Below are 53,881 nucleotides of genomic sequence, written 5' to 3'. Positions count from 1 at the left end.
GGGGGGGTTGGGGGGGGGGGGGGGGGGGCGGGGGGGGGGGCGGCCCCCCCCCCGGCGGGGGGGGGGGGGGGGCCCGCGCCCCCCCTTTGGGGGGCGCCCCCCGCGGCCCGGTGCGAAGGCACCGGGCGGGGAACCCCCGGGTGTACGGCCCGGGGGCGTGTGGTGCGAGGGGGACGGGTTCCCGGCCGGGGGAGGGGCGGGCTCCGGCCGGGGACGGTGTCCCGCAGGTCAGGGGTTCTCGATCACCGCGCGTACGGTCAGCGGGCCCAGGGCGGTGCCCTTCCACTCCCATTCCCAGTCCCAGTACACGGCGAGGTGGTCGACCAGGTGCAGGCCGGGAAGCGGGGAGCGGTGGGCGTCGCCCAGGCACGGACAGGGGACGGCGGTGCCGCCCAGGGGGCCGCCGTCGGTCACGGCGACGGTGACCAGGAACGGGTTGACGTCGACGACCACCCGCACGGTCCCGCCGGGGTCCCCCGAGCGGGTGTGCCGGTGCGCGTTCGACACCAGGGCCCGCGCCACCTGGAGGGCGTTGCGCCTGGGACGGCGGGGGACCACGGTGTGCACCCAGTTGGACAGGGCGGTGTAGTCGCGCTCGTGGCCGAGAAGGATGCCGTGCCGGTGGGGCTCGGTGAACCCGATCCGGTGCGGATACGGTACGGCGGGCCCGGAAGCGGGATCTGGTTTCGGTGCCGGGGTGGCGGTAGGCTGCATTTGCTTCACCTCGTGTCTTCTCAGGACAGGTGGGGCATTTGCCTCGGTGGCCGCTCTCTACTTCGGTCACCGAGGCTCTTTGTGTTCTGGATTTTTAACCGTTTTGTCCCAAATCTGCTCAAATGGACAAAAAGGTTATAACTCCCACCTGATTCATGTGGGGAGTTTTCTGCAACTGCTTCACCACAGACCTTGCCAACAGACGCCCAGCTCGGTCTAGGATTATCACTCAGGAAGGTAAAACTTCTATCGATGGTGATGTATTGAGGTAAGTAGGTGGTGGGATGAAGGTCCTAGGTGATGGGCAGGCGGCGGCGGGGCGTCGCTTCGGGAAGCTGCTCAAGAAATCCCGAGGTCAAGCAGGTCTCTCGCAGCAGGAACTTGCTGCCGCCGCGATGGTGTCACAGAGTCTGATCAGTGATATCGAGCAGGGGAAAAAGGGGACGCGGCGTGACGTAGTGGTGCGCCTGGACAATGCGCTTGCCGCTCGCGGGGCCCTCGTGGACTTCTGGGACGCGGCTTTCTCTGGAGTCGGGATGACCTCGTATTTTCGTGAGGCTGCCGAGGCTGAACAGTCCGCCAGTGTCATTCGGGACTACTCGCACGGTCTGGTTCCAGGACTGTTCCAGGTTGAGCAGTACGTACGAGCTATCAATGAGCTCAGGCCCGAGGCCAGCTCCGAAGAGATCGAACAGATTGTCAAAGGTCGACACCTCCGACAGAAGGTGCTTCATAGGCCCTCACCGCCGACCTTCACCGTGGTACTGGACGAGGTAGTGCTGTGTAGGCGGTTCCGAGACCCCGACGTGATGCGAGCCCAGATCGACCATCTCGTCAAGCTCTCCTATCACCCGCGTACCACCCTCCAGGTCGTACCGATCGATGCAGAGGGACATCCCGGTCTGGGCGGTTCATTTACGCTGATGGAGGTGCCTGGCTCTGGTGAGTTCGTGTACATCGAAAGCCAGAGAACCGGCCTGTCGCTTAAGCAGCCTGACGTTGTGGCAAGCTACGAGCGGATATTCGCAGAGCTGAGGGGCGCCGCCCTACCGGTGACCGCGTCACGACTCCGCATGGAAGAGATACGAGGCAGCATCACATGATGACTGAGGACTGGAACAAGTCCACCTACAGCAACGCCGAAGGGGGGCACTGCGTGGAGGCCCGCAGTGACCAGGCCACGGTCCTGGTGCGCGACACCCAGAACCGACCGCTCGGCCACCTGTCGGCCCCGGCCCCCGAGTGGTCCGCCCTGCTGGCTGCGGTGCGCGGACAGTAGTCACTGAAAAGAGAACCGGTCCCGCCCAGGCGTAATGGGCGGGACCGGTTCTGTTCAGCGGGTTCAGGCTACCCGGGGGCAGGGTGCTTCACCAGGACCGAAGACCTCACACGGCGCGGTGGCCGAACCAGGCCACCCGAACTGCGTCGATTCGCGATCCTTGGTCCCGTCATGGGGGTAGGGACCGGGTGTTATCACTGACGCGAGCTGAGAGTGGTGGCACGTTATGGCCGAACGTTCTTCGAGGCAGCATCGCCTGGTGACCGAGACCTGGCACAAGTCCAGCTACAGCGCCAACGGTGCGAACTGTGTGGAAGTCGCGGAGGGGCCGGTGACCGGTGTCCGCGACACACGGAACCGACCGCTCGGCCACCTGTCGGCCCCGGCCCCCGAGTGGACCGCCCTCCTGGCGGCGGTGCGTGGCCGGTAGCCATCGAGAACAGAGCCGGTCCCGTCCGGGCGTCATGGGCGGGACCGCCTGTACCCAGCGGGTCCAGTCCGCTTCATCGCGGGTCGCGGTCGCCGACCTCGCCTTCAGCCACTCCTCTTCCTACCTGTGCCTGACCAGCCACCGGTGTCACCGGACGGCGGAGGCGATCAGCGTTCCCACGTGATCGGGTTCCGGTGCGGGCTCCTCCCACGCACGCACCTGGCGGAACCCGTGCCCGGCCAGGATCTCCTCCCACGCCTCGGGCTCGTACGCCCACCGGTACACCCACACCCGGCGTCCGTTGAACCCCGCCCCGTACATGCCCTGCACCCCGTACGAACCGGGAACCGCCGGCGCACAGGAGAACACGAACCGTCCCCCGGGCTCCAAGCGGTCACGGACCAGCGGGAACAGGGTTCCGGGCTCGGTGAACCAGGCCGCGCCCCAGACCGAGTAGATCGCCTCCCACCGCTGGTCCGCGCCCGTCAGGAACTCGACCGCGTCCGCGTGGTGGAACTCCGTCCCCAGATGCCCCCACTGCTCGCGGGCCCGGTCCACAGCCGCCGGGGCCAGGTCCACCCCGGTCGCCTTCACCCCCTGCGAGGCCAGCGCCGCGACCGCCGCTCCCCGGCCGAACCCCAGCTCCAACGCGGAGGCGGCGTCCCCCAACAGCTCGAACCCGGGACCGTGCCCGGGGTACTGGGTCCACCCCGCCGACGCCAACACCTCGCCGGGGTCCTGCGGGGCGACGCCCCGGGCGTACCTGTCCCAGTAGCTCGGGATGTCCGTGGTGGCATCGGGCATGGCGGTGGTCCTCGCGACTCGGGTTGCAGAACCCGCACCACGGTAGCCACGCCACAGCTGGGACGGCAGGGGAACAACGAAAGAAGCCGACGCCCACGGGGGCGCCGACTCCCGGCCTTGAGGTCAGTGGCAGTTCGAGCCGGGGGCGCACGGGCTGCACTGCAACGCGTCGCGGTCCCACAGCGGCCAGTCCACCGCGAACCCGTTCTCCTGAAGGATGCGAGCAGTTTTGGCCACGGTCCCGTCGTACTTGAACTCGATCTCGGGGACGTGCTCCAGGAACTTCCCGCTGAAGTGGGTGGCACAGAACTGTCGATAGTTACGGGTGTCGAGGATGAACCCGTGCACTGCGATGTCCACGAGCGGGCCACACCCGATCTCCAGGCCCTGCCCCCACTTCTCCATGGCGGTGATCAGGTAGGCGACGGCCTGTCCGAAGCACCTGTCGGCCATGACGGCGTCCCAGGGGTGGTCGCGGGTGAGGAGGAGGATCTGGCGGTCCCACACGTCAGGGGCGACGAAGCTGTGGGGGTCACGTGTGGTGATGGGGGTTACGGGGATCGACGTCATGCTGGCTGTCCCTTCGGGCCCCAGCGGGCGTGATCCCGCCGGGCATGGTTCCAGGAAACGTCTCCACCGGAGTTCTCATCAATGCCGTCGTGGTGAGCACACATTGACCGTGGCGGCAATGTTGGGCCCACCCCGGCCCGGGTACGTCCACGTACCCCACCCCTTGGGAGACGGACGTGAAGGTCACCCGTACCACCCGTGCCCAGATCGCCCGTGAAGCCTCCCGTATCCGCGCCGCCCGGCAACGCCACGGTGTGCCTGTTCCGGCGATCGTCGCGCAGATCAGCCGGGATCTCCCCGTCGCTCCGTTGGAGGCATGGCGGCTCGCCTACGGCTGGTCGCGTCCCCACGTCGTGGAGGCCGTAGCGGACTTGTACCGGGCGGACGGGCTCGCCCCACCGGGGCTGTCCACCGCCATGCTGTGCCGGTGGGAGCACGGCCACGCCCGCCCCGGACCCGACTACATCCACGCCCTCGCCCGTGTGTACGGGGTCGTTCCGGAACGCCTGGGTGTTCCCCTGCCCACCCCCGTCGCTGGTTGGTACGGTCGCCGCATACCGCAGCCGCGACAGGAGCACCACATGCCCTCCGAGTACCCCGAACTCTCAGCCGTCGCCGACAGCATCAATCTCACCGGCCCCGGCGCGGGCGCACGCGATCTCGCCCACCAGGCTCTGGTGTTCTACGAGCTGCGGTACAGCGACTACCCGCCTCGCGCCTTGGCCGCCGAGGTCGCCCGCTGCCGCAGCCTCCTCATGGGCCACCACGACACCGACACCCGGCGTGCACTCGGGTGGATGTCCGCGCTCCTCGGCAACCTCGCCCACCACACCGGGGACGCGGCCGGCGCCCTCATCCACCTGGGTACGGCCGCCAGGGTCGGTGAACAGGTCGGTGACCGGTGGTTGACGGGGTGGGCGCTGGGAGCCCAGTCCATGGTCGCCCTGGGCCAGAACCGGGCAGCTGACGCGGTGGAGCTGGCCGACCAGGCCGCCCGGTTCGCGGACACCCCGGTGCGGCGGGCCCAGATCACCGCGTGGTGCCGTCTGCGCGGTCTCGCCGAACTCGGGGACACCGAAGGGGTCCGTTCGGCGTCCGCCACCGCGCGCCGGCACATGGACACCGCCGAGGAGGCGCCGGGGAGGTTCGGGTTCGATCGGGCCGAGTTCGAGCTGCACCTCGCAGAGGCCACTCTGGGGCATGACCCGGCAGGGGCCGTGGCCCATGCCTCGAACTCGGCCGGACTGAAGCGGGCGGGGTCACCGGGATGGGCTGCGGCCACGGTGGTGTCGGCACGTGCCCAGGCGGCGGAGGGGGACAAGGAAGAGGCGGTCGGCTTGGGCGTCCGTGTGTTGGAGACGGTTCCAGCAGCCGGACTGCGGGAGACCACGAAGGTACGGCTGCGGCACCTCATCGCGGACCTGGACGGACATCAGGGGGCTGATGAGCTGAGGGAGGCCGCCCGGGACCGGGTGTGAGACCACAGAACGGCCCCTCGCTCTGACCGTCGCCGCACAGGGAACATTGCCCCGTCGCTGCAGCATCCATCTATTGCAGGTGCTCCCAGGACTGAAAACCTGTGAAATGCAGGATCGCGCGCTGTCCCTGGGCACAGCCCGAACTTGACCGGGCCCTGCGCGAGGACGCATGGTGCCCGGTGCCGTGTCGGCTCGCGGCCGGTCGGAGGCCGACCTCGCGCAGGGGGCGTCACTCCGGGAGAGGCCGGGCCCCGGAGCCGAGGGTCGGCCTCTGCGACGGTGCGCTACGGGGGCCGTCTCACGCCATGGGGTCGTGACCGTGCGCGGCGTCGATCCAGGCAGTCTTCTGGCATCCGGTGCCGACGATGCTGGCGTCGACGAGTTCCACGTTCCGGCACTCGAACACGTCGGTGTTGGCCAGGGACATGATGGAGCCGGCCCCCTCCCCGTTGCCGATGCAGCCCGTCGCCCGGACGTCGCCGCCCCGGGGGAAGATGTGCGTGCAGTCGTACTCGGCGCGACCCTGGGCGTGCGCCGGGACGGCGAGGGCGGCGAGCAGGGCGGCGGCCAGTGCCGCAGTGGCGTACATGCGCTTCATGGTGACTCTCCGAGCCCGTTGGTGACCTTGCGTGATCAGCATGCCAGTGAAGAGCGCACCGCACCTGCGGTTCCGCAATCCGGACCCGATCGGGCAACCACGCCCCGTCCCCGCACCCCGTCCCCGCCCCGGGGCCGGACCGAAGAGTTGCGTGTGGAAAGCGGGTGCGGCCCGGCTCGGCCGTGCAACCGTCACAGGATCGGGACCGGCGTCCCGGCGGAGGAACAGTGAAAGTCCCCGACATGTCGCACGGTGCGCGTCTCGCCGCCCACGGCGCGGTCTCCACGTCCCTGGCCCTGTCCAGCGATCGCGCCCTGCGCGAGCTCGTGGACACGGCCGTGCCGCTAGGATCCGGCATCGGCGGGACGTCGGCCCTGCTGGAGATCGCCGGAACGCCGGTCTTCGTGAAGAGGGTGCCCCTCACCGACCTGGAGAGACAGCCCGAACACGTCCGATCCACGGCGAACCTGTTCGAGCTGCCCGCCTTCTGCCAGTACGGCACCGGCGCCATCGGCAGTCCGGGCTTCGGGGCCTGGAGAGAGCTCGCCGTGCACACCATGACGACGAACTGGGTACTCGCGGCGGAGCACGAGGGCTTCCCCCTGATGTACCACTGGCGGGTGCTGCCGGATGCGACGCCCCTGCCCCGAGAACTCGCCGACGTCGAACGCGCCGTCGCCTACTGGGGCGGCGGATCGCAGGTGCGCCGCCGGATCGAGGCGCTTCAACGGTCCTCGGCGAGCATCGCGCTGTTCCTGGAGTACATCCCGCAGAACCTGCACCAGTGGCTGGGCGCCCAGGTCGCAGCCGGCGACGATGCCGTGGACCGGGCCTGCGCCATGGTGGAGGGAGGACTGGAGGCCACCACCTCGTTCATGAACGCGCGGGGGCTCCTGCACTTCGACGCGCACTTCGAGAACATCCTCACCGACGGCCGGCGCCTCTACTTCGCGGACTACGGCCTCGCGCTCTCCTCCCGGTTCGCGCTGTCGCCGGAGGAGGCCGACTTCTTCGGCCGACATCAGTCCTACGACCGCTGTTACACCGCCACGTACCTGGTGAACTGGCTGGTCACCGCCCTGTGCGGATTCGAGGCGGAGGACCGGGACGGCCGCCAGGAGCGGGTGCGCTCCTACGCGCGGGGCGAGCGCCCCACCGGACTCCCCGAGGGGGCCGCAGCGGTCATCGCCCGGCACGCGCCCGTCGCCGCCGTGGTGTCCGACTTCCACCGCGAGTTCCGGGGGCGGAGCAGGCAGATCCCGTATCCGCTGGAGGAGATCCGCCGGGTCGGCCGCACGCACGGTCCGTCCGCCGAGGGGCCAAGTGCTTCCGGGCCGTGATCGGTGCGGGAAAACAACTCGCGGCCCAGGTGGCACCGGTACCCTCCTGAGAACAGTGACGACGGTGTGTTACCGGGGGCTTACTGATGCGCGAGATCGAAACGAAGTATCGGGTGCAGGATCTTGAGACTCTACTTCTGGCGCTCAAGAGCGCCGGAGTCGACCTGGGAGACCCCATGCTCCAGGACGACCAGGCCTACGCCCCTGCCGGGTGGCAACCCGCACTGGGCAAGGTCGGCCACACTTTCGCCCGACTGCGGACCCTGAGCGGCGGGGTGCACGTCTTCACGACGAAGACCCCGCTGGCCAACTCCATGGAGTGCGCCGAGTACGAGACCGTCGTCGCCGACCGCAAGCAGATGCACGGCGCCCTGCTGGTCCTGGGCTACGAGCCCACGGTGCGCATCGTGAAGCACCGGCGCTCCGGCGCCGCCGGGCCGGTGGGGGTGTGCGTCGACGTCGTCGAGGGCGTCGGCGCGTTCGTCGAGTTGGAACTGCTGGTGGACGACGACCGCGACGGCCTGACGGTCCAGGCCGAACTCGACGCGTGGGCACGCGGACTCGACGTGGCCTTGGAACGCACCACCGACACCTACGACACCCTCGTGCGCGCCGTGGCGTCCTGAGGGCCTCACCAGTGGTGCGGCACGAACCGGATCCCGTCGAGCCAGGCCCGCACGCCCGCCGCGGGGTAGGCGATGGTGTTCGACGGCAGGGTCCGGGGATCCGCCCACACCAGTTTTCCCGCCTTGTCGGGTTCGGCGTTGTGTGGCTCGCCCTCCCACCGGGTGGCCACGAAGAACAGGCCCATCCGTGCGTGTCCGGCCTCTTGGAGGTGGTGGACCACAGCACCCAGGGTGAGGTGACCGGGGTCGATGAGGACCCCGACCTCCTCTCCTGCTTCCCGGGTCGCGGCCTGGTCGGCGGGCTCGCCTTCTTCCAGGTGACCACCGGGCACGGTGAGCATTCCGTCGCAGTACCCGGTGTTCTGCCGCTCCAGCAGCGCTATCTCGCCCTCCCGGTACAGGATGACGTGGACGTCGACGACGCTGGTGTAGGGCGACGGCACGGTCGGTGGTCCTCTCAGACGGCGGCTCGGCCCTGCGACCATAGCGCTCCGATGAGGCCGGCCAGGTGCGACACCACCTCTTCCACCCCCGGCGAAGTGTCCACCACCTCCACGACGAGCCCTTCCCGGGTGAGCTGGGCGGAGAGCCTCTCGTACAGGGCAATCTCCCGTGTGACACCGGTCGGGTCGTCCTCGAACCGGCCGTGCGATCCGCGCACCGCCAGCCGGGCACGTAGTTCCTCGCCGGGAGCGGTGAGGACCACCTGGAGATCGGGTGGTTCGGCGAACCGGTTGAGCTCCCGCACGAAGGACTCGGGCACCTCGTCCAGCCCGGCCTGGAGCACGAGAGAGGAGGCGGTGTAGCGGTCGCACAGCACGAGCTCGCCCCGGGCCAGCGCCGTGTGTTGGAGACGGTTCCAGCAGCCGGGCTGCGGGAGACCACGAAGGTACGGCTGCGGCACCTCATGGCGGATCTGGACGGCTGCCGGGGTGCCGATGAGCTGAGGGAGGCCGCCCGGGACCGGGTGTGAGGCCACGGAACCGCTCCGACCACAGGAAGCGGAGGTGATGCGGGCTGCCCGTGTTCGGGCCACCCCACCGGGGCCAAAGCTCCCCGCGTCTCTCGTGCTCCGGGAGCTCCGCCCACACCTCAGCCTCCGTGGGGACGGTCTTTCACCCTTCCCTCTCCGCTGCTCTCCTCGGCCGCCCACGGCTGAATCCCCACGGGTGTTCGCGCGAACGCTTCCAAGCGCCCGACGGTTCGGCCGGAGTGTCCTCGGGGAGGTACTCACCGGCTCTGTTCCTTACCGGTGCGATGGTGGAGAACCCGCTCCCGCCTCATGACGGCCGTACCTCGCCGGTGTCCCCGATGAGCGGACGGGGCGGCACGAGCACCACCGCGAAGGCGCGCGGAACCCGCACAGGCCACCCCGATGCGGCCGGAGCAGGCCGGCCGCGTCCCCCGGTCCCGTCGTCGGGCGTGGCTACAGTACCCACCATGCACGAACCCGGCCCCCCGCCTCCCCAGGGTCCCCGCCCTCCCCGACAGCCCGAGAACCAGGCGCCTCGGCCCGGTCACCGGCCGCCCCCCGGCTCTCCACCGCACTCCGGACCGCAGACGCCACCCGGCCCCCGGCCTCCTACCGGACAGCCGCACGGCCACCCCCGTCCCGGGCAGCCGCCCGCACAACAAACCCCTCCCAAGAAGGGCTCCGTCGGCAGGACCCTCGCCTGGGTCGGCTGCGGCTGCGCCACCGTCCTCCTCCTCGTCATGGCGGCCGCCGGCTTCGGCGGCGCGTACTACTTCGGCTGGTTCGGCCCTGAGGACGTCCACGCCTCCCCGCCGGGTCCGTGCGAACTCCTGGACACCGACGCCGCGAGCGAGATCGCCGGGAACGGCGAGGGCCTGGAGGTCTATGAGGCCGACCACTCCTACGCGTACGGGGCCGAGGGCCTGGAGTGCGTCGTCACCCCCGGCTACGGGGCCGCGTCCGGACACGAGGTGGACCTGCGCACCACCGTCTTCACCAGCCAGGTGGACGGGATCCGCAAGGACAACGGCACCGAGGCCGCCACGTCCTACTTCTACGACAGCCGCCCGGAGTCGGACGGTTCCGAGTCCGCGACCTGCCCGGACGGCAGGCTCCCGCTCAGCGGCGCCGCGAACGGTTCCGGACACGCCCTGTACCGCATGGACAACCTCGTCGTCGAGGTCGAGGTATTGCCCGCGGCCGCCGAGACCGAGGAGACGCTCGGCGAGACGGACCGTGTCCAGGCGGCCGTGGACCTGCTCTGCGACGCCGTCTCCGGTATGGAGTGACCACGCTCCGCGGCCTCCGCACACGCGAACACTCCGGCCCGCCTCCGTACCCGCGGAGGCGGGCCGGAGGGCTGTTCGCCGCCTCCGGCGCGGGCCGGACCCGTTCCGCCACGGTCCTGGTCGCCACGGTCCTGGTCGACACGGCGCCCACGGGTGGCACGCACCTGCGCGCGTGGACCGTTCGGGACGCCCGGACGGTGGCGGACCGACGGCGGCGACTTGACCGGAGGCTGCCTCCGTTTTAAGCTCGCTCCTGTGCGGAGGCAGCCTCCGTTTTTTCGATAAGTCGGAAACACCCAGGTCAGGGGGGCGTATGAGCGCCAAGGGGCAGCAGGGGCGCAAACCCCGGGCGGACGTCCAGCGCAACCGCGCCGCCCTCCTCGAAGCGGCGCAGCGCCACTTCCTCAGAGCCGGGGTCGGCGCCTCCCTGGAGGCGGTGGCCAAGGAGGCGGGCGTCGGACCGGCCACGCTGTACCGGCACTTCCCCACACGGGAAGCACTGCTCGCGGCCGTGCTGCAGACGCGGTCCGAGGAACTCGTGGCCCGCCAGGAGGACATCGCCCTGCTCGGCGACGCCTCCGAGGCGCTGCGGCAGTGGCTGCGGGCCCTGGAGGAGTACTTCAGCGCCTTCAGCGGGCTGCCGGAACCGCTCATGGCCGCGGCCCGGGAGCGGGAACCGGACAACCCGCTCACCATCCCCTGCGACGAACTCATCGCCACCACCGACGAGTACGTGCGGGCCGCACAGCTCGCGGGGCACGCACGCCCCTCGGTGAAGGGGTACGACCTCTACCTCGCGGCCGTCTCCGTCGCCTGGATCAGGGGGACCGGCACCACCGACGAGGGGTCGCTCGACCGGTTGCGCGCACTCATCGAGAGCGGATACCGGGAACAGGACGGCGAGGAGTAGGCCGCCGGCCTTCCGCCCGACCGCCTCCCGGCGCCGCCGGCCGTCCCGGCGGCCGTGCGCTCCCGCCTGCCCGGCCGCCCATCACACCGCGCCGCACCCGCCTCGGGACGGCGCGCCTTCGAGAGGGACACACCATGAGAATCGGCATCATCGGCGCGGGGGAGATCGGACGGACGCTGACGCGCGCGTTCAGCGCGGGCGGACACGACGTCCAGGTCGCCAACTCCCGGGGCCCCGAGACGATCGACGCCTCCGCGCTGGAGCACGGGGCGGAGGCGGTGACCGCGGCCGAGGCCGTCCAGGGCAAGGACGTGGTCATCCTGTCCGTCCCCTTCACACGGATCCCGTCGCTGGCGGACCTCCTGGCCACCGTGCCCGACGAGACCGTGGTCATCGACACCTCCAACTACTTCCCCCACCTCGGCGGCCCCGTCGAGGCGGTGGAGAAGGGCCAGGTGGAGAGCCTGTGGGTCGCCGAGCAGCTGGGACGGCCCGTCGTCAAGGCGTGGAACGCCGCCCTGGCCGGCACCCTGCAGACCAAGGGCGTTCCGGCGGGAACCCCGGGCCGCATCGCGCTTCCCGTGGCGGCCGACTCCCCGGAGGCCCGACGCGTGGGCCTGCGCCTGGTGGACGAGAGCGGCTTCGACCCCTACGACGCCGGGACGCTCGCCGACTCCTGGCGCCAGCAGCCGATGACGCCCGCCTACTGCACCGAACTGGGCCTCGAAGACCTGGGACCGGCCCTCGCGGCGGCCGACCGGGACGGGGCCCGGCGCAACCGCGACCGCGTGATGGAGCGCTTCGCCGCGCTCACCTCCGCGCCCACGCTGGAGGAGACCGTCGAGCTCAACCGCTCGCTCCACCGCTGACACACGACCCACCTGCGACGACCCCGTGGGGCACGGCTGTGCCCCACGGAAGACGAGCACCGCCAAGAGGAGACGCCGTGCCCACCACCGCCTCACCCTTCACCGACATCGCGCTCGCCCGGCGCTCGCCCCGCCAGTTCCTGCCCGCCCCCGTGTCCCCCTCCGACATCCGCGGCGTGCTGGAGGACGCCCAGACGGCCCCCTCCAACAGCAACACCCAGCAGTGGACGGTGCACGTCGTCTCGGGCGCGGCTCGGGACTCCCTCAGCAAGGAACTGCTCCGGGCCGAGGAGGAGGGGCGGACCTCCCCCGACTTCACCGCCGACTACGGGGACGGCGTCTACCAGGAGCGGGCGCAGGCCCAGGCCGCGGGCCACTACCGGGCCCGGGGCATCGAACGCGCGGACCGGGAGGGCAGGAGACTCGCGGTCCGGGAGAACCTGGAGTTCTACGGCGCCCCGCACGCCGCCTTCCTCTTCATGCCGGTCATCGGAGACGGGGTGCGCACGGCCGGGGACATCGGCATGTACGCGCAGAACTTCCTGCTCTCGCTGGCGTCCCGCGGGCTCGGGGGCATCCCGCAGACCATCCTCGGGTTCTACGCCGACACCGTCCGCGAGTTCCTGGGCGTCCCCGAGGACCTCAAACTGCTGTTCGGCATCTCCTTCGGCACGGCCGACCCAACCGCGCCGGTGAACGCCTTCCACCGGGGGCGGGTCCCGCTCAGGCAGAGCGTCGTCCTGCACGACACCCCCGGGGTCCTCGACGGGCAGTAGCGCCCCGGGGTCGGGGCCGCCTCGCGGGACTCGGCAGCAGGTCTGAAAGGCGCAGGTGACAGCTGGTCCTGGGCGGCCCCGAAAACATCTGGACCCCGCCCGTCCCGTTCGGTACAGTCGCCGGGTCGTCTCGCCGGGGGCGCGCACCGGATTCGTGCGCGGCCTCCCCGGCGGTTCCCGGGATGAGAGTGGGTTGCGTTCATGGCATGTCGTATCAGTGAGCTCGTGCTCGGTTGCCGCGACCCCGAGGTGCTGGCGCGGTTCTGGTGCGAGGTCCTGGACTTCGTGGTGCTCGACCGCGAGGACGACGGCACGTTGGAGATCGGTCCGCGCGAGGGGTTCGGCGGTCCGCAGCCGACCATCATCCTCAGCCGCAGGGACGAGCCGGAGAAAGGCAAGCCCCGGCTCCACATCGACGTCAACGCCACCGACCGCGACCAGGACGCCGAGCTCGAACGGCTTCTCGCGCTCGGCGCCCGCCCGGCCGACATCGGCCAGACGGGGGAGGAACAGTGGCACGTCCTGGCCGACCCCGAGGGCAACGAGTTCTGCCTGCTCAAGGCCCGCCTCAACCCGCTCTGACACCTCGCCCCCTCGCGATGATCTTGTACCTATAGCGAGGTTCGGCGCCGAGATCGTCTATAAGTACAAGATCATCCGGGGCGGAACCCCTCGCATTACACCGGCAGCCGTTCCGGTCAGCCAGTCGGCGCTGCTCCCCGCAGACGCGGGGATGGACCCCGCACCGGCCGACGAGCCTGCTCAGACCAGTACTGCTCCCCGCGCACGCGGGGATAAATCCCGGGCACTGAAACGGCTCGACGCAGCCTCCCGTCATTCCTGCTCCCTGCGACTCGGGAAGCCGACGGGCCGCGTTCCCGGGGAGAACGTACCCGGGCGTTCCGACCCCGGCCGCCCTCCGTGGCTAGCCGTCGAACTGCGCGAGTGCCAGGGCGTGCAGTTCGGCGAGCCCGTGCCGTTCCCTCCCATAGGCGATCGCGTTGGTGAGCACCACCAGATACCGCCCGGTGGCGGGGTCGAGGTACATCCCGGTTCCGGTGAATCCCCGGTGGTGGACGAGTCCGGTGTCGGTGATCAGCCACGCCAGCCCGCGACTGTTGGTCGCGTCCACCCGGACAGCCGGTTTCCAGGAGTCCCCGACATAGGCGCCGATGTCCTTCAACGGCCCCCGGCCCTGCCGCGCGCTCAGGAAGTGGTGTGCCAGCTCGGCCAGCCCCTGCGCATGGGCGAACACCCCGGCGTGTCCGGCGACGCCGCCGAGCGCGGCCGCGTTCTCGTCGTGAACCACCCCGTGCAGTGGACAGCCGCCCACGAGGCGTCGCTCGGTCGGCGCCACGCGGTCGTCCGCGAGGAACGGCCCGTAACGGAAACCGTTTGATCCGAGGCCGGCGCCGAGGTCGTCGACCAGGGCGCGGAGGGACTTTCCGTGCACTCTGGCCAGCAGCAGGCCGAGCAGGATGAAGCCGCGGTTGATGTAGCGGTGCTCGCCCGGGGTGTCGAGGGGTTCGGACAGGATCATCTCGGCCAGGTCCCGGCTGTCGCCCGTGTACCGGTCCAGTCGGGTCGCGGGCATGAGCCCCGAGGTGTGGGTGAGAATCTGCCGGACCGTCACCGTCGCGCCCGGTCCGGGGATCGGCGTCCGGACGTGGTCGGACACCGGCGCCTCCAGGTCGAGGAGCCCGTGGGACACCGCTCGGCCGACCAAGGGCCAGGTCGCGACCACCTTCGTCAGGCTGGCCACGTCGTAGAACGTCGTCGGCCCGGGCGCCACGGAACCCCCGACCCCTGTCGTGCCCGACGCGGCGTACTCGGTGACGGCGCCGCCGACACTTCCCGCCGCGACCACGCCGCCCGGGGTCCGGCGGTCGGCGACCATGCGATCGAGTGCCGCTCCCATCGCGGCGGCGGTTGACGGAACCCACTTCTCATGGGTTGCCACATCGGATGCTTTCGCCCCTGGCGCCACTGCCTCGGACCTGTGGGTCACTGTTCCTCCTCGGTGATGCCGGCGCCCCGTATGACGAGGGGGCCGACACAGCGGTGGCTTCGTCTTCCACTTGAGGCGGAAACCTGCTGACCTGTGCGCATGCGGTTTCTCTCCGGCCCGCGAAGAACATTGATGTGAATTCCCCTACCCCCTTGTGTGGAGAGGGATATTTCTCGAAAACCTGCATGCGCCCTGGCCTGCAGTTTCTTGGGGCGGTGCTCCTCTTCGGTGAAGTTGTTCCGTGGTTCGGAAGTTCCGGCCCCCTTGACGCGTGTCGCAGAGGGTAGTAATTTTGCGAGAAGTCTTCGCCCGGATCCGGTGGAAATGGAAAACCCCTTTCTGTGCCGCTCTCCCGGTGCTTCGTCTTTCTTTCCTTTCGGACGATGACAATGTTCGGACGTGCGGGGCCCGGCTGTGGGTTCCTGGTGCGGGGGAAGGCATGATTGTCGTTGCAGCAGGGGGCAGGGTCCTGTGCGGGGGTGGGCTTCACGCCTGCCTGCTTCTCCTTTTTCCTTGGAGCATATCCTCCGACATCCGCCCCGCGATGGCGTTCGCCATTTTATCGGCGGTCTATGGGGCGCTGCTCCTGATAACGACTCTCCCGAGTCTTGTCGCGTTTGCGATCGAGGTCAGGAGGAGGGTGCCCAGAGGTGGCTCGCGGAAATTCGGGGCGACCAGGGCGACCTCCGCCTCGGTGGCCGGTCTCTTCTACTTCGCCCTGCCGTTCTCCCTCGTTTCCATCGAGGGATTCACTGCCCTGAACGTGACGGTGTCCCTGGTGGGGTTCGCCGTCGGCTTCCTGCTGCACCGGATGTTCTTGTGGCTCAGCTTCGAGGGATCGTCGCGTACGGCCTTCTTTCCCCTTCTCGCACTGGCGGCCCCCTTTCCGCTTCTCCTGCTGAGGACATGGCCGTTCTAGTGCTCCGACCGGCAACGTGCCCGGCCCGGTGCACGTCCCGGTGCACAGGGGTGGGGCCCCGCGCGGGGGAGCGCGGGGCCCCGAGGGGGGCGCGGGGGTCCGGTCAGTGGACGAAGAAGCCGTCGAAACGGCCTCCCTCGCAGATCAGGCCGCTGGGGGAGGCCTCGCTCTCCTTGACGACGCCTCCGCCCTTCCTGCACATCTCCTCCGTGATGTACTCGGCCCCGGGGGGCGGTGGCGGTGCGGCCGCTACGGGGGCGGCCGACGCGCTGAGGGCGGCGGCGGTTAGGGCGAGGGCGGCGAAGAGGATGCGCATCGGTTTCCTCTGAGCGTGTCGAGCGGGGTGCCTACGCCACAGGGATCCCCCGCCCTCGGGCCTGAAAACCCTGTGAGCTGCTGAGACGCGAAGACGGGCGCGGCATATCGCCACCAAGGGCCACGAGTCGCCCCCGACCTGGTGGCCAGGTCGGCGGGAGCCGAGCGCACGGCGAAGCGGCGGGCCCCGCACCGGTCCCGTCGCACGGGATCTCGTCACAGGTTCGCGGGGGGACGTGTCGTGACGACCCTCACGGCACCGGCCTGGGACGATGTTGTACGTTGGGGTCGAGACCCGCTCCTCGGGTCAGCGGACGAGGGAGCCGTACCCGCGCCACGACAAGACGGCCTCGAAAGGGGCTTGTCCATGGCATGGTTCGTTCTCGTCGTCTCCGGGGTCCTGGAGGCCGTCTGGGCCACCGCCCTGGGCGCGTCGAAGGGTTTCTCCCGATGGCGCCCCACACTCCTGTTCGCCGTCGCCCTGGTCGCGAGCATGGCGGGCCTGGCCTGGGCCATGACCTCGCTGCCGACCGGCACCGCCTACGCCGTCTGGGTGGGCATCGGCGCCACCCTCACCGTCCTGTGGGGGTTCCTCACCGGCAAGGACCGCGCCACTTGGGGCAAGTCCCTGCTCCTGGTGCTGCTCATCGGTTCGATCATCGGTCTCAAGGCGGTGAGCTGACATGCCGTGGATCATCCTGCTCGTCAGCGCGGTGTTCGAGGCCGTGTGGGCCACCGCCCTGGGCATGTCCGAGGGGTTCAGCGAACCCGGCCCGACCGTCGTGTTCCTCGTGGCACTGGCGATCAGCATGGCCGGCCTGGGCTGGGCGGCCAAGCACATCCCCATCGGCACCGCCTACGCGGTCTGGGTCGGCCTCGGCGCCGCGCTGACCGTGTTCTACGCGATGTTCACCGGCGGCGAGAGCGTCTCGGCGCTCAAGATCGTCTTCCTCGCCGGGATCATCGCCGCGGTCGTCGGCCTGAAGCTGGTGCCGGAGAAGACCGCACCGGCCCCCGAGTAGCCCGCGGGCCGAAGGACACGGAGGCCCCCGGCGCGACAGGACGTCGCGCCGGGGGCCTCTTCGCCGCCGTCGCGGCCCGGCCCCGGCCCCGGCAGCCGCCCCGCGCCGACCGTGCGCGGACCGGCGGCCCACAGGGCGCCTCAGGCGGCGAAGGAGGCCAGGAGGTGGCTGACCAGCCGCTGCGCGCGGCGGTGGGGTTCGTCGGACGCGGCCAGACCGCCGACCGCCTCGAACAGCATCTCCACGTCGTCGGTGGTGATCCCGGCCCGCACGGCCCCGGCCCCCCGGGCGCGGTCCAGCACCGCCGCCAGCTTCTCCCGGCCCTCGCGGGCGTGCCGTTCGGCGTGGGAGGGGAACCGGGCCGTGAACTCCGGCGAGCACACGCGGCCCTCCACCTGGAGGATGCAGCAGCGCCGCAGCGCGTACTCCATGCCGCCCCAGGGGTCGGCGTGGGCCAGGGCCGCGTCGAACACCTTCGCGTACTGCGCGGCCGAGTCCGCGAAGAGCTCCATGACCAGGGCGTCCTTGGTCGGAAAACGCCGGTAGAGCGTGGCCGTGCCCACCCCGGAGCGCCGGGCGACGACCGCCATCGGCAGGTCCAGGCCCCGCTCGCGGAAGCTCTCGTGGGCGGCCCGCAGGATGCGCCGGCGGTTGTCCTCGGCGTCGCGCCGTATCGGCGGCGGCGCCGGGCGGTCCGGGTCCGTGGCCGGCACCGGTGCGCCGATCCGAGAAGTCCGCATGTTCCCGTCTCTCACTTGTGTCCCCGGGGCCATCACGGCGCGGCCCCGGTGCGTTGGTCGGGGAGTCGGCACAGGCCGCGCACCGCCCCCCGGCGTTCGTAGCGGGGAACCAAGGTGCGCTGTCGGCCATTCCCGTCAACGAGGAGAGGTTTCACCGTGAACACCATGCGCGCTGTCCGCTACGAGCGGTTCGGTCCGCCCGAGGTCCTGACGATCGACCGGGTGCCCGTCCCCGAGCCGGGGCCGGGGGAGGTGCTCGTGCGGGTCCACGCCGCGAGCGTGGGCGGAGGGGAGACCGAGATCCGCGCGGGCAGCCTCCGCCGGGTCATGGGCTCGCGCATGCCCCGCGGCCTCGGCGTCGACTTCTCGGGGAGGGTCTCGGGCGTGGGGCCCGGGGTCGACTCCGCACGGGTGGGGGAGGAGGTGCTGGGAATCCTGCCGCACATGGGGTTCGGGAGCACGGCCGACTTCGTCGCGGTCCCGCAGGAGAGGGTCGTGGCGGCCCCGGCCGGCCTCGACCCGGCCGGGGCGGCGGCGCTCCCGGCCTCGGGGACCACGGTCCTGACCGCGCTGGTGGAGAAGGCGCGCCTGCGCGAGGGGGAGCGGCTGCTGGTGCGCGGCGCCTCCGGCGGGGTCGGCAGCACGGCGGTGCAGGTCGGCCGGGCCCTGGGGGCGCACGTCACCGGTCTGGCCGGGCGGCGCAACCTCGACTGGGTCCGGGACCTGGGCGCCCACGAGGTGTTCGACCACCGTGAGACCGGGCCAGCGGACCTGGGCCGGTTCGACGTCGTCCTCGACGTGGTGGGCTCCGAGCCGGGCGCCTACCGGAGGCTGCGCGCCCCGGGGGGCCGCTACCTCCCGCTGGCCATCGACCCCCGGCGCCCCCTGCGGTCGACCGCCGACACCCTCTGGTCCGCCGCCGTGGGCCGCCGCAGGGTCCTGCCCTTCAGCAACAACCCCTCACGCGAGGACCTGATCGAACTCGTCCGGTACGTCGAGTCGGGTCGGCTCGTGCCCGTGGTGGACGAGGTGTTCCCGGTGGAGAGGGTGCGTGAGGCCCACCGGAGGGTGGAGAAGGGCGGGCTGCGCGGCAAGGTCGTGGTGTCGATGGGCGAGGACCCCGGCCCGCAGGGCTGACCGGCCGGTCCCGGACGGGCGGGGCCCGTCCGGGACCCGCCCGAGCCGCGGCCCCCGGGGCCACGCCCCGGGGCGTGGCCGGCGGACGCCCGTTCTGCCGCGCAGTGGGCGGAATCCGCCGAAAAAGCCCTAGGCTGGGCCGGTGAGCGAACCGATCATCGTGGCCCGTGGTGTGGACGTGGAACTGGGCGGCGCCCCGGTCCTGAGCGGGGTCGACCTCACGGTCGAGCCCGGGGAGGTGGTGGCGGTGCTCGGCGCCAACGGCGTCGGCAAGACCACCCTGCTGCGCTGCCTCGCGGGGCTGCAGCGCGCCTCCGGCAGCGTGAGCGTGCTGGGCCGGCCGCCCGTGGACGAGCCGGGCTTCTGGCGCGAGGTCGCCCTGGTCGGCGACGAGCCCACCTGGTACCCCGGACTGACCGTGCGGGAGCACCTGGAGCTGATGCGCGGGGTGCACGGCCCGGGGCGGCTGGAGGTGGGGGCGGCCCTGGACCTGTTCGAGCTGGGCGGCTGCGCCGACCGCGCCCCGTCGTCGCTGTCGACCGGGCAGCGCCAGCGGCTGTCCCTGGCCATGGCGCTGCTGCGCCCCAGCCGTCTGCTGCTCCTGGACGAGCCGGAGCGCGGGCTCGACGCGGACTTCCGGGAACGGCTCGCGGGGCTGCTCGCCGAGTACGCCGAGGGCGGCGGGACGGTGGTCATGGTGACGCACGACCCGCGGTTCGCCGAGGAAGCCCGGCACGTCGCCCTGGGAGCCGCCGCGTGAACGGGGTGGCGCAGGTCCGGGCGTTCGTACGGGCCCGGGACCGCGGCCGCCGCACCTGGTCCGACCGGTACATCACCCTGTTCGGCCTGGGACTGCTGGTGGTGCTCGCGGCCCCGGCGGTCGGACGGGCGGTGTCCGGCGTGCCCGCCGGCGTCGACCCGGCGCGGGCGGGAGCGGGCCTGGCCCTGGTCGCGCTGCTGCTGGCCGGCGCGCTGGTCCTCGCGCGCGGGCTCGGACCCGTGGCGGTGTCGGCCGCGGACGCGGCGTGGCTGCTGCTCTCGCCGCTGCCGCGCCGGAGCGTGCTGACCCGCACGGCGGTGGTCCTGGCCGCGCTGTGCGCCGCGTTCGGCGCGGTCGTTGGCCTGGCGCTGCTGAGCGCCCTGGGGGCCTCCGACGAACTGACGCTGCGGCTGTTCGCGTCCCTGGTCACGGGCGTCGCGTGGACGCTGGGCGGGACGGCGGCGGCCGTCCTCGCCCAGGCGTTCCAGCCCTGGGACGGCCGGCTGGTCGCGACGGTGGCCGTCCTCCTGGTCGCGGGGGCCGCCGCGGTGGTCATGGGCGCCGGACCCGGGCAGGGCGTGCTCACCGGCATCGCGTCGGCCCCTCCGGCGGCGTGGACGGCGACGGCCTCCGCGTCCGCCGCCGTGGCCGCCGGCCTCACGGCACGGGCCTGGGCGGCCCTCGCGCGCATCCCGGCCCGCGCGGTGCTGGAGTCCTCGCGCAGGGTCGGGTTCGCGGCGGGCGCGTTCGTCGTCATGGACCCGGGGTCGCTGACCCTGGTCGCCGAGGACGCCCACTGGAGGTCGAGGGTCCTGAGGTCGCGCCCGTGGCCGTCGCGGCTGCGCGGCGCGGCGGCGGTGGCCTGGCTGGACTGGCGGCGGCTGGCGCGGCGGCCGGGACGGCTCGCGCTGATGGCGGCCTCGGCCGCCCTGCCCGTGCTGGCCGAGCGTGCGGGCGGCGGCGCGGCGGCGACACTGGCCGTGCTCGCCGCGGGTGCGCTCGCGGTCGCCGCGGCGGGGACCGCCGGGGCGCGCCGGGACGCCGGGGACGCCTCGCTCGCGCGGCTGCTGGGCACGGGTCCGCGCGCGCTCCTCGCGGCGCGGGCGGTGCTGCCCGCCCTGCTCGGAGGCTCCTGGCTGGCCCTCGCGCTGGCGGGACTGGACGTCGCCGGCGGCGGCGCCGGCCTCTGGCCCCTCGGACTGCTGTGCGCGCCGGCGCTGGCGGCGGGGGCGCTGCGGATGGCGCGCCGCCGCCCCGTCGAGCACGCGATGCCGGCCGTGGACACGCCCCTCGGCCCGGTGCCGCTCGGTCCGCTGGTGTGGGCGCTGGCCGGGGCCGACGTCGCCGTGCTCGGGTGCCTGCCCGCGCTCGTGGCGGTCGCCGCCGGGGTGACCGGTCCGCTGCTCGCGGCGCAGGCGGTGTGGGGAGCGGCGGTGCTGGCGGCCTACTGCGCCGCCCCGAGGCGGGCGTAGGCCCCGTCGCGGACCGCGACGGCGGGCACGTCCCGCGCGCCTTCGCGCATCAGGCGATGGACCTCGGGCACCACCAGCAGGCCGCCGCTCTGACCGATGCCGCCACGCCCTGCTACGACACCGCGAGCCCCCGGGAACGCGCTCTGCTCGGCGTGGTCCATGCCCGCAGCCTCGCTCGCACCGGCGACCCCAAGGGAGCATCGCGGGCCCTCCTGCGGGCTGAGGACGACCCGTGCGACGCGACCGGGGACGGTGACGAACCTTCCCGAGTGTGGTTCTTCGGACAGGCGAGCCTGGCGCACGAGACCGCCCGCACCCTGCAGGCCATGGGAGACCTGACCGGGGCACAGGCCGCGTTCGAGCGCAGCGTCCAGCTCAGGGAAGGCTCCTTCTCCCGCACCCACGCCGTGACCCTCACCCTCACCTCCATCGCCACCGTCGTCGGCGGGCGCACGGAGGTCGCCGACGATTTCTGGGGCGGGGTCCGCTTGCTCATCCGCCTCAACGACGACCTGCTCCTGGACACCCTGCGGGGGTTGGAGGAGTTCTCCCACCTCCAGGTCGTGTGGCACTTCGACCAGGGGTCGCAGGCCGACGTCCACCTCGGAGCACGCCACCCGCGCAACAATCCGGACTGGCCGGAGACGGGGACGTTCGTGCACCGTAACCACCGGCGCCCGGCGAGGATCGCGATCTCGCACCCGCGTCTGCTCCGGGTCGCCGGCTGCGACCTTCACGTGGAGGACCTGGACGCCGTCGACGGCACCCCCGTGTACGACATCGCGCCATGGTTCGCCGAGTTCGGCCCCCGAGGCGAAGTGCGTCAGCCCTCGTGGCCGGGCGAGATGCTGAAGGATTATTGGGCCCCATCGACGTGACGGGAAGGGCCCCTTGAATCCGCCGAACAGGCAGGGCCCTTCCCCACCAGAAGCGAGGTCAGTCCTCGGAGGGGGGCGCGTCCACCAGCTCGATGCCGATGGCGACCACGCCCAGGGCCTCGCGCTCGGGAGGGTAGATCTCCCGGATGTTGCGGAGCTGATCCTCGCGGGTGGCGGTCGGGTTGACCGAGGAGACCGGTTCGTGGTCGAACATCTCCTCGAAGTCGGTGTACCGGGCCAGGCGGGTGATGCGGGTCAGGACCTCTTCGTCGCGGCAGCGGAACCGCAGCAGGTCTCCGACCTTCAGTCGCTTACGGGAAGAGTCGTTGACCCTGATCTCGGTTGTCTTCCTGCCCGAGGTGATCAGGTCGAAGTAGCGCTTGTAGATGCCCATCTCGTGGGCGCGGGGGCGCTGGTCGAGGTCGGCTGGTCGGTCGGTCATGAGTCGTCCGAGTTCCTTGACGGTGAAGCTTCTGAAGAAGTGCTTCGGGTCGGTGAGCAGTTCGCCGACGAGCCACAGCAGCGCGTCGACGTAGTGGTCGGTGTCTCCCGGCCACGTGGTGGTGTCGAGCATCCACGGTTCCACGTCGGCGGGCAGTGCGCCCTTGCCGCGCTCGCGCAGCAGTGACTTGGACAGCTTCGCTCCGGTGTGGGCGAGCACCTGCGGGGTGAAGATGCGTACCGGCATCTGGTGGCCCGGGGTGCCGATGGCCCCGAGCGCGCCGTCGATTTCTGGGGCGGGGTCCGCTCGGTCATCCGCCTCGACGACGACCTGCCGGTGAGCACTCTCAAAGGGTTGGAGGAGTTCTCCCACCTCGAGGTCGTGTGGCACTTCGACCAGGGGTCGCAGGCCGATGTCCACCTCGGAGCACGCCACCCGCGCAACAATCCGGACTGGCCGGAGACGGGGACGTTCGTGCACCGCAACCACCGGAGCCCGGCGAGGATCGCCGTCTCCCATCCGCGCCTGCTCCGGGTCGCCGGCCGCGACCTTCACGTGGAGGACCTGGACGCCGTCGACGGCACCCCCGTGTACGACATCGCGCCATGGTTCGCCGAGTTCGGCCCCCGAGGCGAAGTGCGTCAGCCCTCGTGGCCGGGCGAGATGCTGAAGGATTATTGGGCCCCATCGACGTGACGGGAAGGGCCCCTTGCGTCCGCCCGCCGACAGGCAGAACCCTTCCCCCAGAAGCGAGGTCAGTCCTCGGAGGGGGCGCGCCCATCAGCTCGATGCCGATGCCGATGGCGACCACGCCCAGGGCCTCTCGCTCGGGAGGGTGGGACTCCCGGATGTTGCGGAGCCGGTCCTCGTGGGTGGCGGTCGGGTCGACCGACGAGGGCGGTTCGTGGTCGAACATCTCCAGGTGCCAGCGGGGTAACGCCAGAAGACGAGTCCGTGCGAAATGAGACACGCTCACTCCGGAACCGGCAGCGGGCGGGCGGGCTCGTCGAGCCACACCCGGTGGCCCTCAGTGGTGACAGTCAGCCCGAACCGGCTGCGGCCCGGCGCCCCCCACTCCACCCACGTGAGGTAGGCCGACTCCATCTCCTCCCACAGGGCCCGGGGCCCCTGCTGCTCGACACCGCACCGCGTGTACTGCGGGTCGTAGGCCACACGCGCGGCCGATCCTTCCCCGTCCCAGAGCCACAGCTGGAACGTGCCCCTTCCGCCGTCCACGCCGTGCCCGAAGAGGCCCGGCACGAGTCCGGCGATCGCGATGTGCGCACCCGCTTCGGCTCTGACCACGCGCCGCGGATCGAGCAGGGTCGAACTTTCCCGCCAGTCGCCGCCCTCGTCGGGCGCCGGGGCAGGCGGGCGCTGGGAGCGCATCATCATGTACGTGCTGCCGTGGCTGAAGCGTCCGATCGCACGCCCGTCGCCGATGACGGTGAGTCGGGCCTGGTGGCCGTGCCCGAAACCGGGGCGCCACGGGAGCACGATGGTGCCTCCGGGCCGGGTCTGTTCGATCCACGCGTGCGGGACGGTGCGCACTCCGCAGGTGACGTGCACGCCGTCGTAGGGGGCGCCGGCCGCCCAACCGTCCGCGCCGTCGCCGACGACGAGGTTCGGTGCGAGCCCGGCCGCTTGCAGGTTGGCAGCAGCGTCTTTGGCGACCTGCTCGTCGACCTCGATGCTGGTGACGGCCTCGGGCCCCAGCTCGCAGGTGAGCAGGGCGGACGTCCACCCGGTGCCGGTGCCGATCTCCAGGACCTGGTCGCCCGGCATAGGTGCGAGCAGTTCCAGGAAGTCCACCACGATGCCGGGGGCCGACGCCGAGCTGGTGAAGTCCCCGATGCCGTCGGTGAGGTCGGTGGCTCCGTCGTCGAGTTGGGTGACGATGGCGGTGTCGGTGTACACGGCCGTGCGCCAGGTGCCGGGGTCGACGTCGCGGTCGATCGGATATCGGGGTGACCCGTCCACGGGGACGGCCACCGCGGTGCCCGGGATGAAGCGCTCGCGGGGGACCGCGGCCAAGGCGTCGCGCCAGCGCCGGTCGGTCAGGTATCCCGACCGGCTCAGTTCGTCCGCGAGGGACTCGGGGCTCGTCATCCCTTGGGCTTCTCGCGCGTGCCGCCGCCGGGCGTCGGGGAGTCCGGGGACGGCGGTTCGGGCTCGAACGGCTTACTGGGCTTGGGCTGGCCCTCGTGCTTGGCCATGGCGCTCCTTCCACAGGGGAGATAGGTCCTGGTGAGAGTAACCCGCTTGTCACTGCCTGTCAGGGAGGCGACCGATCCCGGACATCGCTGGTTGCGTGGTGCCGGGCCGGGGTACCGTCGACTCTCAACCGCCCGCGTCTGCCGACGACCACCGCAGGCGGTTCCTCACCCCTCGAAGGTCAGGTCCTGCAGCGTCCACTCCTCGCCGCTCTCGTCGGTGGCGATGGTGCACGTGTAGGTGGCCCGGACGGGCCCGCTCTCGCCCTCGACGGACTCCTCGCACATCACCGCTGCGTCGGTGGTGGGTCCGTCGGGGGATGTGTCGCTGCCGCAGGCGGTCGCCGCGGTCACCGGTTCCTCCGTGCGTGGCCGAGGGCGAGCACGCAGGCCGCGAACCCTGCGGCGACGAGCGCGACCAGGACGGTCGCCGCGATCGGGCCCGCGGTGAGGGCGGTCCCGGCCTCCACCTGGCGCGCGGCGTCGATGACGTACGTGAGCGGGTTGACCGTCGCGATCGCCCGCATCCATCCGGAGAGCTCCTCCACGGGGGCGAACACGCCTGTGAAGAACGACAGCCCGAAGAAGGCCAGCGTGACGAGGCCGGTGGTCGACGACGACGCGGTGCGGACCGCGACGGCGATGCCGAACAGGGCGACCGCGACGCCGAGGACCAGCAGGAGGGCGATCATCCCGAGGGTTCCGGCCGCGTCGGCGGGGCGGTAGCCGACGAGCACCGCCCCGCCGGTGGTGAGGAGGGCCTGCACGGTGACGGCGACGAGGGTGGCGACGAGCGTTCCGGCGAGGAACGGCGCGACTGTTCCGTGGGCCATGCGGAGCCGGTCCAGGTAGCCGCTCGTGATGTCGCCCAGGGTCATCGTCCCGGCGGCTCCGGCGCCGGTCGCGACCCCCGTGAACAGGATCAGCGGGAGGAGGAACGCGATGAAGGCCCGGTCGTCCAGATAGCTGCTCCCGACGTTGCCGAGCTGTCCCGCGTAGACGAGGAGGAAGAACAACGACTGGGCGATCGGGGCGATCAGCAGGGCCGGCGAGCGGAACACGGCGCGCAGCGAGCGCAGGGTGGCCGCCGCGGTCACGGAGAACGTGCCGGCGCGGCGGGCGGTCGTGGTGGACGAGGTCGTGGTGGACACGGTCGTCGTGGTCATGTCGGGTCCTTCCGGAAGAGGGAGAGGTTCTGGCTCAGCCCGTGGCCAGGGCCGCGAACACGTCGTCGAGCGAGGGGTCCGCCAGCCGCACCTCCTGGACCGAGGCCGCGACGGAGCCGATGTCGTCGAGGGCCGAGCGGAGCACGGCGGGGTCGCGGGGGAGGGCCAGGCGGACCGTGCCGGGTCGGCCGGGCTCGGGCCGGAACCCCGCGCGGCCGGCCCCGACCAGGCCGTCGGCCGGCCCGGGCGGGTCCACCGTCAGTGTCAGGGTGCGTTCCCCCACGAGGGCCTTGAGCGCGTCGGGCGAGTCGTGTGCGGCGACGCCGCCGTCCCGGAGGACGACGATGTCGCTCGCCAGCACCTCCGCCTCGTGGAGGTCCTGGGTGGAGATCAGGAGCGTGGCGCCGCCGTCGGAGTTCAGGCGCCGGAGCTCGTCCCACAGGTCCATCCGGGCGAGGGGGTCGAGGCCGGTGGTGGGCTCGTCGAGCACGACGAGCGAGGGCGAACCGACCAGGGCGACGGCGAGATCGACCTTGCGGCGGGTGCCGCCGGACAGCTTCGCGACACGTGTCCGGCGGTGGTCCCCGAGCCTGAACATGTCCACCAGTTCGCGGGACCGGCGGCGTGCCGCCCCTCCGGAGAGCCCCAGCGCCGCCCCCTGGAAGTCGAGCACCTCCTGGGGCGTCGCCAGCGGGTCCAGCGCGTTGGACTGGGGCGCGAGCCCGATCAGGCGCCGCGCCTCCCGGGTGTGGGCCACGACGTCGCGGCCCTCCACCACGACCGTTCCCGAGGTCGGCGTGCGCAGGGTCGAGACGATCTCCAGCAGCGTGGACTTCCCCGCCCCGTTGGGGCCGAGGACGACCGTGCGGCTGCCCCGCCGGACGTCGAGGGAGACGCCGGTCAGGGCCGGGCGCTTCCCGTAGGACTTCCTGAGGTCGGTCACCGCGACCGAGGTGTGTTCGAGCATGGGCGTCACCCTACCTACCGTTAGGTAGGGCGGCAAGTCCGGCGCCTCCCGGCCGGGTGCGCCATAGCGTTCGATTTCCATTCATTGCAATGCTTGACGTGGAGTGTTGCGTTAGATTCACAACCAAGGCAACGATTTCACGGAAACTGCCTGCGGTTATGGGCGTTTCTCGCAACGAATATGTTGTCGACTATGCGAATGCAACGTAGCTTTTCCTTTATCGGAAACAGCGGGTCGCAAGGATCCGCCGCACGAGGAGGACAAGCACGATGCACACGTTCGCCGCCCCCGCCGCGCAGGACCGCCCGGAACTCCGGAAGATCATCCAGGACGTCGTCGGCCCCGGTTTCGTCGGGATCCAGATGCGCGTGAACGACGAGCGGGGGGAGTGGGTCGGCAGTGCCGGGGCCCGCGAGCTGGGCTCACCGGAGAAGCCGCCGACCGACGGACACTTCCGGATCGGCAGCAACACCAAGACCTTCACCGCGACCGTGGTGCTGCTGCTGGTGGCCGAGGGAAGACTCGGACTGGAGGACCCGGTGGCCGACCACCTCCCCGGGTTCGGGCTGGACCGGCGGATCACGGTGCGGATGCTGCTGCAGCACACCAGCGGCGTCTTCAATTTCACCGGCGAGTACTACGAGGACGGCACGGTCGTGCCCGGGATCGCCTGGGCGGGCCGGGAGTGGGTCGAGGGCCGGTTCAGGACCTACCGGCCCGAGGAGCTGGTGGAGCTGTCGCTGTCCAGGCCGGCGCGGTTCGAGCCGGGCGGGGGCTGGAGCTACGCCAACACCAACTACGTGCTGGCCAGGCTGCTCGTCGAGGAGGTCACCGGCCACTCGCTCGCCGAGGAGATGCGGCGTTCGGTCCTGGGCCCCCTCGGGCTGACGGGGACCGTGGTGCCGACCACCGGGCCGGAGCTCCCCGAACCCCACGCCCACGCCTACTACCGGTACGAGGAGGACGGCGGGGAGAGGACGGTCGACGTCACCCGCCAGAACCCCTCGTGGATCTCCAGCGGCGGCGACATGGTCTCCACCACGCGGGACCTCCACGTGTTCCTCTCCGCACTGCTGGGCGGCGGACTCCTGCCGGCCCCGCTCCTGGCCGAGATGTGCGCGCCGCACCCCAAAGCGGGCTACGGCCTCGGGGTGTTCGTGCAGGAGGTCCCGGGCGGGGGCACCGTCATCACCCACAACGGGGGCATCGGGGGCTACGCGGCGCTGATGTACGCCACGCCCGACGCGAGCAGGACCCTGACCGCTTCGCTGACCTACGTGGACGACGCCGGGCAGTCCTTGGCAGGGGCGTTCCAGGAGGTGACGCAGCGGCTCGTCGGGGAGGTCTTCGGCGGCGGGCAGGACGCCGCGGCCGATCCGGCCCGGTAGACGGCTCCGGGGGCTCCGGGGCCGCGGCCGGCCGGGCCCCGCCGGGCGCTCACCCGTCCCGGACGGAGGTTCCCGTGCCCGCGGCGAGGTCGGGGCGAGCGCGATCGGCCGGTCCCGGGTGACGGTCGCGCCGGCCACGGCCCCGGCCCCCGCCCGCCGGAGGGCGCACCGGAGCGGGAGCGCGGTGCTCGCCGAGGAGGGCCGGCACGCGGGATGGTTTACTCGGCCGGACGACAGACATCGCGGAGCGGGCGGCCCCGGCTCCGCGGCGAGTGAAGGCGAGACGGGCATGCCCACGGCGTTCGACCCCCACGAGCTGGCCGGTACCAAGCTGAGGAACCGGATCGTGATGGCGCCCATGACGCGCAGCCGCGCCCGGGAGCCGGAGCGGATCCCGACGGAGCTGACCGCCCGGTACTACGCCCAGCGCGCGAGCGCCGGCCTGATCGTCACCGAGGGCACCCAGCCCTCGGCCGTCGGGCAGGGCTACACCAACACCCCCGGGCTGCACTCGGCCGAGCAGGTCCGGGCGTGGAGAACGGTGACCGACGCGGTCCACGCCGGGGGCGGGGTGATCTTCGCCCAGCTGATGCACACCGGCCGGATCGGGCACCCCGACGTGCTGCCCGACGGCCTGGTACCGGTGGGGCCCTCCGCGGTCAGGGCGCGGGGGAAGGTGTACACCCACCGGGGGGCGGCCGAGTTCGTCACCCCCCGGGAGCTGACCGACGAGGAGGTCCACCGGACGGTCCGGGACTTCGCCGACGCGGCGCGCAACGCGGTCGAGGCCGGGTTCGACGGGGTCGAGGTCCACGGCGCCAACGGGTACCTGCTCCACCAGTTCCTGTCGGTCAACGCCAACCGGCGCACGGACCGGTGGGGCGGCTCCGTCGGCAACCGGATCCGGCTCCCCCTGGAGGTCGCCCGGGCGGTGGCCGGGGCGATCGGCCCGCACCGCACCGGCGTCCGGCTCTCGCCCGGCGGCACGTTCAACGACATCACCGAGGACGCGGACCTGGCCGCGACCTACCTGCCCCTGGTGAACGGACTGGCCTCGCTGGACCTGGCCTACCTGCACCTGGCGGAGCAGGCCGACCGCGCGCTCACCGACCGGCTGCGCGCCGCGTGGCCGAATACGTTCGTCCTCAACCCCGCCACCGGCTCCGGCGTCCCGACCGGCCCGGACGCGGTCGACCTGGTGGCGGACGGCACCGCGGACCTGGTCTCCTTCGGGGCCCTGTTCCTGGCCAACCCGGACCTGCCCGCGCGCCTGGCCGCCGACGGGCCCTTCAACGCCCCGGACCGGGCCACCTTCTACTCCGGCGGCGAGCGGGGCTACACCGACTACCCGGCCCTGGACTGAGACCGCACCGGCAGGCGCGGCGCCGGGGCGGCGGTCCGGCGCCCGCCGCGTCGGCGGGGCCGGGCCCGCCCGGCCCCGCCCGGTCAGCGCGCTGGGGCCGCCCCCGGGCGCAGGGCCTCCATGGCCTGTCGGCCCAGGCTCTGCTCGATGTGGCCGCGCATGACCTCCTCGGCGGTCCCGCTCTCGCCGCCGATCACCGCCTCGGCCAGCGCCCGGTGCTCCCCGCGCACGCGCGCGTCCTCGGCCGCGGACCCGGCGCGGTGCCGCAGGGTGAACTGGCGGTAGCGGTCCGCCTTGTCCCACAGGCCGTCCAGGATCCCGATCATGGGCTCGTTGTGGGAGGCGCGGTACACGGCGCGGTGGAAGTCGCGGTGCGCGATCAGCGCCTGGATGCCTGAGGTGCCGGTCAGCGGGTCCAGGGCGTCGAGCGCGCGGCGGATCGCCTCGACGTCGGCGCCGGTGCGGCGCTGGGCCGCCCACCCGGCTGCCAGGGGGTCGACGTGCGAGCGGACCTCGTACAGGCTCTGCGCCTCCTCGAAGGTCAGCTCCGTCACCCGCGCGTCCCGGTGTGTCTCCAGTGTCATGAGCCCCTCGGCGGCCAGGCGCTTGAGCGCCTCGCGCACGGGCGTGGTCGAGACGCCCAGTTCGGCCGCGATGCCCTCCTGGCTCAGCGCCGCCCCGGGGTGCAGCTCGTCGGCGAGGATGCGCTGCTTGATCTCCTCGTAGGCGTACTGGCTCTTGCTGAAAACCGGCTTCGTCGTCACGAACGTCGTCCTCCCTGAGGAGGCAGGATATCGGCCTCTCCTGACTTCTGACATCATGTAGCCTATAGGCTAGGAGGACTGATGTCGATCGATTCACACCGCAGCCGCCGGAGGCTGGGGTCCGCGGCGGGCGGCGCGGAGTACTTCCACATCGGGGCGGTGCCGGGAACAGAACGGCTGCCCCTCGCGCACAAGATCATGCTGGAGAACCTCCTGCGCCACGAGGACGGCGACCTGGTCACCGGGGCCGACATCGCGGCGGTGGCCGAGGGGCGCACCGGCGCCCACGAGATCGCCTTCCACCCCTCCAGGGTGTTCCTGCACGACACCAACGGCGTGCCCGTCCTGACCGACCTGGCCGCGCTGCGCGACGCGGTCGCCGAGCGCGGCGGGGACCCGCGGGCCGTCGACGGCGCGATCCCCGCCGAGCTGACGGTCGACCACTCGGTGTCCACCGACTTCTTCGCCCGGCCCGACGCCCCCCTCCTCAACGTCCGGCGGGAGTACGAGCGCAACGCCGAGCGCTACCGGTTCCTCAAGTGGGGGCAACAGGCCCTGAGCACGCTCGAGGTGGTCCCGCCCGGCGCCGGCATCATGCACCAGATCAACGTCGAGCACCTGGCCCGCGTGGTCGAGGTGCGCGACGGCCTGGCCCTGCCCGACACCGTCGCCGGGACCGACTCCCACACCACCATGGTCAACGGGCTGGGCGTGCTGGCCTGGGGCGTGGGCGGCATCGAGGCGGAGGCGGCCATGCTGGGCCAGCCGGTCTCCCTGCTCATCCCCCCGGTGGTCGGCGTGGAACTGGTCGGCGAGCTGCGGCCCGGCGTCACCGCGACCGACCTCGTGCTCACCGTCACCGAGCGGATGCGGCGCCTGGGCGTGGTCGGCAGCATCGTGGAGTTCTTCGGCGCGGGGGTCGGCGCCACCGGCGTCGCCACCCGGTGCACCCTGGCCAACATGAGCCCGGAGTTCGGCTCGACCGCCGCGCTCTTCCCCGTCGACGACCGCACCCTGGAGTTCCTGCGCCTGACCGGGCGCCGCGAGGACCACGTGCGGCTGGTGGAGGCCTACGCCAAGGAACAGGGCCTGTGGCACGATCCCGGCCGCCGGCCGCGCTTCGACCGGACCCTCGTCGTCGACCTGGACGGGATCACCCCGAGCCTGGCCGGACCGCGCAGACCGCAGGACCGGGTCGAGCTGGCCGGGACCGGCGAGGCGGTGCGCGCGGCCCTCGCCGAGCTGGGCCGCGCAGGGGAGACCGGGCCCGCGGAGGGGCCCGACGCGTCCGGGCCGCGCGACGGCGCCGTCGCCATCGCCGCCATCACCTCGTGCACCAACACCTCCAACCCCGCCGTCATGGTCGCCGCCGGCCTCCTCGCCCGCAACGCCGTCCGGCGCGGGCTGGAGGTCGCACCGTGGGTCAAGACCAGCCTGGCCCCCGGCTCCCGCGTGGTCGTGGACTACCTGGAGCGCGCCGGCCTGATGCGCGACCTGGAGAAGCTGGGGTTCGGCCTGGTCGGGTACGGGTGCATGACGTGCATCGGCAACTCCGGGCCGCTGGCGCCCGAGGCGGCGGCCGCCGTCGAGGACAGGGGGCTGGTGGCCGCCTCGGTGACCTCGGGCAACCGCAACTTCGACGGCCGCGTCAACAACGACGTCTCCCTGAACTTCCTCGCCTCGCCCCCGCTCGTGGTCGCCTTCGCCCTGGCGGGCACCACCCGCGTCGACCTCACCGCCGACCCGCTCGGCACCGACCCGGACGGCGAGCCGGTCATGCTGGCCGACCTGTGGCCCACCGAGGCCGAGATCGAGGAGGTGGTCTCCGCCGGCGTCGAGCCGTCCATGTACACCGAGGTCTACGGCACGCTCTTCGACGGCGACGAGAACTGGCGGGGGCTCACCGCCCCCGGGGGCGCCCGGTTCGACTGGGACCCCGACTCCGTGTACCTGCAGCGCCCCCCGTTCCTGGAACTGGCGGCGGAGCGGGGCGCGGAGGGGGAGGCGGCGCACGGCGACATCGTGGGCGCCCGCGCCCTCCAGGTCCTCGGCGACTCCGTCACCACCGACCACCTCTGCCCGGCCGGCCGCATCCCCTCCGACAGCCCCGCGGGACGGTTCCTCGGCGAGCGCGGCGTGGAGGCGCGCGACCTCAACACCTACGCCTCGCGCCGGGGCAACTGGCAGGTGATGAAACTCGGCGGACTGGCCAACCCCCGGCTCCGCAACGCGATGACCCCCGGCCTGCCGGGCGGCAGCGCCGTCGACCTCGGCCCCGACGGCGACGAGCGCACGGTCGGCGAGGTCCACGCCGTCGCCGACCGCCACCGCGACCGCGGGCAGCCGCTGCTGATCATCGCCGGCCGGGAGTACGGCACGGGCTCCTCCCGGGACTGGGCCGCCAAGGTCACCTCGCTCCTGGGCGTGCGCGCGGTCATCGCCGAGTCCTTCGAGCGCATCCACCGCTCCAACCTGGTGGGCATGGGCGTCCTCCCCCTCCAGTTCGAGGACGGCGACAGCGCCGGGGGCCTCGGGCTGACGGGGGAGGAGGAGTACGCCGTCACGGGGCTGGAGGGCCGCGACGAGGTCCCCGAGCGCCTGTCCGTCACCGCCCGCCACCTGCGCACGGGCCGGGTCACCGAGTTCACCGTGCGGGCCCGGGTGGACACCTCCCGCGAACAGCTCTACCACCGCCACGGCGGGCTGCTGCCGTACATCCTGCACCGGGCGCTGTCGGAGCCCGGGCGGGGCCGGGACTGACCCGGCCGCGCACCGCACGGCGAAGGGCCGGCCGGGGGTTCCTCCCGGCCGGCCCTTCCGTGTCGGAGCGCCGGGGTCAGCTCCGCGCCCGCGGGGCCTCCTCGGAGTCCTCGGGGTCCGCCGCGGCGGGTTCGCCGGCGGGCGCGGCGGGGCGCAGCCGCCGCCACGCGGTCCAGACGAGCCCGAGCAGGAGCAGGCCGTAGAGCGCGACGGTGATCGGGCTCCCGACCAGGGTGAGCGGGTCGTTGCCGGAGTTGGCCATCGCGTCGCGCAGCGAGTACTCCGCCAGCGGTCCCAGGATCACCGCGATGAGCACCGGGGCCAGGGGCACCCCCGTGCGCCGCATGGCGAACGCCAGGACGCCGAGGAGGCACATGAGCACCAGGTCCGTCTTGCTCGCACCGGTGGCGTAGACGCCGAGGCAGGCGAAGACCGTGATGCCCGCGTAGAGGTAGGACTGGGGGAGCAGCAGCAGCTTCGCCCACAGCGGCGCGAACGGCAGGTTGATGACCAGCAGCACGACCGTGGCCAGGAGCAGGCCCGCCAGGAGGGCCCACACGATGTCGCCGTTGCGCTCGAACAGCAGGGGGCCGGGCTGCATGCCGTACTGCTGGAAGGCGGCCAGCAGCACGGCCGCGGTGGCCGAGGTCGGCAGCCCCAGCGACAGCAGGGCACCCATCGCGCTCCCCGCCGTCGCGTTGCCCGCGGCCTCCGGGGCCGCCACGCCCTGGATCGCCCCCTTGCCGAACATCGGCCTCCGGCGGCGCTTGTCCAGCTGGCGCTCGGCGCTGTAGGCGAGGAAGGTGGGGACCTCCGCGCCCCCCGCCGGGATGACGCCGAAGGGGATCCCGATGCCGGCGCCCCGCAGCCACGCGGGCAGCGCCGCCCGGAACTCCCCGCCCGACAGCCAGGGCCGTCCCGCGGAGGGGACGATCTCGTGCGCGCCGCGGTGGCCCACGCGCCCGGCCGCGTACAGCACCTCGCCGACGGCCAGCACCGCCACGGTGATGACGACGACGCTGATCCCGTCGAAGAGCGCCGGCATCCCGAAGGTGAAGCGCGCGGTGCCCGTCGACTGGTCCGTGCCGACCAGCGCGAGCCCCAGGCCGAACGCCAGGGCGGCCAGGCCCTTGAGGGGCGACTCCGAGACCACGGCGGAGATCGCGACGAACGCGAAGACGGCCAGCGCGAAGTACTCCCCCGGGCCGAACTTGGTCGCCAGGTCGGCCATGGAGGGCGCGAAGAAGACGACCAGCACGGTGGCGAGGACGCCTCCGGTGAACGCGCCGATGGCGGAGGTGGCGAGCGCCTGCGGGGCGCGCCCCGACCGCGCCATCCGGTGGCCCTCGAAGGTGGTGGCGATCGCCGTGCTGTTGCCCGGGGTGTTCATCAGGATGCCCGCGGTGGAGTCGCCGAACAGGCCGCCGAAGTAGACGCCGCTGAACATGATGAGCGCGGCCAGGGGATCGAGCGTGAACGTCATCGGCAGCAGCAGGGCCACGGCCATGGCCGAGCCGAGGCCGGGCATGACGCCCACCGCCGTGCCCAGGAACGCGCCGAGGGTGATCCAGAGGAGGTTCATGGGGGTGAGGACGGCGCCGAACCCGCCGATGAGGTGCGTCAGCTGCTCCATGTCACAGACCCCCCAGCACGCCGGAGGGCAGGCTCAGGCCGAGCATGCCGCTGAACACGATCTGGACGGTCGCGGCCATGACGAAGCCGACGGTCAGGTTGCGCAGGAGGTTCCGGTTGCCCAGCCCCGTCGCGACGGCCGTGAACATCAGCGTCGCCATGAGGAGCCAGCCCACGATGTCGATGAGGCCGCTGAAGGCGGCGATGCCGAGCAGGACCAGGCCCACGGCGCGCCAGTTGGTGCGCTCCTGCGCGGCCAGGGCGGCGCGGCGCGCGGGGGAGCGGCGCAGCGCCGCGACGATCAGCAGGAGGCCGATGACGGCGGCGAGCGCGGCCACGAACCAGCCGAACCCCTGGGGGCCGAGCAGGCCGCCGTCGCCGATGACGTCCATCCCCGCGTTGCCGGCGGCGAGCGTGCCCGCCATGGCGAGCAGGAGGCCGCCGATGACCAGTTCGCCGCGGCCGTCCCAGAAGGACGGCGTCCGCGGCGGGGCCTGCGCCGGGTCGGCGGCCGGGCCTCTGTCGAGGTCTGTGTGTGACATGTTCTCTCCGTGAAGTCCTCGGGCTCAGGAGCCCGAGATGAGGCCGAGGTCGGTCATGAGCGTGCGGATCCGGACCTCCTCGTCGGTGAGGAACTCCGCGAACTCCTCCGGCCCGGCCCAGTTGGGCTGCCAGTAGTTGCGGTCGGTCGCCTCCTGCCAGGAGTCGGCCCCGTACATCTCCTCGGTGATCGCCAGGAGCTCGGTCCGGTCCTCGTCGGTGATCCCGGGGGCGGCGACGAGGCCGCGCCAGTTGATCAGGTCGACGGAGGGGTAGCCGAGTTCGGCGGTGGTCGGGATGTCGAACCCGTCGAGGCGCTCGGGCGCCACGACGGCCAGCGCCCGCAGCCGCCCGCCCTCGATGAGGTCGCGGAAGTCGTTGAACCCGGTGACGCCGATCTGCACGGTGCCCCCGGCGTCGGAGAGCAGGGAGATCGTCAGCTCCCCGCCCCCGGCGTGCGGCGTGTAGTGCAGGTCGGCGGGGTCCAGCCCCGCGGCCTCGGCGAGCTGTCCGGCGACCAGGTGGTCGGGCGATCCGGCCGACCCGCCGCCCACGGGGATGTCCGGGTCCTCCTCCCAGGCCCGGAGGAAGTCGTCCAGGGTCTGCCAGGGCGAGTCCGCGGGGACCGCGATCACCTCGAAGTCGTCGGTCAGGCGCGCGATCGGCGTCACGTCGCTCAGCCGGACCGGGGAACCGCCCATCTCCACGCCGCCGACCATGGCGGCGCCGGTGACCATCACGGTGGTGGGCTCCCCGTCCAGCCTGGCGAGCTGGCCCAGGCCGATGGTGCCGCCCGCGCCGGGCACGTTGACCACCTGGACGTTGTTGACGATCGACTCCGTCCGGGTGGCCTGCTGGAACTCGCGGGCGGCCAGGTCCCAGCCCCCTCCCGCCGCGGCGGGGGCGATGACGGTCAGGGCGGAGCGGGCGCGCGAGCCCTCGTCGCCGCCCGCGGCGTCCTGCACGGCGAAGAACCCGGTCGTCACGACCAGGGCGAGGCCGATCCCGGCGCCGAGGAGGCCCTTGTCGCCGATCACGCGGGGCCTCCCGCTCCGCGGGGCCCGGCTCCGGACTTCACCGCGAGCACGGGGCACGACGCCTCCAGGAGCAGGCGCTGGGCCGTGCTGCCCATGAGCAGCTTGCCGATCGCGGACCGGTGGCGGACCCCGATGACGAGCAGGTCGGCGTCCAGCTCCTCGGTGAGCTCCAGGAGGGCGGCCGCCGCGTCGGCGTCGTTCAGGCGTACGGCCCTCGCCGGGACACCCGCGTCCTCCGCGCGCCCGACGAGTTCGCGGACCCGGGACGCGTCGGCGGCCCGTGTGTCGGCGGCGGCGTCGTGCGAGACGGCGTTGGCGATCACCAGCTCACCGCCCTGGAGCCCCGCCTGCCGGACCGCCTGCGCGAAGGCCGCCTCGGCGGACTCCACGGGGGAGTGTGCGAGCACCACTGTCATCTGCTCCTCCTCGAACCATCCGTGACTGGCGTCACAGTGTGCAGTGTATAGGCTGTATCACCGGGGCCGATCCGTCAACGCCGACCGGCGCGACGACGGCCGGGGCGCCGCCCCCGGGCGGCGGGCAGACCCCGGAGTGACGGTGCCCCCTGGCAGGATCGCCGCCATGGAAGCGGATCTGACACAGCTGGCCGACCTGGTCGAGGGGGCCCCGGAGTCGGGGCGCGGCCGGGCCGCCCCCGTCCCGGAGGCCGCCCTGCGCGCGGCGGAGGAGCGGGTGGGCCCGCTGCCGCGCTCGTACCGGTGGTGGCTGGGCAGGTTCGGCCGGGGGACCGTCGGGGGCGCGGACATCGCGACGGTCCCCCCGCCGCACGAGGACGCCGCGGCCGAGGACCTCACGGCCGGATGGCGCAGGGAGGGCGCGAGACTGTGCTTCTGCGTCGAGCCCGGCTGCGGCGACGGCTACAGCTTCGCCCTCGACCGCCCGGGGGCGGGCGGGGAGTTCCGGGTGGTGCGCCGGGACGCCCTCGACGGGGACGAGTCCCCGGTGGCGGAGTCCTTCGCCGGGTTCCTGGCGGTGCGCACGGCCCTGGCGCTCGGGCTCCGCGACGGCCCCAACCCCGCGGTGGCCCGCCTGTGGCGGTCCACGCCGGGGGCGCTGCTCGCCAACGGCGTCCTGGCCTACGGTCCGCACCTGATCGGGGAGCGCAACGAGACCTTCGAGGTGGGCCGGTACGCGGCCGACTGGGTCCTGGTGGGGGACGACGGCGGGGGTGGCGGGCTGTTCATGCGCCGCCACGGTCGCGACCGCGAGAGCGTGTACCGCCTCGGCCTCGGGGCGCTCGGGGAGGACGTGGCGTCGGAGGGGGAGCTGCTGACGGACGACCTGGTGGGCTGGCTGGAGGCGGGGGCGCCCGGCGCCGGGTGAGCGGGCCCCGTGCCCGGCCGGGAGGCGCCGGCGGACGTGCGCGCCACCGCACCAGGTGGCCGGGTCGGGCGGGCCGGGGACGCGGGGGCGCCCGACCCTCCACGCGGGGGTCCGGGAGCCCCCGGAGACCCCCGGAGGGTCTCCGCCGGCGTCCGGCCGGACGCCGGCCGCCGACCGCACCAGGTGGCCGGGACGGGTCTGACCTGGTGTTCCAGGTGGGGCTGTATGGAGGTGTGTGGCAGACCACACTTCGTGTTCCGGCGGGGTCGCACCCCGGTGGAGGAAACCACAGGATAACTTCGGACCGGGGTAACCAATTCTCGCGGGCCGGGTTCTTTTGTCCTGCAATGCGGCATGTGTCCTTCGGTCGAATGCGTCGACAAGCGGGATCTGTTGGTCATTGCCATTCTTTCCGGTGTTCCCATTTGTTTCCGGGAAAAAGAATATCTCGGATAATATCCCCATGTTCCGCAACTTCGTGAAAATTCTGGATTAAGCCATTCGCAGTTCTACAAAATAAAGTCCGCGAATTACTACTCTTCGGGTTGCGGCGCTTGTAACCTCGTGTTTTCGGCCGACCATGGGTCTGGCAGGGAGAGCGCGGCCAGAGGCCTGCGTGTTCGCATGAGCCCCTGGCCCCGACCTCGCCCGTGACCATTTCCAGCGGTGACGTTCGATTCCACCACCCCAGAGAACCTGGAGAGTGTCCATGAAACCTGACACCGCGCACCCCAATCCAGATCGGGATACCAGTGAGAAAAGGGCCCTCCACGCCCGATCGGCCCTCGCCGGGTACTTCTTCCTCACCGGGGCCGTGATCCCCGTGTGGGCCTCCCGCATCCCCGCGGTCAAGGAGCAGAGCGGCGTCGGCGCCGACCAGCTCGGCCTCGCGCTCCTCGCGATGGGGGTGGGGGCGATCATCACGGCCCGCGTGGGCGGCGCCCTGCTCGACAGGTGCGCCCCCCGCTTCGTCGTCCCCCCGGCCGCGGTCGCGGCCTCGCTCTGCCTGGCCCTGCCGGGAGCGGCGATGGGGGCCCGCGAGCTGGCCGCCGCCCTGTTCGTGCTCGGCGTCGCCCACTCCCTGCTCAACATCGGCGTCAACACCCACGCCGCGACCCTCCAGCAGCCGCTGGGGCGGCCCCTCCTGTCCTCCTTCCACGCCTTCGTCTCGCTCGGAGCGTCCTTCGGCGCCGTCTGCGGTGTCGTCACCGCCCACGTCGGCCTCAGCCCCCTCGTCACCTTCCAGGCCATGGGCGCGCTCCTGGCGCTGGCCGCACTGATCCCCGCGAGAGCGCTCGCGCGGTACACGCCACCGGCGGTCGACCAGCAGTGCGGCGCCGGCGGGTCGCCCGGCAGGCCCCGGCTCTCCCCCCTGCTCCTGACCCTGGGGGTGCTGTCCCTGGCCGCGATGCTCACCGAGAGCGCCGTCCAGGACTGGAGCGCGCTCTACGCCCAGGAGAGCGTGGGCGCCTCCGGCGCCATGGCGGCGACGGCGTTCGCGGCGTTCACGGTCACCATGACCATCGGCCGCCTCATGGGCGACCGCCTGGTCCTGTGGATGGGCCGGGTGGTCCTGCTCAGGTCCGGTGCGCTCGTCGCGGTCGCCGGCTTCTCCCTGGCCCTGGGCCTGCCCACCCAGGCCACGGTCCTGGCGGGGTTCGCCCTGGTCGGCCTCGGCCTCTCGTGCGCGGTGCCCCAGCTGTTCAGCGCGGCGGCGGAGATCGACCCCCGGCGCGTCGGCAAGAACCTGGGAACGGTCGCGGCCATCGGCTACCTCGGCCCCCTGATGGGCGCCCCCGTGATCGGGGTGCTCTCGGAGCAGGGCGGAGTGGGCACCGGCCTCCTGGTGCCCGTCCTGCTCACCGTGGCCCTGGCCACGGGCGCGAGCACGACGCGCCGCAGGTCCGGCGCGGCCGTCTGAGGCCGCCCCCCCCGGGAGGGCGGCCGGGTCGCGGTCGGTCCGCCCGCCGCGACCCGGCCCCCGCGCGCCCGGCGGACCGCTCGCCGCCGTGCGGCCCCGGGCCGCGGTCGGCGTCCGACAGGGGCGCCGACCGCGGAAACACCGCACCGTGCGTGGCGGAGGCGGTGACGGTGCGTGATCGAAACGTAGGTTGGGGCCATGCGCGTACTAGTCACAGGCGGGGCCGGGTTCATCGGATCACGGGTGGCGGAGGAACTCCGCCTGGCCGGGCACGAGGCGGTGACCCTCGACGCCTACCTGCCCCAGGCCCACCCCGGGCAGGGCCCCCGGGAGGGGGTCGACGTCGTGGCCGACGTCCGGGACGGCGACGCCCTCGGACGCGCGCTGCGCGGGGTGGACGCCGTCTGCCACCAGGCGGCGATGGTCGGACCGGGCTCCGCCGACTTCCTCGACGCCCCCGACTACGTGGGCTGCAACGACCTGGGCACGGCGGTCCTGCTGGCCGCCATGGCCCGGGCCGGGGTCCGCGACATCGTCATGGCCGGTTCGATGGTCGTCTACGGCGAGGGCCGGTACACGTGCCCCGAGCACGGCGACGTCCGTCCGGGGCCGAGGGCGGAGGCGGACCTGGAGGCCGGGGCGTTCGACCCCCCGTGCCCCCGCTGCGGCGCCTCGCTCGTGCCCGGCCTGGTCGGGGAGGAGGCGCCGACCGACCCGCGCAACGTCTACGCCACCACGAAGCTGGCACAGGAGCACCTGTGCGCGTCGTGGGCCAGGACCGTCGGGGGGCGCGCGGTGTCCCTGCGCTACCACAACGTGTACGGGCCCGGGATGCCCCGCGACACCCCGTACGCGGGCGTCGCCTCCTTCTTCCGCTCCGCGCTCGCCCGCGGCGAGGCGCCCCGCGTGTTCGAGGACGGCCGCCAGCGGCGCGACTTCGTGCACGTCGCGGACGTGGCCAGGGCCAACGTGGCGGCGCTGGAGGCGGTGCGGGACCGGGCCGGCGGCGAGCTGTCCGCCTTCAACACCGGAAGCGGGACGCCGCACACCATCGCCGAGATGGCGCGGGCGCTGGCGGACGCCTACGGGGGCCCGGCGCCCCGGACCACCGGCGAGTACAGGCTGGGCGACGTACGGCACATCACCGCGTCCTCCCGGCGGCTGGTCGAGGAGCTGTCCTGGCGGCCGAGGGTCGGCTTCGCCGAGGGGATGGCCGAGTTCGCCCGCGCCGAACTGCGCGGATCGGTCGGCGCCGGGGCCACGGCGGTGTGAGGACGGCGCGCCCGCGTGTCGCGGCCGTCGTTCACGGCAGGTGAGGGCATCGATTCGTAACGTGATCAAGATGACCAGTGAACCTCACGAGCACGACCGCGAGAACGACGGGCCGGCGCGCGCCGGCCACGGTCCCGGGGGCGGCCGTCCCGCGCCCCCCGTCGACGTGGTGCTGCCCTGCCTGGACGAGGCCGCCGCCCTGCCCTGGGTCATGGAGCGGATACCGACGGGCTGGCGGGCGATCGTTGTCGACAACGGCTCGACGGACGGCTCGGCCTCCGTCGCCGGGGCCCTGGGGGCCCTCGTCGTCCCCGAACCGCGCCGGGGCTTCGGCGCGGCGTGCCACGCGGGCCTGACCGCTGCGACCGCCGAGTTCGTCTGCTTCTGCGACTGCGACGCCTCCCTGGACCCCGGGCTCCTCCCGGAGATGGTGGAGCGGGTCCGCTCCGGCGGGGCCGACCTGGTCCTGGGCAGGCGGCGCCCCACCCGCCGGGGGACCTGGCCGGTGCACGCCAGGGCGGGCAACGCCGCCGTCGCGCGCATGCTGCGCTCCCGCAGCGGGGTGCGGGTCCGCGACATCGGCCCGATGCGTGCGGCCCGCAGGGCCGGGCTCCTCGCGCTGGGAACGGCCGACCGCCGCTCGGGCTACCCCCTGGAGACGGTCGTGCGCGCCGCCGACGCCGGATGGCGGATCGAGGAGGTGGACGTGCCCTACCTGCCCCGGTCGGGCAGGTCCAAGGTCACCGGGACGTGGCGGGGCACCTGGACCGCCGTGCGCGACATGACGGCGGTCCTGCGCGAGCCCCCGACCCGGCGCCGCGCGCCCGCGGGGGGAGGGTCGCCGTGACCGGCCGCCGCGACGCCGCCCCGCCGGCCGGGGCCGCCACCCTGGTGGTCATCGCCAAGGAACCGGTCCCCGGCCTGGTCAAGACGCGGCTCACCCCGGAGTACACGCACGAGGAGGCCGCCGCGCTCGCGGAGGCGGCCCTGGCCGACACCCTGCACACGGTGCGCTCCCTCCCCGCCAGGAGGCGGCTCCTCGTCCTGGAGGGGAGGCCCGGCCCCTGGCTCCCGTCGCCGGGCTTCGAGGTGGTGCCGCAGGCCGGCGACGGGCTGGACGAGCGCCTCGCGAACGCCTTCGCCGCGTGCTCGGGACCCACCCTGCTGATCGGCATGGACACCCCCCAGGTGAGCCGGGCGCTCCTGGAACCCGCGCTGGCCCCGGACGCGTGGGACCGCGCCGACGCGTGGTTCGGACCGAGCGAGGACGGCGGCTTCTGGGCGCTCGGCCTGGCCGCCCCCGACCCCGCCCTGCTGCGCGGCGTCCCGATGTCGACGGCGCACACGGGCCGGGTCCAGCGCGAGCGGCTCGTCGGCGCGGGACTGCGCGTGGGCGACCTGGAGAGGGTCACCGACGTCGACACCGCGCGCGACGCCGCCCTCGTGGCGTCGCTGATACCCCGCAGCCGCTTCGGCAGGGCCGTCCGGCTCGCGAGAGCGCGGTGCCGGAGGTGAGCGCGGCCGGGACCGAGGTCGACGCCGGATCGGCCCCGTGGCTGTGCGACCCCTACTCGCAGGCGCTCGCCAGCGGGCGCGGCCCCCTGTTCCTGTGCCGGTCCGACGGGTGGATGCTGCCGCTGGAGGTCGAGCGCTGGTGCGGGGGGACCGACGCCGCCGACGAGAGCGTGCTGGAGCGCGCCGAGGGCGACACCGTCGACGTCGGGTGCGGCCCCGGCCGGATGGTCGCCGCGCTCACGGCCCGCGGCCACCTCGCGCTGGGCGTGGACACCAACCCCGTCGCGGTCTCGCGCGCCGTCGCGTCGGGCGGCCGGGCGGTGCGCTCGTCGGTGTTCGACCCCCTGCCCCGGGAGGGCGCCTGGCGTACCGCCCTGCTGCTCGACGGCAACATCGGCATCGGCGGCGTGCCCGGGGACCTGCTCTGCCGGCTGCGGGAGATCGTCCTGCCCGGCGGCCTGCTCGTCGTCGAGGCCGCCGGGCAGGACGTCCACGAGTGCGTGACGGTGCAGGTCACCGACGGCCGCCGGGATCCGGGATCGCCGTTCCCGTGGGCGAGGGTCGGGCTCCCCGCCCTGCGGCTGTGCGCGGAGGCGGCCGGATGGACGTGGTCGGAGGCGTGGAGGGTGCGGGGGCGCCGGTTCGCGGCGCTGCGCTCCCCGGGCTGAGCCGCGGCCGGGCGGGGCCGTTCTCCGGGCCGGGCGGGAGCGGCGCCGCGCCGGCGCCCGACCGGCGGTCGCCGGGCGGCGGTCCCGCCGTTCACCGCGTTCCTCCCCCCTGGGAGGGGCGCCGCGCCGACGGCCGCTCAGGGCGTGCGCGCGGCCCGCGCGGCCCGCGCGGCCCGCGCGTACCGGACCGCGCCCAGGGCCGCCGACGCGGCGAACAGGACCGCGCAGACCGCCAGCCAGCGCGGGCCGAACGGCTCCCCGGCCAGGCCCGTCTTGGAGACGTAGGCCTCCGGGGGGCCGAGGACCAGCGGCAGGTACACCAGGAGCAGGAGGGCCGAGACGACCGCCGGGACGCGCACGTGGTCGAGCAGGGCCGCGCGTGCCCGGTCGGGCTCCCCGCGGTCGCCGTCCGGTCGTCCGGGACGGCCGAGGCAGACGGCCCGGAGGAGGCGGTCGGCCAGGCTGTAGGCGGGGACGAGGACGAGGTCGTGCAGCAGGGCCCCGCCCGCGAACCACACGGCGACGCCCCACGGGCTGCCCCCGGCGAGCAGGCGCACGCCCGCGTAGGCGACCACGGCGAACACGCCGGCCATCAGCAGCAGGTGCCACGGCGGGGCCCCGTACCAGCGGCGGAAGAACGCCATCACACCTCCCCGAAGCCGAGCCGGGTGACCCACTTCGTGTTGTGCACGCCGGGGTTCGCGGGCACGATCACCCTCGCGGGGTAGCCGTGGTCGGGGGACAGGTCCTCGCCGCCGACGCGCAGCGCCAGGAGCGACCGCGGGTCCTCGACCTGGTTGGCGCGCAGGGCGGCCCTGCGGAAGGCGCCCGAGCGCTGGGCCGACTCCACGAGGACCCCCGGGGCCCCGCCCGCCCCGACCAGGGCGGCGAGGTCGGCCAGGCGCACCCCCTCCCAGTCCAGGTCGCGCGTCGACCACCCCTCCACGCACGCGATCGGCAGCGCCGACCGGTGCTGCGGCAGGGCGAGCAGCTCCTCCCGCGTGAGCACGGCCTCCCGGGACCCGTACCGGACCGTCAGCCGCCAGTCCGGGCCCGTGTCGGCGCCGGTGATCCCCGCGTGGGCCGCGGTGGTGTTCACCGGGAAGCCGTCGGCCCCGTCCGCGGGCAGCCTGCCGTGCGGCGCCAGGACGGCCGTGCGCCGGAGCGGGCCGCCGAGGCTCTGGCCGACCGTCGTCAGGAACAGCGCCAGCGATCCCAGCCCCACCGCGCCCAGCAGGGTGCGGCGCGAGGCCGTCCGCGGCGCCGGGTCGGGCGGGACCAGGTCCTCCCCGGTCCCGGACGGGGACGGCGGGGCGCCCGCGCCCCGGCGCGGCCCGCGCAGCGCCCGTACCGCGGTCGGCAGCTTCAGGACGACGTGGGAGAGGAGGGCGGCGACGAACACCCAGGCGCCGTAGAGGTGCAGGGGGTAGAAGGAACCGGGGAAGGCGTACTCCAACTGGATGTTGAGGATCCCGGTCGCGAACACGAACAGCGCACCGCCCACCAGGAACAGCAGGGACAGCCGCTCCAGCGCGTGGGCGGGGGAGCGGACCGGGGGCCAGCGGTAGAAGAGGGGGACCACCGACCAGAGCTTGGCCAGCAGGACGGGCACCAGCGTGACGCCGAGCGTGATGTGCACGCCCTGGGTGAGGCGGTAGAGCCACGGCGGGTCGGTCGGCCAGGGGAAGAGGTGGAACCCGAGGAGCCCCTTGCCGGGCGTCATGTCGTTGGACCCCAGGTCGGGGTTGTACGCGGCGTAGGACAGCAGGCCGGTGAGGAACAGCACCGGGACCCCGCCGAGCAGGACCGCGCCCAGCAGGGACGTCAGCCGCGGTCCGCGCAGCGGACTGCGCCAGAACTCCGCCCGGGTGGGGCCGTGCGGGGGGCCGTCCCGCAGGAGCGCGCGGAACCCGCCGGCCCGCCGCCGGGACCCGGGGACCGGGTCCCCCGCGTGCCCGCCGCCGGTCGCGCGCCCCCGGGGCGGACCGCCCTCCCGTTCGTCCACGTGGTCCTCCGCCCTCCGCGACGATGGATCGGCCACGGTCACCCTAGGCCGACCGGGCGCGGCGGGAGCGGACCGCCCGACCTGCGGTGTGTCCGGCCGCGTCCGCCGCGGACAGCGGTTCCGCGGTCCCGGCGACACGCCGCCGCGCACCCGGCGACGGCGGCGGCCGTGACCTACGGTGACGGCGTGACGCAGCCAGAACTCCACCGGAACGGCCGGGAGGCGCCCGGCGCCGCCCGTCGCGGCCTCCGCGCCGACCTGACCGCCGCGGTCCTGGCCGTGCTCCTCTTCGCCGCGGCGGCCGTCACCGGCGCCTGGATCGAGCGGACCCGGGGCGTCCTCCACGTCGACTGGCCGCCGCTGTACGCCTCCTGGCTCCCGCACACGGGGCCGGGCACGGTGCCGGCCCTGGCCCTGGCGGCGGCGGTGGCGGCCTGCGGTCCCGCGGCGGCGCGCGCCCTGCCCTGGCGCGCCCTGGTGGGGTCGGTCTGGGCCGCGTCCGCCCTCTGGACCACCGCGCTCGCCCTGGTCGACGGCTGGAGGCGCGGGATCGCCGACCGCCTCCTGTCGCCCCACGAATACCTGTCCTCGGTGCACCGCTTCGAGGACGCGGGCGCCGCCCTGGCCACGTTCACCCGGCACATCCTCATCGGGCAGCCGGACAACTGGCCCACGCACGTGGCCGGGCACCCCCCGGGCGCCGTCCTGACCTTCGTCGCCCTGGACCGGATCGGCCTGGGGGGAGGGGCGTGGGCGGGGCTCTGGTGCGTCCTGGCCGGAAGTTCGGCCGCCGCGGCCGTCCTGGTCGCGATGCGCGCGCTCGGCGCGGAGGGGGCGGCGCGCAGGGCGGCCCCCTTCCTCGTGCTGCTGCCCGCCGCGGTATGGGTGGGCGTGTCCGCGGACGGCTACTTCGCGGCGGTCACCGCGTGGGGTCTGGCCCTGCTCGCGGTCGGCGCGTCGCCCGGCGCCCGCGCGCCGCGCTCCGCCGCGCTGGCGGCCGGCCTGCTCCTGGGATGGGCGGTGTACCTGTCCTACGGGCTGGTCCTCGCCGCGCTCCCGGCCCTGGCCGTGCTCCTGTGCGCGAGGAACCCGCGCCCCCTCCCCTACGCCCTGGCGGGCGCCCTGGCCGTCGCCGCGGCCTTCACCGCGGCGGGCTTCGACTGGTGGGAGGGGTACCGCCTGCTCGTGGAGCGCTACTACCAGGGGGTGGCGGCCGTCCGCCCCTACGCGTACTGGGTGTGGGCCAACCTCGCGGTCGCGTGCCTGGCCGCGGGACCCGCGACCGCGGCGGGCCTGCGCCGGGCGCTGGCGGGGGCGCCCGCGGCGGCCGGCGGCCTGCTCCGGGCACCCTCCCGGGAGGACTCGACGACGGTCCTGCTCGTGGCCGCCGGGCTCGGGGCGATCGCGGCGGCCACCCTCTCGGGGATGAGCAAGGGCGAGACCGAACGGATCTGGCTGCCGTTCGTGCTGTGGCTCGTCCCCGCCGCGGCCCTCCTGCCGGACCGCCACCAGCGGGGGTGGCTGGCCGCCCAGGGGGCCACGGCCCTCCTGGTCAACCACCTGCTGCTCACCGGCTGGTGACCCGGCCCCGCCGTCTCCGCCCCCAGCGGCGGTGGGACGATGGAGGGGAGATGACCGAGAGCGAGTCGTGCCGCCCGTTGCGCGCCGGGGTGTTCACCCTGGTGTGCGCGAGCCTGTCCGCGCACGGGCACGCGCTCAGCTCCGGCCACGACGTCCCCCTCGCCGGACTTCTCGCGGGGGCGGCCGTCGTGTTCGCCATGGCGTGGGCGGCCGCGAACCGCCGCCAGGGCTGGGCCACCCTCACCGGGTGGATGCTCTGGGGCCAGTTCGCCCTGCACGTGGCGTTCAGCTACGTCGGCTCGCTCGGAGGGCCGCACACCGCCTCGCACGAGGGCGGCGTGGTGGTCCAGCCGGCCCTGCCGGCGTGGACGATGATCGGGATGCACGTCGTCTCCGCGCTGGTCAGCGCGTGGTGGCTGCGCCGCGGGGAGGCGGCGCTGTTCGCCTTCCTGCGCTTCATGGCGCTCGCCCTCCTCCCGCTGCTGGTACTGGTCCGCGGCCTGCCCTCGCCGCGCGGCCCCCTCGTGCCCCGCCTGCGCACGGCGGACGCGCCCGCCCGCATCCGGCTGCCGTACCTGCGGTACGCGCGCGTCCTGCGCGGCCCCCCGGCCCTGTCGCCCGCCTGAGACCCCGCGTTCGCCACGCCCCGAGCAGGGCGCGGTCACGGCCGACCCTGCCCTGACCCCCTGCCCCGACCTACCGCACCGCCCCGGCGCCGGAGGACGGTCGAGCGCGCCGTCCGGGCCCCTCCAGCCCTTCCCGGGGTGCTCCGCCCCGCCGAGCGCCCCCTCCGACGTGTACCGCGCGGTCCTCCGCCGACCCCTGTCCCGGGGTCCGCGCGGTCGGCGACAGAAAGAACCGACATGCTCACCCTCAGCGAGACCGCCTCCTCCGCACCCCCCGACGGGCCCCCGGGAACGGACCCCCTCCGCCCCGGCGGCGAGCACGGCGAACTGACGGCCCTGGCGATGCGCGCCAAGGAGGGCGCGCGCGACGCGCTGGACTCCCTGTTCACGCGCACCCGTGACGACGTGGCGCGCTTCATCGCCCGCCGGGTGGACCCCTCCTGGGTGGACGACCTCACCCAGGAGACCTTCTCGCGCGCCCTGCGCGGGCTGGACCACTACGCGGGACGCGCCCCGGTGCGCGCCTGGCTCTTCTCCGTGGCGCGCCACACGGTGGCCGACCGCTACCGCGCCCAGAGCCGGATCCCGCGCCACGAGGCCGTGGACGGATGGGCCGAGGAGGGCGTGTGCGCCCACCAAGGGCGCTTCGACGAGTACTTCGCCCTGCTGTCCCTGCTGGAGGACCTCCCCGAGGACCGCAGAACGGCCTTCGTGCTCACCCAGATCCAGGGCATGCCCTACGCCGAGGCCGCCCGGGCCGTCGGCGCCCCCGTCGGCACGGTGCGCTCCCGCGTGGCGCGCGGCCGGCGCGACCTGGCGCGCATGCTGCGCCAGGCCGCCTGACACGCGTCCGGGGCGGCGCCGCGCCGCCCCGGAGGCCCCCTCCCCACCGCCGGCCTCCGGCCGGCCCCGAACCAGAGAAAGAGCACCATGACGTCCCGACCCCGCCAGGCCGCCCTCCGCGGCCTCGCGTTCTGCGCCGCCCTCGTCCTCGCCACCGCCTGCTCCGCCGCGGACCCCGTCGCGGAGGCCGACCACTACATGGACCTGTCCGACGACCCCATGGCCGCCTCGGCGACCGAGCTGACGACCCTCGACGGCGACCCGTGGGGCTTCACCGACGTCGCCGACGACCGGCTGACCCTGCTCTTCTTCGGCTACACCAGCTGCCCCGACGTGTGCCCGATGACGATGGCCGAGATCGACCTGGCACTCGGGCAGGCCGGGGACGCGGCCGACGCCTACGACGTCGTGATGGTCAGTACCGACCCCGCCCGCGACACCGCCGAGCAGATGCGGTCCTGGCTCGACCGGTTCGACCCCTCCTTCCAGGGGGTCCGGGGGGACGTCGACACGACGGTCGAGGCCGCCCGCGACTACGGCATCGCCGTCGACCCCCCGCAGGAGGCCGAGGGCCAGTACCTGGTCACCCACGGCGGCCGGATCGTCGTCCTGCTGCCCGGGGGCGAGGCGGCCGGGATGTTCGACGAGGGCACCGAGGCCGACCGGATCGCGGCGCTCCTCCCCGAACTCGCGGAGACACTGCTGTGAGACGCCGGACCGAACCGGGGGAGGGGCCCTCCCGCCGCGGCCTCCTGGCCGCCACGGGCGCGGCCGGGCTCGCCGGCCTGGCCGCGGGCGCGGGCGCCGGGCACGCCGCCGCAGGCCGCCGGGCCGAGGAGGAGCACGCCCTGGCGCTCGGCCCCTCCCGCTCCAGGGCGGGGGGCCGAGACGGCCTGCCCCCGGCCCTGCTGTCGCCCACGCCGTCGCAGGTCCGCCTGGTCGCGGTGGACCTGAGGGCGGAGCCGGGGGAGCGGGCGCGCGAAGCCGCGCGCCGGGTGCTCCGGACCTGGAGCCGGGAGATCGGCGCCCTCCACGGGCACGGCCTCGACGCCCGCGTCGAGGGCGCCCCGACCCGGGGGCTGTTCCCTGCGTCGCTGGGCGTCACCGTCGGCCTGGGGGCCTCCCTGCTCGACCGGATCGGGGCGCGGGACCGGATCCCCCCGCACATGGAGGACCTCCCGGCCTTCGCGTCCGACCGCCTGGAACCCGCCTGGTGCGGCGGGGACCTGCTGCTCCACGTGGGGGCGGAGGACCCCGTCGTCCTCTCCTCCGCGGTCGGGCACCTGGTCGGCGCCGTCGCGGAGGACGCACGGCCGCGGTGGTCCCTGCCCGGGTTCCAGCGCTCGGCCGCCGCGGCCGAGGACCCGGGCGCCACGCCGCGCAACCTGATGGGCCAGGTCGACGGGACCGTCAACCCGCACGCCGCCGACCCGGTGTTCGGCCCGCAGGTCCTCGCCGCGCACCCCGAGCCCGCCCTGGCGTGGATGGACGGCGGCACCTACCTCGTCGTCCGTCGCATCCGCATGCTCCTCGACGACTGGTACTCCCTCGACCCCGGGGACCGGGAGACGGTCATCGGCCGCAGCCTCTCCACCGGGGCGCCGCTGGGGGGCGGCGCCGAGGACGACCTCCCCGACCTGTCGGCCACGGGGGAGGACGGCACGCCGGTGATCGCGCCCGACGCCCACATCAGGCTCGCCGCCCCGGGCAACACCCTCGGCGCGCGGATGCTGCGCCGGGGCTTCAACTACGACCTGGGCTGGGACGCCGACGGCCTCCGGCAGGCGGGCCTGGTCTTCACCGCCTGGCAGGCGGATCCCAGGGCGGGATTCACCCCGGTGCAGCGCGCCCTGGACGAGGGGTCCGACGCCCTCCACCGGTACGTCCGCCACGAGGGGAGCGCCCTGTTCGCCGTGCCGCCCGTGCGCGGGGGCGAACCCTGGATCGCGCACGGCCTCCTCCCCGGGTGAAGGCGCGCACACCGGGAACCGCGAGGGCACCGTGAACGACCCCGGGGACGGGGCCGCACCCCCACCACCGCACGAACACGACCACGAGGAAACCGCGAGGACCATGCCACTCCCACGACACGGGGCAGCGCCCCGGCCACGGACCACCGCCACCGCCGCGCTGGCCGCCCTGCTCCTCGCCACGGCCTGCGGGGCGCCGGACGCGCCCGCCGACGCGGCCGGGGCCGACCCGGGCGCGGAGCCCCGCGGCCACGCCGCCGCCGGCGACCTGGAGGTCACCGGCGCGTGGGTGCCCGAGCCCGCCAACCCGGAGATCGCCGTCCTGTACCTGGAGGTCTCCAACGCCGCCGACGAGGACACCGCCATCACCGGGGTCTCCACCGGGGCCTCGCCCGACGCCGACCTGTGCAGCACCGAGACCACGGGCTCCGGGGCCTCCCGCATGCGTGTCGTGGAGGAGATCCCCGTGGCGGCGGGGGGAGCCACCGAGCTGGTCGACGGCGGCTACCACATCATGGTCAACGACCTGCCCGAACCCCTGGAGGAGGGGGACGAGGTCGCCGTCACGCTGACCTTCGCCGAGGGGAGCGAACTGGAGGTCACCGCGCCCGTGCAGCCCATGGCGGCCGGCGGCGCGCCCGTGACCGACCACGGGGGGCACCACTGAGCCCGCGGCCGTCCCCGCCCCGGCGGGGACGGCCGCGCGGTGCGTGTCACCGGGGGCGGGACCCCGCGACCGTCGCGTCCTCGGGCCCGGGCGCCGAAGGGGGCGGCCCCGCCGTACGGCGCGGGCGGCGGGCGCGCCACCCCAGCACGGCGTCCACCACGAGGAACACCGCGAGCGAGGCCCCGAGCAGCGGGACGAACCACCCAACCCCGGCGAGGACGGCGACCACCGCCGCCTTCCACGGCCACGCCAGGGCCCGGAAGGCGCCGCGCGGGTACGGGCGGCCCACGCCCAGGGCCCGGCCCCGCGTCGGCCGCCGCTGCCACCACATGCGGTAGCCCCACACCACGACGGTGATCAACCCCAGGACCAGGGCGGTCAGGGCGATCTGGTTGGGCACGCCGAACAGCACGCCCATGTGGGCGTCGATGCCCCAGCGGCTCAGCTTGGCCATGAGGGGGTAGTCGGAGAAGCGGACGACGTCGACGACCTCCCCGGTGTCCGCGGCGACCGCCGCCGTGTCCACGCTCGTGGGCCAGGACCGGTCGATCTGGGTCACCGTGTAGGGGGCGGCGGGCTCCTTCGGCAAAGAGATCTCGACGAGACCGTCCAGCCCGGCCTCCCGCGCGTTCGCCAGCACGGTGTCGATGCCGATGTCCACCCCGGGGGAGGCGTTCGGGGCGTCGGTGGAGACGGCGGGGGTGGTCCAGGCCAGCCGCTCCCGGAGTTCGGTGACGTTCGCCCCCGCGTACTGGGACCACGTCAGCCCCGTCGCGGACAGGAACAGCAGCCCCGCCAGCAGCCACAGCCCGGTCGCCCCGTGCACCGAGACCGACCGGGGACGGCCGGGGGCGGTGCCCGCGCCGGGGACGAGCAGGCGGCGCGCGCCCCCGCGGCGGCGCAGCGCGGTCGAGGCCCACAGGGCGGCCCCGCCGAGGGCGACCACCCACAGCCAGCTCGCGGCCAGCTCGCTGTACAGGCGGCCCGCGTCGCCCAGGTGCAGGTTGCGGTGGAGCATGTCGACCCAGGTCCGGGCGGGCAGCGCGCCGCTCGTGCCGTAGGTCTCCATCACGCCGAGGACCTCGCCGCCGTAGGGGTCGACGAACACCGTCGTCCGGTGGCTCTCGGCCGACCCGGGCAGGTCGAAGAGCACCCGGGTGGAGTCCTCCTCGCCGGTGGCCGGACGCACCGCGTCGACCTCGGCCCCGGACAGCTCCGCCCGGGCGGTGCGCACCTGCTCGTGCAGCGGCAGGGGCTCGCCCCCCGGCTCCACGTACAGCTGCTCCGCGTACACCGCCTGCTCGATCTGCGGTGTCCACACGTACAGGAGCCCCGTGGCGGCGGCGACCAGGACGAAGGGGGCGACGAACACCCCCGCGTAGAAGTGGAGCCGCAGGACCAGGGGGCGCAGCGCCGCCCAGGCGCCGCGGGGCCCCGGGCGGGCCCGGTCCGCTGTCGACTTGTCCGGTTGCCGTTCCACGCGTTCGTTCTCCTCACAGCGGCGCACCGGGCCCGTGCCCGGTGGGAAGTCTCCTTCGCCCCTGTGGTCGTCCGCGGGGGCCGCCGGGTTCCCGCCGGCGGGACGCCCGTGCCCGGGCGCCCCGCCGGCCGCTGCGGGCCGCGCCGGCTCAGTCGACCTCGATGCCCCTGGCGGTCAGGGCCTCCAGCATCTCGGGCCGCGCGTGGAAGTGGTCCTCGGCGCCCTGGAAGCGCCGGAGGTTCGGCACCAGGTCGAGGTCGTCCAGGGAGCGGACGTCGAACAGGTCGTCCTCGCCGTCCCAGACCGGCGCGCACTCCATGAACACCCGGAGCCCGCCGTCGAACAGGATCGAGTCCACGGTGGCGAGCTGCTCCGCGCTGATCTCCAGCGCCTCGAAGTACGCGCGCGTCTCGTCCAGGACCTGGAACTCCTTGCCGACCGCGTAGGCGTACTCGTAGGGAGCCTGGGTGATTCCGAGTTCCTTGAGGTGCTCGGTGAGGGTGAAGCGGGGGGAGAGCGTCCCGTCGTCGTACATGAGTTTCTCGACGACGAGCAGTTTGAAGTTGAAGTCCTGGAAGGTCGGCATGGGGACACGGTAGCCAGGGGGTACGACACCGTTCCGCGCCAGGTCCGGTCCCGCGGCCCGCTCCTGCCGGGCGGGGCGAGGCGGTCGGCGGCGGACCCCGGGGAGGGCCGCCCCACCCGCCGCGGGCAGTTCCGGGCGGCCCCGGGGCCCGAAGGCGGATGCCGGCGACGGTGACGACGGGTACTCCCGCCGGGGGCGGCGACAGGGGGGACCGGAGCGGGGGAGGCGTGCCCGGGCGGGCCGGCGCTCCCGTTCCGAACGCGGTCCCCGGACGCCGGGGGACGCCCCGGGGGGCACGGCGTCCGGCGCACGGGGGCGCGGCGCAGTCGGAGCGGCCCCCCTCCCCGGACGCGACGACGGCGCGGCGCCCCCGGGAGGGGCGCCGCGCCGGGCGGGTCCGTGCGCGCGGTCAGCGCCGGCGGGCGACCGCGTACCCGTACTGGTCGGGCCAGCGCGAGGCCCCGCCCAGCTCCTCGGCCGCGCGGTGGGCCCAGTAGGGCTCGCGCAGGAGCTGCCGCCCCAGGAACACGGCGTCGGCGCGGCCCGAGGCCACGATCTCCTCCGCCTGGGCGGGCTCCAGGATCAGGCCGACCGCCGCGGTGGGCAGGCCGGTCTCCTGGCGCACCCGTTCGGCGAAGGGGACCTGGTAGTCGGGCGCGGCGGGGATGGAGGCGTCGTGGACCATGCCGCCGGTGGACACGTCGAGCAGGTCCACGCCCCTGGCCTGGAGCTCCTTGGCGAGCCGCACCGTGTCCTCGGCGGTCCAGCCCTCCCGGGCGTCGTCGGCGTTCTCCGAGAGCCAGTCCGTGGCGGAGGTGCGGAAGAGCACCGGCAGGTGCTCGGGCCAGACGGCGCGTACGGCGTCGACCACCTCCAACGGGAACCGCATGCGGTTCTCCAGGCTGCCGCCGTAGGCGTCGGTGCGGTGGTTGGCCGCGGGGGAGAGGAAGGAGTTGAGGAGGTAGCCGTGGGCCCCGTGCACCTCCACGACCTGGAACCCCGCGGCGAGGGAGCGCTCGGCCGCCGCCGCGAAGTCGCGCACGAGCTGCCCGATCTCCTCGACGGTCAGCGCGGTCGGCGCGGGGTGGTCGTGGAAGGGCTCGGCGCTCGGGCCGACCGTGGCCCATCCGCCGTCGGCGGGGGCGACGGGGCGGCTGCCGAGCCAGGGCTTGTCGACCGAGGCCTTGCGCCCGGCGTGCGCGAGCTGGATGGCGGCGACGGCGC

At 73.6% G+C, this 53,881-nt stretch carries 58 protein-coding genes and 1 riboswitch (1 of these 59 only partly in view); of the genes, 34 read left to right on the top strand and 24 right to left on the bottom strand.

Features of this window, described 5'->3' with window-relative positions:
• Positions 1–228: 228 nt before the first annotated feature.
• Positions 229–714, bottom strand: a complete 486-nt coding sequence (locus ACIRPH_RS00790; protein WP_402907713.1) for an ATP-binding protein — start codon at positions 712–714, stop codon at positions 229–231.
• Positions 715–998: 284 nt separating this feature from the next.
• On the opposite strand from ACIRPH_RS00790, the gene ACIRPH_RS00785 reads away from it, so the two are divergent.
• From ACIRPH_RS00785 to ACIRPH_RS00775, 3 genes are all read left to right on the top strand, one after another.
• Entirely contained in the window at positions 999–1,817 is an 819-nt protein-coding gene (locus ACIRPH_RS00785; protein ID WP_402907710.1) for a Scr1 family TA system antitoxin-like transcriptional regulator, read from the top strand.
• Positions 1,814–1,993 carry a DUF397 domain-containing protein gene (locus ACIRPH_RS00780; RefSeq protein ID WP_402907707.1) on the top strand — a complete coding sequence of 60 codons (180 nt, stop codon included), beginning with the start codon at positions 1,814–1,816 and terminating at the stop codon, positions 1,991–1,993. The genes ACIRPH_RS00785 and ACIRPH_RS00780 overlap by 4 nt, the downstream gene beginning before the upstream one ends.
• Before the next feature lie 259 nt (positions 1,994–2,252).
• On the top strand, positions 2,253–2,423 hold the full coding sequence (locus ACIRPH_RS00775; RefSeq protein ID WP_402907705.1) for a DUF397 domain-containing protein: 171 nt from the start codon (positions 2,253–2,255) through the stop codon (positions 2,421–2,423).
• Positions 2,424–2,570: 147 nt separating this feature from the next.
• Here the strand turns inward: ACIRPH_RS00775 and ACIRPH_RS00770 are convergent, their stop codons facing one another.
• On the bottom strand, positions 2,571–3,227 hold the full coding sequence (locus ACIRPH_RS00770; RefSeq protein WP_402907702.1) for a class I SAM-dependent DNA methyltransferase: 657 nt from the start codon (positions 3,225–3,227) through the stop codon (positions 2,571–2,573).
• A 123-nt stretch (positions 3,228–3,350) separates the two neighbouring features.
• A complete protein-coding gene (locus ACIRPH_RS00765; protein ID WP_402907699.1) occupies positions 3,351–3,797 on the bottom strand; it encodes a glycine-rich domain-containing protein in 447 nt (148 codons plus the stop codon).
• Positions 3,798–3,973: 176 nt separating this feature from the next.
• On the opposite strand from ACIRPH_RS00765, the gene ACIRPH_RS00760 reads away from it, so the two are divergent.
• Complete coding sequence (locus tag ACIRPH_RS00760) at positions 3,974–5,275, top strand: helix-turn-helix domain-containing protein (protein WP_402907696.1); 1,302 nt, start codon at positions 3,974–3,976, stop codon at positions 5,273–5,275.
• Positions 5,276–5,573: 298 nt separating this feature from the next.
• Here the strand turns inward: ACIRPH_RS00760 and ACIRPH_RS00755 are convergent, their stop codons facing one another.
• The gene (locus tag ACIRPH_RS00755) at positions 5,574–5,864 is read right to left on the bottom strand and encodes a hypothetical protein (protein ID WP_402907693.1); all 291 of its coding nucleotides are present in this window, start codon (positions 5,862–5,864) and stop codon (positions 5,574–5,576) included.
• Positions 5,865–6,115: 251 nt separating this feature from the next.
• Here ACIRPH_RS00755 and ACIRPH_RS00750 point away from each other — a divergent pair, with 251 nt between their 5' ends.
• Both ACIRPH_RS00750 and ACIRPH_RS00745 read left to right on the top strand, forming a co-directional pair.
• On the top strand, positions 6,116–7,213 hold the full coding sequence (locus ACIRPH_RS00750; RefSeq protein ID WP_402907690.1) for a hypothetical protein: 1,098 nt from the start codon (positions 6,116–6,118) through the stop codon (positions 7,211–7,213).
• A gap of 86 nt (positions 7,214–7,299) precedes the next feature.
• Positions 7,300–7,839, top strand: coding sequence for a class IV adenylate cyclase (locus tag ACIRPH_RS00745; protein ID WP_402907687.1), 540 nt, complete (start codon positions 7,300–7,302; stop codon positions 7,837–7,839).
• Positions 7,840–7,844: 5 nt separating this feature from the next.
• Here the strand turns inward: ACIRPH_RS00745 and ACIRPH_RS00740 are convergent, their stop codons facing one another.
• Together ACIRPH_RS00740 and ACIRPH_RS00735 are read right to left on the bottom strand one after the other, a co-directional pair.
• Positions 7,845–8,282, bottom strand: a complete 438-nt coding sequence (locus tag ACIRPH_RS00740; RefSeq protein ID WP_402907684.1) for an NUDIX domain-containing protein — start codon at positions 8,280–8,282, stop codon at positions 7,845–7,847.
• Between the two features lie 14 nt (positions 8,283–8,296).
• Complete coding sequence (locus ACIRPH_RS00735; protein ID WP_402907681.1) at positions 8,297–8,818, bottom strand: dTMP kinase; 522 nt, start codon at positions 8,816–8,818, stop codon at positions 8,297–8,299.
• Positions 8,819–9,552: 734 nt separating this feature from the next.
• Between ACIRPH_RS00735 and ACIRPH_RS00730 the strand changes: the two genes are divergently transcribed.
• The 5 genes from ACIRPH_RS00730 (at position 9,553) to ACIRPH_RS00710 (ending at position 13,238) form a co-directional block, all read left to right on the top strand.
• Positions 9,553–10,101 carry a hypothetical protein gene (locus tag ACIRPH_RS00730; protein ID WP_402907679.1) on the top strand — a complete coding sequence of 183 codons (549 nt, stop codon included), beginning with the start codon at positions 9,553–9,555 and terminating at the stop codon, positions 10,099–10,101.
• A gap of 313 nt (positions 10,102–10,414) precedes the next feature.
• Complete coding sequence (locus ACIRPH_RS00725; RefSeq protein ID WP_402907677.1) at positions 10,415–11,011, top strand: TetR/AcrR family transcriptional regulator; 597 nt, start codon at positions 10,415–10,417, stop codon at positions 11,009–11,011.
• Positions 10,915–11,880 (top strand): NADPH-dependent F420 reductase, encoded by a 966-nt coding sequence (locus ACIRPH_RS00720; RefSeq protein ID WP_402909423.1) that lies wholly within the window; start codon positions 10,915–10,917, stop codon positions 11,878–11,880. Before ACIRPH_RS00725 ends, ACIRPH_RS00720 begins: the two co-directional genes overlap by 97 nt.
• A gap of 77 nt (positions 11,881–11,957) precedes the next feature.
• Positions 11,958–12,656 (top strand): nitroreductase, encoded by a 699-nt coding sequence (locus ACIRPH_RS00715; protein ID WP_402907674.1) that lies wholly within the window; start codon positions 11,958–11,960, stop codon positions 12,654–12,656.
• 201 nt (positions 12,657–12,857) lie between these two features.
• A complete protein-coding gene (locus ACIRPH_RS00710; protein WP_267949628.1) occupies positions 12,858–13,238 on the top strand; it encodes a VOC family protein in 381 nt (126 codons plus the stop codon).
• A gap of 343 nt (positions 13,239–13,581) precedes the next feature.
• Here ACIRPH_RS00710 and ACIRPH_RS00705 read toward each other — a convergent pair whose 3' ends face one another.
• Positions 13,582–14,574: a serine hydrolase domain-containing protein gene (locus tag ACIRPH_RS00705; RefSeq protein ID WP_402907669.1), complete on the bottom strand. Its 993-nt coding sequence runs from the start codon at positions 14,572–14,574 to the stop codon at positions 13,582–13,584.
• Between the two features lie 529 nt (positions 14,575–15,103).
• On the opposite strand from ACIRPH_RS00705, the gene ACIRPH_RS00700 reads away from it, so the two are divergent.
• Positions 15,104–15,583, top strand: a complete 480-nt coding sequence (locus ACIRPH_RS00700) for a hypothetical protein (RefSeq protein WP_402907666.1) — start codon at positions 15,104–15,106, stop codon at positions 15,581–15,583.
• Between the two features lie 103 nt (positions 15,584–15,686).
• Here ACIRPH_RS00700 and ACIRPH_RS00695 read toward each other — a convergent pair whose 3' ends face one another.
• Positions 15,687–15,899 (bottom strand): hypothetical protein, encoded by a 213-nt coding sequence (locus ACIRPH_RS00695; protein WP_402907663.1) that lies wholly within the window; start codon positions 15,897–15,899, stop codon positions 15,687–15,689.
• Positions 15,900–16,186: 287 nt separating this feature from the next.
• Positions 16,187–16,253, top strand: a riboswitch (guanidine-III (ykkC-III) riboswitch).
• Between the two features lie 12 nt (positions 16,254–16,265).
• Here ACIRPH_RS00695 and ACIRPH_RS00690 point away from each other — a divergent pair.
• On the top strand, positions 16,266–16,580 hold the full coding sequence (locus tag ACIRPH_RS00690) for a multidrug efflux SMR transporter (protein WP_267949634.1): 315 nt from the start codon (positions 16,266–16,268) through the stop codon (positions 16,578–16,580).
• Position 16,581: 1 nt separating this feature from the next.
• Positions 16,582–16,920, top strand: a complete 339-nt coding sequence (locus ACIRPH_RS00685) for a DMT family transporter (protein WP_402907659.1) — start codon at positions 16,582–16,584, stop codon at positions 16,918–16,920.
• A 140-nt stretch (positions 16,921–17,060) separates the two neighbouring features.
• On the opposite strand, the gene ACIRPH_RS00680 is transcribed toward ACIRPH_RS00685, so the two are convergent.
• Positions 17,061–17,660: a TetR/AcrR family transcriptional regulator gene (locus tag ACIRPH_RS00680; RefSeq protein ID WP_402907656.1), complete on the bottom strand. Its 600-nt coding sequence runs from the start codon at positions 17,658–17,660 to the stop codon at positions 17,061–17,063.
• A gap of 165 nt (positions 17,661–17,825) precedes the next feature.
• Between ACIRPH_RS00680 and ACIRPH_RS00675 the strand changes: the two genes are divergently transcribed.
• The 4 genes from ACIRPH_RS00675 (at position 17,826) to ACIRPH_RS00660 (ending at position 21,907) form a co-directional block, all read left to right on the top strand.
• The gene (locus tag ACIRPH_RS00675; protein ID WP_402909420.1) at positions 17,826–18,797 is read left to right on the top strand and encodes an NAD(P)-dependent alcohol dehydrogenase; all 972 of its coding nucleotides are present in this window, start codon (positions 17,826–17,828) and stop codon (positions 18,795–18,797) included.
• A gap of 142 nt (positions 18,798–18,939) precedes the next feature.
• Positions 18,940–19,557, top strand: coding sequence for an ATP-binding cassette domain-containing protein (locus ACIRPH_RS00670; protein ID WP_402907653.1), 618 nt, complete (start codon positions 18,940–18,942; stop codon positions 19,555–19,557).
• Positions 19,554–21,029 carry a DUF6297 family protein gene (locus ACIRPH_RS00665; protein WP_402907651.1) on the top strand — a complete coding sequence of 492 codons (1,476 nt, stop codon included), beginning with the start codon at positions 19,554–19,556 and terminating at the stop codon, positions 21,027–21,029. The genes ACIRPH_RS00670 and ACIRPH_RS00665 overlap by 4 nt, the downstream gene beginning before the upstream one ends.
• A gap of 56 nt (positions 21,030–21,085) precedes the next feature.
• Positions 21,086–21,907 carry a TrmO family methyltransferase gene (locus tag ACIRPH_RS00660; RefSeq protein WP_402907648.1) on the top strand — a complete coding sequence of 274 codons (822 nt, stop codon included), beginning with the start codon at positions 21,086–21,088 and terminating at the stop codon, positions 21,905–21,907.
• Between the two features lie 58 nt (positions 21,908–21,965).
• On the opposite strand, the gene ACIRPH_RS00655 is transcribed toward ACIRPH_RS00660, so the two are convergent.
• Complete coding sequence (locus tag ACIRPH_RS00655; protein ID WP_402907645.1) at positions 21,966–22,595, bottom strand: ASCH domain-containing protein; 630 nt, start codon at positions 22,593–22,595, stop codon at positions 21,966–21,968.
• Between the two features lie 3 nt (positions 22,596–22,598).
• Between ACIRPH_RS00655 and ACIRPH_RS00650 the strand changes: the two genes are divergently transcribed.
• Positions 22,599–23,045, top strand: a complete 447-nt coding sequence (locus ACIRPH_RS00650) for a TrmO family methyltransferase (protein WP_402907642.1) — start codon at positions 22,599–22,601, stop codon at positions 23,043–23,045.
• A 276-nt stretch (positions 23,046–23,321) separates the two neighbouring features.
• Here the strand turns inward: ACIRPH_RS00650 and ACIRPH_RS00645 are convergent, their stop codons facing one another.
• From ACIRPH_RS00645 to ACIRPH_RS00630, 4 genes are all read right to left on the bottom strand, one after another.
• On the bottom strand, positions 23,322–24,458 hold the full coding sequence (locus ACIRPH_RS00645; protein WP_402907639.1) for a methyltransferase domain-containing protein: 1,137 nt from the start codon (positions 24,456–24,458) through the stop codon (positions 23,322–23,324).
• A 272-nt stretch (positions 24,459–24,730) separates the two neighbouring features.
• Complete coding sequence (locus tag ACIRPH_RS00640; protein WP_402907636.1) at positions 24,731–24,916, bottom strand: hypothetical protein; 186 nt, start codon at positions 24,914–24,916, stop codon at positions 24,731–24,733.
• Complete coding sequence (locus ACIRPH_RS00635) at positions 24,913–25,728, bottom strand: ABC transporter permease (protein ID WP_402907633.1); 816 nt, start codon at positions 25,726–25,728, stop codon at positions 24,913–24,915. Before ACIRPH_RS00635 ends, ACIRPH_RS00640 begins: the two co-directional genes overlap by 4 nt.
• A 34-nt stretch (positions 25,729–25,762) precedes the next feature.
• On the bottom strand, positions 25,763–26,695 hold the full coding sequence (locus ACIRPH_RS00630) for an ABC transporter ATP-binding protein (RefSeq protein WP_402907630.1): 933 nt from the start codon (positions 26,693–26,695) through the stop codon (positions 25,763–25,765).
• A 269-nt stretch (positions 26,696–26,964) separates the two neighbouring features.
• On the opposite strand from ACIRPH_RS00630, the gene ACIRPH_RS00625 reads away from it, so the two are divergent.
• Together ACIRPH_RS00625 and ACIRPH_RS00620 are read left to right on the top strand one after the other, a co-directional pair.
• Complete coding sequence (locus ACIRPH_RS00625; RefSeq protein WP_402907628.1) at positions 26,965–28,083, top strand: serine hydrolase domain-containing protein; 1,119 nt, start codon at positions 26,965–26,967, stop codon at positions 28,081–28,083.
• Positions 28,084–28,372: 289 nt separating this feature from the next.
• Positions 28,373–29,446 (top strand): alkene reductase, encoded by a 1,074-nt coding sequence (locus ACIRPH_RS00620; protein WP_402907625.1) that lies wholly within the window; start codon positions 28,373–28,375, stop codon positions 29,444–29,446.
• A gap of 83 nt (positions 29,447–29,529) precedes the next feature.
• On the opposite strand, the gene ACIRPH_RS00615 is transcribed toward ACIRPH_RS00620, so the two are convergent.
• Positions 29,530–30,210 carry a GntR family transcriptional regulator gene (locus ACIRPH_RS00615; RefSeq protein ID WP_402907623.1) on the bottom strand — a complete coding sequence of 227 codons (681 nt, stop codon included), beginning with the start codon at positions 30,208–30,210 and terminating at the stop codon, positions 29,530–29,532.
• Positions 30,211–30,291: 81 nt separating this feature from the next.
• Here ACIRPH_RS00615 and acnA point away from each other — a divergent pair, with 81 nt between their 5' ends.
• The gene (gene acnA, locus ACIRPH_RS00610) at positions 30,292–32,970 is read left to right on the top strand and encodes an aconitate hydratase AcnA (protein ID WP_402907620.1); all 2,679 of its coding nucleotides are present in this window, start codon (positions 30,292–30,294) and stop codon (positions 32,968–32,970) included.
• Between the two features lie 76 nt (positions 32,971–33,046).
• Here the strand turns inward: acnA and ACIRPH_RS00605 are convergent, their stop codons facing one another.
• Genes ACIRPH_RS00605 through ACIRPH_RS00590 form a run of 4 tightly spaced genes read right to left on the bottom strand, consistent with a single transcriptional unit; the run spans position 33,047 to position 36,595 of the window.
• A complete protein-coding gene (locus tag ACIRPH_RS00605; RefSeq protein ID WP_402907617.1) occupies positions 33,047–34,603 on the bottom strand; it encodes a tripartite tricarboxylate transporter permease in 1,557 nt (518 codons plus the stop codon).
• A gap of 1 nt (position 34,604) precedes the next feature.
• Positions 34,605–35,144, bottom strand: coding sequence for a tripartite tricarboxylate transporter TctB family protein (locus ACIRPH_RS00600; RefSeq protein ID WP_402907614.1), 540 nt, complete (start codon positions 35,142–35,144; stop codon positions 34,605–34,607).
• 24 nt (positions 35,145–35,168) lie between these two features.
• Complete coding sequence (locus ACIRPH_RS00595; protein WP_402907611.1) at positions 35,169–36,179, bottom strand: Bug family tripartite tricarboxylate transporter substrate binding protein; 1,011 nt, start codon at positions 36,177–36,179, stop codon at positions 35,169–35,171.
• Positions 36,176–36,595: a universal stress protein gene (locus tag ACIRPH_RS00590; RefSeq protein WP_402907608.1), complete on the bottom strand. Its 420-nt coding sequence runs from the start codon at positions 36,593–36,595 to the stop codon at positions 36,176–36,178. Before ACIRPH_RS00590 ends, ACIRPH_RS00595 begins: the two co-directional genes overlap by 4 nt.
• 166 nt (positions 36,596–36,761) lie before the next feature.
• Between ACIRPH_RS00590 and ACIRPH_RS00585 the strand changes: the two genes are divergently transcribed.
• The 6 genes from ACIRPH_RS00585 (at position 36,762) to ACIRPH_RS00560 (ending at position 42,899) form a co-directional block, all read left to right on the top strand.
• Positions 36,762–37,523, top strand: coding sequence for an SMI1/KNR4 family protein (locus ACIRPH_RS00585; protein ID WP_402907605.1), 762 nt, complete (start codon positions 36,762–36,764; stop codon positions 37,521–37,523).
• 709 nt (positions 37,524–38,232) lie between these two features.
• On the top strand, positions 38,233–39,444 hold the full coding sequence (locus tag ACIRPH_RS00580) for an MFS transporter (RefSeq protein ID WP_402907602.1): 1,212 nt from the start codon (positions 38,233–38,235) through the stop codon (positions 39,442–39,444).
• 198 nt (positions 39,445–39,642) lie between these two features.
• Positions 39,643–40,716 carry an NAD-dependent epimerase/dehydratase family protein gene (locus ACIRPH_RS00575; protein ID WP_402907599.1) on the top strand — a complete coding sequence of 358 codons (1,074 nt, stop codon included), beginning with the start codon at positions 39,643–39,645 and terminating at the stop codon, positions 40,714–40,716.
• Positions 40,717–40,786: 70 nt separating this feature from the next.
• Positions 40,787–41,563 (top strand): glycosyltransferase family 2 protein, encoded by a 777-nt coding sequence (locus ACIRPH_RS00570; RefSeq protein WP_402907596.1) that lies wholly within the window; start codon positions 40,787–40,789, stop codon positions 41,561–41,563.
• Positions 41,560–42,231, top strand: a complete 672-nt coding sequence (locus tag ACIRPH_RS00565) for a DUF2064 domain-containing protein (protein WP_402907593.1) — start codon at positions 41,560–41,562, stop codon at positions 42,229–42,231. Before ACIRPH_RS00570 ends, ACIRPH_RS00565 begins: the two co-directional genes overlap by 4 nt.
• Complete coding sequence (locus ACIRPH_RS00560; protein WP_402907590.1) at positions 42,219–42,899, top strand: SAM-dependent methyltransferase; 681 nt, start codon at positions 42,219–42,221, stop codon at positions 42,897–42,899. Before ACIRPH_RS00565 ends, ACIRPH_RS00560 begins: the two co-directional genes overlap by 13 nt.
• Before the next feature lie 137 nt (positions 42,900–43,036).
• Here the strand turns inward: ACIRPH_RS00560 and ACIRPH_RS00555 are convergent, their stop codons facing one another.
• Positions 43,037–43,543, bottom strand: a complete 507-nt coding sequence (locus ACIRPH_RS00555) for a hypothetical protein (RefSeq protein ID WP_402907587.1) — start codon at positions 43,541–43,543, stop codon at positions 43,037–43,039.
• On the bottom strand, positions 43,543–44,904 hold the full coding sequence (locus ACIRPH_RS00550) for a molybdopterin-dependent oxidoreductase (protein ID WP_402907584.1): 1,362 nt from the start codon (positions 44,902–44,904) through the stop codon (positions 43,543–43,545). The genes ACIRPH_RS00555 and ACIRPH_RS00550 overlap by 1 nt, the downstream gene beginning before the upstream one ends.
• Before the next feature lie 186 nt (positions 44,905–45,090).
• Between ACIRPH_RS00550 and ACIRPH_RS00545 the strand changes: the two genes are divergently transcribed.
• The 6 genes from ACIRPH_RS00545 to ACIRPH_RS00520 all read left to right on the top strand — a co-directional run bounded on the left by ACIRPH_RS00545 (position 45,091) and on the right by ACIRPH_RS00520 (position 50,591).
• Complete coding sequence (locus tag ACIRPH_RS00545) at positions 45,091–46,485, top strand: hypothetical protein (protein WP_402907581.1); 1,395 nt, start codon at positions 45,091–45,093, stop codon at positions 46,483–46,485.
• 50 nt (positions 46,486–46,535) lie between these two features.
• Entirely contained in the window at positions 46,536–47,111 is a 576-nt protein-coding gene (locus ACIRPH_RS00540; RefSeq protein WP_402907578.1) for a hypothetical protein, read from the top strand.
• Between the two features lie 237 nt (positions 47,112–47,348).
• Positions 47,349–47,954, top strand: a complete 606-nt coding sequence (locus ACIRPH_RS00535) for an RNA polymerase sigma factor (RefSeq protein WP_402907575.1) — start codon at positions 47,349–47,351, stop codon at positions 47,952–47,954.
• A gap of 87 nt (positions 47,955–48,041) precedes the next feature.
• Positions 48,042–48,662 (top strand): SCO family protein, encoded by a 621-nt coding sequence (locus tag ACIRPH_RS00530; protein WP_402907572.1) that lies wholly within the window; start codon positions 48,042–48,044, stop codon positions 48,660–48,662.
• A complete protein-coding gene (locus ACIRPH_RS00525) occupies positions 48,659–49,924 on the top strand; it encodes a Dyp-type peroxidase (RefSeq protein ID WP_402907569.1) in 1,266 nt (421 codons plus the stop codon). Before ACIRPH_RS00530 ends, ACIRPH_RS00525 begins: the two co-directional genes overlap by 4 nt.
• A 103-nt stretch (positions 49,925–50,027) precedes the next feature.
• Positions 50,028–50,591, top strand: coding sequence for a copper chaperone PCu(A)C (locus ACIRPH_RS00520; RefSeq protein ID WP_402907567.1), 564 nt, complete (start codon positions 50,028–50,030; stop codon positions 50,589–50,591).
• A 46-nt stretch (positions 50,592–50,637) separates the two neighbouring features.
• On the opposite strand, the gene ACIRPH_RS00515 is transcribed toward ACIRPH_RS00520, so the two are convergent.
• From ACIRPH_RS00515 to ACIRPH_RS00505, 3 genes are all read right to left on the bottom strand, one after another.
• Positions 50,638–52,071 carry a PepSY-associated TM helix domain-containing protein gene (locus ACIRPH_RS00515; RefSeq protein ID WP_402907564.1) on the bottom strand — a complete coding sequence of 478 codons (1,434 nt, stop codon included), beginning with the start codon at positions 52,069–52,071 and terminating at the stop codon, positions 50,638–50,640.
• A 148-nt stretch (positions 52,072–52,219) separates the two neighbouring features.
• The gene (locus ACIRPH_RS00510; RefSeq protein WP_402907561.1) at positions 52,220–52,657 is read right to left on the bottom strand and encodes a DUF6892 domain-containing protein; all 438 of its coding nucleotides are present in this window, start codon (positions 52,655–52,657) and stop codon (positions 52,220–52,222) included.
• 409 nt (positions 52,658–53,066) lie between these two features.
• A protein-coding gene (locus ACIRPH_RS00505) for an NADH:flavin oxidoreductase/NADH oxidase (RefSeq protein WP_402907558.1) crosses the window boundary here: on the bottom strand, positions 53,067–53,881 show its 3' portion. Its footprint extends 292 nt past the window's final position; the window shows 815 of its 1,107 coding nt (coding positions 293–1,107); its start codon lies off the right edge, out of view — the gene reads right to left on this strand; the stop codon is at positions 53,067–53,069.

Source organism: Nocardiopsis sp. NPDC101807 (genome assembly GCF_044766605.1).
GTDB lineage: Bacteria > Actinomycetota > Actinomycetes > Streptosporangiales > Streptosporangiaceae > Nocardiopsis > Nocardiopsis tropica.
This window is presented reverse-complemented; position numbering and strand designations above follow the sequence as displayed.

Excerpts from the sequence above, each read along its gene's own strand:
- ACIRPH_RS00705 (WP_402907669.1), bottom strand. The coding sequence starts at position 14,574 with ATGGGAGCGGCACTCGATCGCATGGTCGCCGACCGCCGGACCCCGGGC.
- ACIRPH_RS00625 (WP_402907628.1), top strand. The coding sequence starts at position 26,965 with ATGCACACGTTCGCCGCCCCCGCCGCGCAGGACCGCCCGGAACTCCGG.
- ACIRPH_RS00540 (WP_402907578.1), top strand. The coding sequence starts at position 46,536 with ATGACCGAGAGCGAGTCGTGCCGCCCGTTGCGCGCCGGGGTGTTCACC.
- ACIRPH_RS00600 (WP_402907614.1), bottom strand. The coding sequence starts at position 35,144 with ATGTCACACACAGACCTCGACAGAGGCCCGGCCGCCGACCCGGCGCAG.
- ACIRPH_RS00765 (WP_402907699.1), bottom strand. The coding sequence starts at position 3,797 with ATGACGTCGATCCCCGTAACCCCCATCACCACACGTGACCCCCACAGC.
- ACIRPH_RS00535 (WP_402907575.1), top strand. The coding sequence starts at position 47,349 with ATGCTCACCCTCAGCGAGACCGCCTCCTCCGCACCCCCCGACGGGCCC.
- ACIRPH_RS00580 (WP_402907602.1), top strand. The coding sequence starts at position 38,233 with ATGAAACCTGACACCGCGCACCCCAATCCAGATCGGGATACCAGTGAG.
- acnA (WP_402907620.1), top strand. The coding sequence starts at position 30,292 with ATGTCGATCGATTCACACCGCAGCCGCCGGAGGCTGGGGTCCGCGGCG.
- ACIRPH_RS00635 (WP_402907633.1), bottom strand. The coding sequence starts at position 25,728 with ATGACCACGACGACCGTGTCCACCACGACCTCGTCCACCACGACCGCC.
- ACIRPH_RS00575 (WP_402907599.1), top strand. The coding sequence starts at position 39,643 with ATGCGCGTACTAGTCACAGGCGGGGCCGGGTTCATCGGATCACGGGTG.
- ACIRPH_RS00725 (WP_402907677.1), top strand. The coding sequence starts at position 10,415 with ATGAGCGCCAAGGGGCAGCAGGGGCGCAAACCCCGGGCGGACGTCCAG.
- ACIRPH_RS00700 (WP_402907666.1), top strand. The coding sequence starts at position 15,104 with ATGATTGTCGTTGCAGCAGGGGGCAGGGTCCTGTGCGGGGGTGGGCTT.
- ACIRPH_RS00790 (WP_402907713.1), bottom strand. The coding sequence starts at position 714 with ATGCAGCCTACCGCCACCCCGGCACCGAAACCAGATCCCGCTTCCGGG.
- ACIRPH_RS00570 (WP_402907596.1), top strand. The coding sequence starts at position 40,787 with ATGACCAGTGAACCTCACGAGCACGACCGCGAGAACGACGGGCCGGCG.
- ACIRPH_RS00690 (WP_267949634.1), top strand. The coding sequence starts at position 16,266 with ATGGCATGGTTCGTTCTCGTCGTCTCCGGGGTCCTGGAGGCCGTCTGG.
- ACIRPH_RS00520 (WP_402907567.1), top strand. The coding sequence starts at position 50,028 with ATGCCACTCCCACGACACGGGGCAGCGCCCCGGCCACGGACCACCGCC.
- ACIRPH_RS00660 (WP_402907648.1), top strand. The coding sequence starts at position 21,086 with ATGGACCTCGGGCACCACCAGCAGGCCGCCGCTCTGACCGATGCCGCC.
- ACIRPH_RS00710 (WP_267949628.1), top strand. The coding sequence starts at position 12,858 with ATGGCATGTCGTATCAGTGAGCTCGTGCTCGGTTGCCGCGACCCCGAG.
- ACIRPH_RS00685 (WP_402907659.1), top strand. The coding sequence starts at position 16,582 with ATGCCGTGGATCATCCTGCTCGTCAGCGCGGTGTTCGAGGCCGTGTGG.
- ACIRPH_RS00510 (WP_402907561.1), bottom strand. The coding sequence starts at position 52,657 with ATGCCGACCTTCCAGGACTTCAACTTCAAACTGCTCGTCGTCGAGAAA.
- ACIRPH_RS00655 (WP_402907645.1), bottom strand. The coding sequence starts at position 22,595 with ATGCCGGTACGCATCTTCACCCCGCAGGTGCTCGCCCACACCGGAGCG.
- ACIRPH_RS00645 (WP_402907639.1), bottom strand. The coding sequence starts at position 24,458 with ATGACGAGCCCCGAGTCCCTCGCGGACGAACTGAGCCGGTCGGGATAC.
- ACIRPH_RS00585 (WP_402907605.1), top strand. The coding sequence starts at position 36,762 with ATGGAAGCGGATCTGACACAGCTGGCCGACCTGGTCGAGGGGGCCCCG.
- ACIRPH_RS00785 (WP_402907710.1), top strand. The coding sequence starts at position 999 with ATGAAGGTCCTAGGTGATGGGCAGGCGGCGGCGGGGCGTCGCTTCGGG.
- ACIRPH_RS00780 (WP_402907707.1), top strand. The coding sequence starts at position 1,814 with ATGATGACTGAGGACTGGAACAAGTCCACCTACAGCAACGCCGAAGGG.
- ACIRPH_RS00620 (WP_402907625.1), top strand. The coding sequence starts at position 28,373 with ATGCCCACGGCGTTCGACCCCCACGAGCTGGCCGGTACCAAGCTGAGG.
- ACIRPH_RS00730 (WP_402907679.1), top strand. The coding sequence starts at position 9,553 with ATGGCGGCCGCCGGCTTCGGCGGCGCGTACTACTTCGGCTGGTTCGGC.
- ACIRPH_RS00770 (WP_402907702.1), bottom strand. The coding sequence starts at position 3,227 with ATGCCCGATGCCACCACGGACATCCCGAGCTACTGGGACAGGTACGCC.
- ACIRPH_RS00605 (WP_402907617.1), bottom strand. The coding sequence starts at position 34,603 with ATGGAGCAGCTGACGCACCTCATCGGCGGGTTCGGCGCCGTCCTCACC.
- ACIRPH_RS00745 (WP_402907687.1), top strand. The coding sequence starts at position 7,300 with ATGCGCGAGATCGAAACGAAGTATCGGGTGCAGGATCTTGAGACTCTA.
- ACIRPH_RS00555 (WP_402907587.1), bottom strand. The coding sequence starts at position 43,543 with ATGGCGTTCTTCCGCCGCTGGTACGGGGCCCCGCCGTGGCACCTGCTG.
- ACIRPH_RS00675 (WP_402909420.1), top strand. The coding sequence starts at position 17,826 with ATGCGCGCTGTCCGCTACGAGCGGTTCGGTCCGCCCGAGGTCCTGACG.
- ACIRPH_RS00680 (WP_402907656.1), bottom strand. The coding sequence starts at position 17,660 with ATGCGGACTTCTCGGATCGGCGCACCGGTGCCGGCCACGGACCCGGAC.
- ACIRPH_RS00530 (WP_402907572.1), top strand. The coding sequence starts at position 48,042 with ATGACGTCCCGACCCCGCCAGGCCGCCCTCCGCGGCCTCGCGTTCTGC.
- ACIRPH_RS00750 (WP_402907690.1), top strand. The coding sequence starts at position 6,116 with ATGTCGCACGGTGCGCGTCTCGCCGCCCACGGCGCGGTCTCCACGTCC.
- ACIRPH_RS00695 (WP_402907663.1), bottom strand. The coding sequence starts at position 15,899 with ATGCGCATCCTCTTCGCCGCCCTCGCCCTAACCGCCGCCGCCCTCAGC.
- ACIRPH_RS00590 (WP_402907608.1), bottom strand. The coding sequence starts at position 36,595 with ATGACAGTGGTGCTCGCACACTCCCCCGTGGAGTCCGCCGAGGCGGCC.
- ACIRPH_RS00630 (WP_402907630.1), bottom strand. The coding sequence starts at position 26,695 with ATGCTCGAACACACCTCGGTCGCGGTGACCGACCTCAGGAAGTCCTAC.
- ACIRPH_RS00755 (WP_402907693.1), bottom strand. The coding sequence starts at position 5,864 with ATGTACGCCACTGCGGCACTGGCCGCCGCCCTGCTCGCCGCCCTCGCC.